This window comes from Streptomyces sp. BK340 (assembly GCF_007827595.1).
GTDB lineage: Bacteria > Actinomycetota > Actinomycetes > Streptomycetales > Streptomycetaceae > Streptomyces.
Genome location: NZ_VISR01000029.1, coordinates 57,672 through 114,561, shown reverse-complemented (window position 1 = coordinate 114,561; position 56,890 = coordinate 57,672). Strand labels below are relative to the sequence as shown.

The window sequence follows — 56,890 nt, the reverse complement described above, 5'->3', positions numbered from 1 at the left end:
CCGACCACGTGGGCGAGGCGCAGGATCAGATAGTCGAGACGTGAGGAGGCGAGGACCGCCTCCAGGGCGAGCTTGTGCCGGCCGTACGCCGTCGCCGGCCGGACCGGTCCGGATTCCCGTCCCGCCTCGCCCTGCAGCGAATACATGCCGGTGGCAGCGGTGGAGAACAGCACCAGCCGTTCGCCGCGCTCCTCGCAGCGGCCGATGGTCTGGTAGAGGAGATCGGCCTCCCGGCCGAACTCGGCCTGCGGGCTGTCCCCTGCCGCCGACACCCCGGCCGCCAGCAGAACAACCCCGGGGTGGGCGTCGGCTATCGGCCGCAGATGCCTGGCGAGGAAGCCACGTCCGATGATCTCCATGCAGTTTCACCTCCGTACTGGGCGCTCGTCAGCGGCGAGCGCTTCGAGGTCGGGAACGAGGTCCGCGGGCGCGGGCATGGCCTCCACCGCGTCCCGCAGCACCCTCGCGGCCTTGCGGTGGCGGTCGTCGCCCAGCAGATCGAGCGCCGCCTGCCGCACCAGGCGCGGATTGTCCTGATCCGCCGCGTCCTCCAGCGCGATCGCCGCCCCGGCCGCCACGATGCGGTCCGCGTGGAAGAACTGGTCGGCGATCTGGGGGAGTATCAGTTGCGGTATCCCCACCGTCGTGGCGGTCATGGCCGTCCCGGCACCGCCGTGGTGGACGAGCAGGTCGCAGTCGGCGAGGAAGAGGGACAGCGGGGCGGGATCCACCAGGCGTACGCTCGTCGGCGGTTCGCCGAGCGCCTCCCGGTACTCGGGGGCGACGGTGACCAGGACCTCCAGGTCGTCGAGGCCGTCGAAGGCATCGATCACGTGCCGGAACAAGGGCACGCCGTTGAGGAGCAGGGTCTGGTTGCCCAAGCTCACGCACACCCGCCGCCGCTCACCCCGTCGGGCCCAGGACGGCAGCCGCCCGTTGCCGTTGAAGGGAACCGGGCGGATCGGCACACCGGCCGCGGCCTCCGGCAGCTGGAGCTCGGGTGGGCAGGGGTCGAGGACCAGCGCCGACTCGGGCAGCCCGCCCAGACCGAGCTTCTCGCACAGGGGACCGAACAACTCCGCGGCCATCCCGCCCAGCGGTCCGCTCAGCGGGTCCACACCCCAGCGGTGCCGGACGTGCGGGACACCCAGCGCACCGGCGACGACCGTACCAGCGAAGTCGATCTGTTCGGAGACGACGAGGTCCGGACGCCAGCGCCGGGCGAAGTCCAGGTACTCGGGCAGCACCACGAGGTCGTCGAGGAACCACTGCTCGCATCCTTGCTCGATGCGGTCGAAAAGGCCACGCCCGAAGGCCTGGACGGGGCGCATGCCCGCTGGCAGATAGCGGGCGAGCTGTTCGTTGAAGCCGACCGGCTCGCCCATGGTGACGGCGGACAGCCCCGCGGAGAGGGGCGCGGCCGCCATGTCGGGACGCCCCGCACCCAGCACCTCGTGCCCCGCCGCACGCAGCACCCAGGCGAGGGGCACCATGGCGGCGAAGTGCGAGGCCAGCGGGGAACTCATCATCAGTACACGCACAGGGGGCTCCGTCTATCCGGCCAGGGCCTCGAGGTCGGGCACGAGCTCGGCGGGGGTGGGCAGGGACTTCATCGAATCGGCAAGTCCCATCGCCGCCTTGCGGTAGCCGTCCTCCTCAAGCAGGGCGAGCACCGCTTCCCGTACGAGCAGCGGATTGTCCTGGTCCGCCGCGTTCTCCAGGGTGCGCCCCGCGCCGAGTTCGGCCAGTCGGCTGCCCGTCTCGAAGTGGCCGGTCCACTGCGGCAGGATGAGCTGGGGGATCCCCATTCCCAAGGCGGTGAGCATGGTGCCCGGACCGCCGTGGCTGATCAGCAGGTCGCAGCTGTCGAGGAACAGGTTGAGCGGTGTGGGCTCGACGATGCGCACGTGGTGCGGCACGTCGCCGATGGCCTCCAGGTACCGCGACTCGGCCGTGACCAGGACCTCCAGGTGGTCGAGACCCTCGAACGCCTCGATCACGTGCCTCAGCAGCGGAACGCCGTTGAGGAGCAGGGTCTGGTTGCCCAGGCTCACGCACACCCGCCGCCGCTCGCCCCGCCGGGCCCATGACGGCATCAGACCGGCGCCGTTGAACGGCACGTGGCGGACGGAGCGGCCCGGCTTGAGCCCCGGCATCTGCAGCTCCGGCGGACACGGATCGAGGATCAGCGACGCCTCCGGGTAGCCGTCGAGGCCCAGCCGCTCACAGGACATATGGAGGGAGTCGGACGCCGCCGCGAGCCCCGGATCGGTGTAGGCATCGACACCGAACCGGTGGTGGACGGAGGGGATGCCGAGCGCCTTCGCCACGATCGGGCCGGCGAACTCCAGCTTCTCGGACAGGATGAGGTCCGGCTTCCACTGCCGCGCGAACTCCAGGTAGCGGGGCAGCACATACCGGGCGTGCATCTGCCAGGTCTTCGCCGAGTCCTGGAGCGACCGGGGCGTGGTGGGATCGGTCAGCTCCAGGAGCCGTCGGCCGTCGTGCAGGTGGCGCAGCATCAGGTCGTCGGCGTAGTAGTGCCCGCCGACCTGGGCCATGCTCAGCCCGGCCGATGCCACCATCGGGGCGAGGTCCGGCTGGGCGGCGGCGATGACCTCGTGGCCTGAGGCGCGCAGGGCCCAGGCGAGCGGGACCATGTGGGCGAAATGAGAAGGTTTGGGAAAAGATGTCATGAGAACGCGCATTGAGGTCTCGCAATCTCGGAGGCGGAGGGGCTGGAGGGCGGACGACCGATCAGGTGCTGCGGTGTCCCTGCCGCTCAGCGGTCCTTGACCGCGATCAGGACGACGTCGTTGCCGATCGTGACGATGTTGTGGAGCCCGGTGACCCGGAAGCCGGCCTTCTCGACCCAGCTCCGGTATTCGTCGGTGGTGTATTCGGTACCGCCCGTCGTCAGGGCCACCGTGAAGCTGCCCAGCAGGCTGTGCAGGTCGGGGTGGTCGGTGTCGAGCATCTGGTCGTAGATCACCAGCGCACCGCCGGGCCGTACGGCCGGGTAGGCCCGCTCGATCAGGGTCTGGGCTCGGTCCGCCGACCAGTCGTGCAGGACGTGCCCGAAGATCACGACGTCCGCTTCGGGCAGCGGGTCGACGAAGAAGTCCCCGCCGTGGAAGCGGACCGAGGCGTCGGTGCCCAGGTGCTTCATGTGCTCGTCGAAGACCGTCTCCACGGCCGGGAGTTCGAAGACGCCGCCCCGCAGATGCGGGTGGGCCCGGACGATCTGCGCGGCCAGATTGCCCCGCGCGCCGCCAACGTCCACGAAGGACTCGTAGCCCTTCCAGTCGAGCAGGTCGGCGAGCTGGGGTCCCACCATGGCGTGCGCCGAGTCCATGTGGGCCAGGAACTTGCGGGCCAGCTCCGGGTTTTCGTACAGCTTCTTGAACGGATCGGGCCCGACCGCACGATCCGACTTGGGCTCGCCGTCGCGCAGTGCCTCCGTGAGCCGGCCCCACATGGGGTAGTGCCGCATCGCGGCGACCCGGCACAGGTCTCCCATGAAGTCCGGCCCACCCGACACCAGCAGCCGCTGGGCAGCGGTGCTGTTGGTGTAGGAGCCGTCCGACTTCACCAGGAGTCCGAGTGCCACGAGCGCGTCCAGGAACTGGCCGGACAGACGGGGGTGCAGTCCGATCTTGCTCCGGAGCAGCTGCTCGTCGGCCGGGCCCGCCGCGAGAGCCTCGAAGACACCCAGCTCCACAGCGCTGTGCAGAAGTTTGGACTGGGCATAGGCGTTGCTGAGCCGGCCGATCGCCACCGCTTCCGCGATTGCTTCCAGATCCGCTGTCACTTGGGGTGCCTTCCGGTCGATGGATCCTCGTCCACCCATCGTCACCACAATGGTTAGAGGATCCTTCAAGGCCGGATATCGGTCCGCTGGCGCGGCATTACGCCCGCCGCGGGTCGGCCCGTTACTTCTTCTTCCGGATGACGTTTCGATAGAAACCGATAAGGAAGCAGATGACGCCGATGGCAATGATGAGGGTGTAGATCACCGCGGGGCTCCAAACGTTGATGTCGTTCTCTGGGTAACCATGCTGTCCGAGACGCCCGCACGCCGACAAGGGACATATATGCGGAGCTGGACAGTACAAATGTCTGGCTGACCAGGCGAGGCAAGGGCAACTGCACGGAGGAGAGGTCCCGTTGGCGGCGGTCCATCGCGCCTCGAAGTTCCCTCCAATTCCCGACGGGACGATAACGCAGTTGCTGTTCGGGAGTTGTTTCTTATCGCGAGAGGCGATCGGCCCATGCGGAATAATCGCGACGACATCGATTTCGGGCTCTTCTTCTTCGCCGCGGTCGGTGATGAATCGGCCGATACGTATCGGCTCATGCTGGACGCCGCGCGGGAAGCGGACCGGCTGGGTTTCTCCTTCGTCTCGACACCGGAGCGGCATTTCCACAGGTTCGGCGGCGCGTTCCCCAACCCGGCCGTGACCTGTGCCGCGATCGCCGCGGTGACCGATCGGGTCCAGGTCCGGGCGGGCAGCGTGGTCACCCCACTGCACCCGACCGCCCGGCTGATCGAGGACTTCGCGATGGTCGACGGTATCTCCGGGGGCCGGGTCGGGATCTCGGTCGGCTCCGGTTGGAACGTCAACGACTTCGTACTGGCCAAGGACGAGTACGAGACCCGCAGGGCCCGGATGCTCGACGACATCCACCGGATCCGTGAGGTGTGGTCCACCGGCAAGTGGCGTGCCGAGAACTCCCTCGGCGCCACGGTCGAGTTGGACGTCTACCCCCGCCCGGTCCAGTCCGACCTGGATCTGTGGATCACCGCATCCCGCAGTGAGGAGACCTTCCGGCACGCCGGCGAACTGGGCACCAACCTCCTCACCCACCTGGAGAACCAGGACGTCGAGGCCCTGGGCGCCAAGATCGCCACCTACCGCGAGGCCCGCAAGCTGGCCGGCTGGCCGGACGGGGGCAAGGTGACGCTCATGATGCACACCTTTGTCGCACCGACCGACGAGGAAGCCCGCGACTACGCCGCCCCCTGGCTCAAGCGTTACCTGCTCTCCGCGATCGACCTGGAGGCGAAGGCTGTCGACTCCGGTGGACTGATGAGCGGGGGCAAAGAGGGCAGCGAGTTCATGTCGGTGGACCATGCCCGCGGCAGGCTGGCCGAACTCGGCGTCAATCGCTACCTCGACGGGCGGTCCCTCATCGGCTCCGTGGAGCACTGCCGCGAGGTCGTACGGCAGGTGAAGAGCATGGGAGTGGACGAGATCGCCTGCCTGATCGACTTCATCGGAGAACCGTGGCGGGTTCTCGACGGCCTCGCCTCGCTCGCCGAGGTGCGTGAACCGTCAGCCGCCGTCGGCGGCTGACGCCGCCGCTCCCGACCTTCGTCGGCCGACCCGGCGCCGGCTCATCGACAACCGCAGGAAACCCCATGGTGACCTGCGGTTTTTGCCGTTCGGAGCGAAGTCGCCCGAGGCGTCGTGCGGTTGCCGCCCGATCGGTCGCATGAGGGTGGCTCGGCGGGGCATGATAGGGGAGCGATCAGAGAGTCATGAAGGAGGAGAGTGGCCGAAAGAGACATTCGAGTGCGTCGGGAGTAGCAGGAGTGGCAGGCGGCGCGTCGCCCGCATGCTTCCATCGCCGCATCTTCGCCGCCGCCCCTTGAGGCCGAGTGAGGTCCGGACCTAGCGTCGAGCTGATCGAGACACACCGATTCAACAGGGGGAATACACGGTGCATTTCGACATTCTCGGCCCGCTCAAGGTCACGACCGACCAGCGTGACTACACGCCCAGCGCGGCCAAGACCCGACAGGTTCTGGCTCTTCTGCTGCTGCGTTCGGGGCAGACTCTGAGCCTCGACTCGATCGTCGAGGAGCTCTGGGGCGAAAACCCGCCCCGCAGTGCCGTCACCACGTCACAGACCTACATCTACCAGCTGCGCAAAGCCTTCGCCGGGCAGTCCTGGGGCGATTCCGACGGCCAGGTGATCAGCACCGTGTCGCCCGGGTACGTCCTGCGGACCGAGGGGTCCCGCATCGACGTCCGGGAATTCGAGCGGCTGGTGGCCGAGGGCCAGACGCTGCTGTCGCTGGGCCAGGCCACGCAGAGCGTCGAGGCGCTGAACCGCGCCCTCGCCCTGTGGAGGGGGCCCGCTCTGTCCAACGTGGACAAGGGACCTCTCCTGGGGGCGTACGTCGCCCACCTGGAGGAGCGGCGCATCGCCGCCCTGGAGCTCCGGGTGTCCGCCGAGATGGAACGCGGCAATCACCGGGGCGTCATCGCCGATCTCCGGAAGCTGGTGGCGGCGCACCCGTACAACGAGTGGTTCCACTCCCAGCTGATCGCCGCCCTCAACATGGCCGGTCGCCGGGTCGAGGCCCTGCAGGCGTACCAGACGATCCGGCTGCTGCTGAGCGAGGAACTGGGCCTGGACCCGTCCCCCGACCTCCAGCGGATCCACCACGAGGTGCTCTCCGGCAGCGCCGTGATGTCCTCCCGGGCCGCGTGACCAGGCCGCTATGACAGTCCTCGAATAGCGTTCGAACGGCGTCGCGAATCATCGGCATACCGATTCGTGAGGAGACGTCGTTGCGCTGGGACAGCGTCTTTGTCGCAGGGTTGGGCACCTGTCCGGCGGAGCCCACCCCGATCCGCTCGGGCTTGGCTCCCTCGGACTTCTCGCTGCTGTTGCACGGCAGCCTGGTTCCAGGGGCTGGACATCTGGCCGGCCGCGTCCTGCATCTCCGAGCGGACCCTCGGCTCCTACGTGCCCGCTCTCGATGTCCAGCAGTGGCGCACCATCGGCGTCAGTTCACTGGAACTCGCCGCCGCGCACCTGCGGGCCGGGCAGGGGGACGCCGTCGTGATCACGGCAGCGGATCGCTTCGGCCCGCCGAGGGCCGACCGCTGGACCTGCGCCGGGGAACCGCGTACGCCGACGGCGGGACGGCCATGGTGCCGTCCCGCCGGGGCGGGTTCGCGCGGCCGCTCTCCACCGTCACCGTCGCCGACCACTCGCTGGGGCCGTGGCCAGGGGCGATGAGTCCTTTGCCGCGGCCCCCAGGTTCGGGGCCGGGACCATCGACCTGGCCGCCCGTGCCGCGGCGCACCACGCCCGGTCCGACGCCCAGGAGCTCGGCACCCGCACCTTCCGTGTCATGCAGGACGTCATGACCGGCGCCCTCGACGACATCGATGCCGACATCTGCGATGTCGCCCGCGTCGTGGTGCCGGCGGTCGGCCGGGGCGAGAACGGCTCTTGCCTGCCCGAGCTGATGGGCGTGGCCGTGGAGCGCACGACGTGGGACTACGCGCGCCGGGTTCACGACGACCACCGCCGTCCCGGAGATCACCAGCATCCCGTAACAAGCCGACAGGAAAGGCCGCCAGATGACTGACGCCCCGACCACCCCGCGCGAGCCGGTCCTCGTGCAGGACCTGCTTGAGGAGGCCGTCGCCGGGCACCCCGACGCGACCGCCGTCACCGACTCCACCGGTTCGTGGACTTATTCGGAACTGGCCGAGCACGCCCGGGCGTTCACCGGCTGGCTGCGAGAGCGCGGGGTCGGGCCGGGGGACCGGGTGTGCGTGCGGCTGGGCAACGTCCGCGAGATGGTGGCCATGCTCTTCGGCACGCTCCGGAACGGCTCCGTGTTCGTACCCCTGGGTCCGGCGCTCATGCCCTTCCACCTCACCGCCGTCCTCGCCGACTGCGAGCCCGCTCTCACCGTGGCCGCCGGGGACGACGTACCACTGCTCTCCGCGCTCACGGACCGGGTGTTCGACCTGACCGACGTCTGGTCCGCCCTCGACGCGTCCGGGCAGCCGGCCGCGTCATGGACCGTGCGAGACGAGGGCACCGTCACCGGCGACGACCTCGCACTACTCATGTACACCTCCGGCAGCACGGCCGCCCCCAAGGGCGTCATGTGCCCCCACCGGTCGGTGGTGTTCGCGGTGCGGGCGATCGCCGAACGGCTGGCGTACCAGCCCACCGACGTCGTGCTCACCGCGATCCCTCTCTCCTTCGACTACGGGCTGTACCAGGTCTTCCTCGCCGCCCTCGCCGGCGCCGAAGTGGTCCTGTCCCAGCCGGAGGCACACACCCGGCTGATGGGTCTGCTGTCCGGGCACCGGGTCACCGTGGTGCCGGTCGTGCCCTCGCTCGCGGAGATGCTGGTGCGCCTGGCCGACCGGGGACGGCACGAGGAGGCCCCACCGGTCCGGCTCTTCACCAACACGGGCGCCGCACTGGCGGGACCGCTCATCGAGCGGTTGCGCGCCGCCTTCCCCAAGGCCCGGGTCGCTCCGATGTACGGCATCACCGAGTGCAAGCGTGTCACCGTCCTCGAACCGGACGGCGACCTGGACCATCCCGGTTCGGTGGGCAGAGCGCTGACGGGCACCGAGGTGCTCGTACTGGGCGAGGACGGAGCGCCACTGCCACCGGGTGACACCGGACAGATCGCCGTCCGCGGCCCTCACCTGATGGCGGGCTACTGGCGGGCGCCGGAGCTGACGGCCGCGCGCTACCACCGTTCGCCCGTCACTGGTGACGTGACCCTGCTCACCGGCGACTACGGCCGGCTGGACGCCGAAGGCCATCTCTACTTCGAGGGCCGCAGGGACGACCTGTTCAAGCGGCACGGCGTACGCACCAGCGTGTCGGAGATCGAGGCGGCGGCGCTGGACATCGAGGGCGTCTCCGAGGTCGCCGTACTGCCCCCCGAGGGCACCCGCGACCTCACCCTCCTCGCCGTCACGACGCTCACCCCGGAACAGGTCCTCGGGGAGCTGGGGCGCCGCCTTGAGCAGGTCAAGGTCCCGGCCGTCTGCCACATCCGGGACGGGCTCCCGCTCACCCCCAACGGCAAGACGGACCGCAAACGGCTCCGTGAGGAACTACAGGCCGCCGGAACGGAACCGGGCGGCGACACACGCGAAGAGAGGACCCCCTGATGCTCGACACGGAATTCGAGAAGATCCTGCTCACGGTGTTGCGGACCTCCGCATCGGAGACCCCGCTGGAGCCTGACAGTGACCTCAGAGCGGCCGGGCTCAGCTCTATCGGCACGATCGATCTGCTGATGCGCCTGGAGGAGCGGTACGGCGTCAAGTTCCCGGACAGCGCGTTGAACGGGCGCACGTTCGCCACCCCACGCGCCCTGTGGGACGCGCTCGAAACGTATCGCGCCAAGGCATAGCCGGTGGACGCCCAGCTCTTCCGGGAGTTCTTCGGCTCCTTCCCGACAGCGGTGTCGGTCGTCACGGCCGTCGACGCCGACGGGGAACCCCGCGGCTTCACCTGCAGCGCCATCACCGCCGTGTCCGCCGAACCACCCATGCTGCTGGTCTGCGTGGACAAGCGCTCGCAGACCCTGCGCGCGCTGCGCTCCGCGGGCGCCTTCGTGGTCAACATGCTGGCGGCAGACGGCCAGGAGGCCGCACGCGTCTTCGCGGGGCGCTCCGACCGGAAGTTCACCCACGTCCGCTGGCGTCCTGCGCACGTTGCGGCCGGCGCGCCGGTGCTGCTGGACGGCGCGTATGCCCACGCCGAGTGCTCGGTGGTGCGGACCGTGGAGGCGGGTGACCACTGGATCTTCATCGCCACGGTGGACCACTGCGAGGTCTCGTCCCGCCCGCCGCTACTCCACCAGCGCGGGACCTTCCACGCGTGGCCGGCCCGCGCGCCGGTGGACGTCCGGTCCTGACAGCACAGCCGACCGACGACGGCCCTCCCTAGGAGCAGCCTTGAACGGGCCTCCAAGGGAGGGCCGGAGGATCGGCGGCGTACTCGGGAGCGGTGGCACCCGTGCCCAGATCCACCGCCCTGCCCTTCCTTGTTTCTCGATGTCCACTAGAGGTGTCACTGCCATGGTCGACCTAGCGATAGAAACGGCCGGGCTCTCCAAGGTCTACGTCGGGGGCAGTCAGTCCGTCCCAGCGGTGACGAGCCTGGACCTGGAGATCCGGACCGGCGAGCTGTTCGGGCTGCTCGGCCCCAACGGTGCGGGAAAGTCCACGACGATCGGCATGCTCACGACTCTGGTCACCCCGACCGGGGGACGAGCGACCGTCGCGGGCGCGGACGTGATCAAGCGTCCCGTCGACGTCAAGCGCAGGATCTCGGTCGTCACCCAGGACACCGGGCTCGACCGTGGCCTGACCCTCAGCCAGAACCTCGAAATGCGCGGGCGGCTCTTCGGCATGACCGGCAGGGAATCCCGCCGGCGCGCCCTGGAGCTGTTGGAGGTCTTCGGCCTGGCGGAGCGGGCGAAGGCGAAGGTGGGATGGGTCTCCGGCGGCCAGGCGCAGCGCCTGAAGATCGCCCGGTCCCTGATGCACCGGCCCGACGTGCTCTTCCTCGACGAACCCACCACCGGCATCGACACCCAGGCCCGCCTCAACCTCTGGGAAGCGCTGCGGGAGCTCCACGCCTCCGGGCAGACGATCGTGCTCACGAGCCACTATCTGGAGGAAGTCGAGTCGCTCTGCCAGCGGGTGGCAGTGATCGACGACGGTTCCCTGCTGGCCTGCGACACCGTGGCAGGACTGAAGCGGACGGCGGGCGCGGACACCGTCTTCACCATGGACTTCGACGGCCCCGCCGAGCCGGTCGCGGAGACGGCGGGCAAGCTGCCCGGCGTACGCAGGACCGAGACCGACGGCAACCGGCTGCGGGTCTACTCCACCGAGCCCGAGGGCCTGTTCGGCAAGATCGCGGACGCGGGCGCCGACCACGGCCTTTCGGTCAGCAACGCCTTCACCACGCCGCCCAGCCTCGAGACGGCCTTTCTCGCCCTGACCGGAAGGGACTTCCAGGCATGACCGCCTTTGCGTCACTCGACGCCGGCCGGCCCCGGCCGCACGCCACCTACGCCAAGGCGTTCCGCGCGCTGTTCTGGCGCGATCTGCTGGTGTGGCGGCAGGACGCGATCATGTTCCTGATCAAGGTGCTTTCGCAGCCGGTACTGCTCACCTTCACCTTCGCGTTCGTGCTGCCCAAGGTCGGCACCGGCGTGGGCGGTTCGTCGGCGTATGCGACCACCCTGGTGCCCGGGCTCGTCGCCGTCGCCATCGCGAACCAGGGCCTCACGAGCGTGATGATGCCGCTCCTGATGGAGCTGACCTACAAGGACATCGAGGACCGGGCGCTCGCCCCGATCCCTCTGTGGTCGGTGGCCGTCCAGAAGATCATCTCGGCCGGCTTCCAGGGCCTGCTCTCCGGGGCCGTGGTCTTCCCCGTGGTCATGGTGGTGCACGCCAAGGGCCAGGCACCGGACGTCCATGTGCACAACTGGCCGCTGTTCCTCGCCGTGCTGATTCTGTCCTCGATGCTCGCGGCGAGCTGCGGGCTGGTCTGCGGAACGCTCCTTGAGATCCAGAAGGCCAGCACCATGATCGTCCTGATCGTGCTGCCGATGACGATGTTCGGCTGCGTGTACTACTCGTGGTCGGCGCTCCACTCCATCGAATGGCTTCAGTACGCGGTGCTGATCAACCCCGTCGTCTACATGAGCGAGGGGATGCGGGCTTCCCTCACTCCCCAGCTCGGCCACATGCCCATCTGGGCGGTGCTGGGCGTGCTGACCCTCGGGGTCGCCGCCGTCGGGAGCTTCGCCTGCCACCGTTTCGTCCGCCGCATCCAGAGTTGAGAGGCCGCTCGCCCATGCGACTTGAGCTGAACGGCGTCCCGCCGTTGGAACTCCCCACCGACCGGCCCCGGCCGGCTCCGCCGGACCCCGGCTGGGACCGGGTCGCCTTCACGGTGCCCGCCTCGTTCGCCGCCACCGCCCGGTACGCGACGCTGCTCACCGCCTTCGCCACTCTGCTGGCTCGCCACAGCGGACAGTGGAGCGTGCCGGTCGGCACCCCGGGCCTCGGCACACCGGCGCTGCTGTGCGAGCTGACCGGCGACCCGGCCTTCGACGAGGCCGTCGAGCGGGTCGGCCGCACGCTCGCGGACTCCACGACCACGCCGTCCGGTGACCTCCCCTGCCGGGTGCTCTTCGACCTGTACGAGGAAGAGGCCACCGCACCCGCCACGGCGACCGGCGCAGACACCGAGCTGGCCATGTGGCTCCGCACGGAGCCGGACGGGTCGATCGCCGGGGTGCTGGAGTACACCACCGCCCTGTTCGACCACGACACCGTCGAGCGGATGGCCGAACGGTTCCTGGCCCTGCTGACGGCCGCGGCACAGCGGCCGCAGACACCCTTGTCCGCCCTGGACCTGCTCCCTGCGGCCGAACGCGACCTGCTGGTACGTCGCTGGAACGACACTGCCGTGCCGCGCGAGTGGCGCCCGGTGCATGAACTCTTCGCCGACCACGTGGGGTCCGCCCCGGACGCGGTCGCCCTGGTCGATGCCGGATCGCCGGACGGCACCCACGTGACGTACCGGGAACTCGACGAACGGGCCGAGTGGTACGCCAGGCGGCTGCTCGCCGCGGGCGTGCAGCCCGAATCCGTGGTCGGCGTGCTGGCCGACCGGAACCCCGAGCTCGTGGCCGCTCTGCTCGGCGTGTGGAAGGCGGGTGCGGCCTACCTGCCGCTCAACCCGGAGCTGCCCGCCGACCGGATCCACTACATGCTCGGGGACTCCGGTGCCTCCGTCGTGATCGCGGAGGCCGGACACCGCAGGCTGCTGCCGGAGGGGTTTCCCGGTGCGGTCCTGGAGCTCGGCACCGGCCCGGCCCCGGCGGTCGCGGCCCCGCCGCAGCCCTCCACGGCCGGCCGGCTCGCCTATCTGATGTACACCTCGGGGTCCACCGGACGCCCCAAGGGCGTGAAGATCGAACACCGGTCTCTGGCCAACCTGCTCCTCTCCATGCGCGACGAGGTCGGCGCCGGCGGCACCTGGCTGGCCGTCACCTCGACGTCCTTCGACATCTCGGGCCTGGAGCTGTACCTCCCGCTCGTCTCCGGCGGCCGGATCGTGCTGGCGGGCACCGAGCAGGCCCGCGACGGCCAGACCCTGGTGAAGGTGATCGAGGCCCACGAGGTGAGCCACGTTCAGGCCACCCCGTCCAGCTGGAAGCTGTTGCTCCAGGCGGGGTTCGACTTCCCTTCGGTCGTTGCCCTGGCCGGCGGCGAAGCGCTCTCCCTCGATCTCGCCCGGCGGCTCCGGCCCCGGGTGCGGCGGCTCGTCAACGTGTACGGGCCAACCGAGACCACCATCTGGTCCACGCTGTGGGAGGTGCCGCGTGACCCCGACCGGGTCGCCATCGGACGGCCTCTGCAGAACACCACCACATACGTACTCGACGAGCGCCAGGCGCTCCTGCCGGTCGGGGTGCCCGGCGAGCTCTGCATCGGCGGCACCGGGCTCGCCCGGGGTTACCGGAACCGGCCCGACGAGACCGCCGCCCGCTTCGTCCGCAACCCGTTCGGGCCGCCGGGGTCCCGGCTCTATCGCACCGGCGACATCGTCAGGACCCGCCCCGACGGCACCCTCGAATACCTCGACCGGGCCGACAACCAGGTGAAGATCCGCGGACATCGCATCGAGCCGGACGAGATCGCCGCTGTACTGCGCACCCACGACGGGGTCGCCGACGCCCTGGTCGTTGCCGCCAAGATCGGGTCCGCGCAGCACCTGGTGGCGTACTGGATCCCGGCGGATCCGGACCGGCGGGCGACCGACACCGAACTCGTCGGGTACTGCCGCCTGCGGCTGCCCGCCTACATGATTCCGATCCGCTTCCTCGCCCTGGACGCCTTCCCGCTCAACCTCAGCGGAAAGGTGGACCGCAAGGCGCTGCCCGCGCCGGACCTCATGGAGCCCGCCGCCGATGATGCCGGAGCGCCCCCGCTGGCGGGGCCGGTCGCGGAACGCCTGGCGGCCCTGTGGAGCGAGCTGTTCGACGGGCTGCCGATCCACCACGCCGGGCACCACTTCTTCGAGCTCGGCGGCACATCCTTGCTCGCGGCCCGCCTCACGGCCGGAATCCGCGAACACTTCGGGCTCACGGTCCCCCTGAGCACCGTCTTCACCCACCCCACCCTTGCCCGCCTTGCCGAGGTCGTGGAAGCGGGCACCAAGGCGGAGATCGATCCGCTCGGCGTCACCGACGCGTCCGGAGCGGTACGGCTGCCTCCGCAGCCCGCCAGCTACCTCTCGGGGGAGGAGACACCCAGCACCCGGTACGTGTGCCAGCTCGCCTGGTGGATCGAGGGCGAGGTCGACCGCGGCGCCCTCGCCGCGGCCCTGGCCGATGTGCAACGGCGGCACGAGGCGCTGGGTGCCCGCTACCTCGTGGACGAGGGCCTGGCCGTGCCGGCCGTGGAGGACCGTGAGCCGGAATTCCACGACCTGCCCGACGCCGGAACCGAGGACGAGGCGGTGGCGACGCTGCGGGCGACGCTCTTCCGGCCCCTGGACATCGCGAACGGCCGGGTGTGGCGCACCGCCATCCTGCGGTCCGGGGACACCGGCCGCACCCTGTTCGGGCTGACGGCTCATCATGCCGCCTTCGACGGGCTCTCCGAGGAGCCGTTCGCCGCCGATCTCAGTGTGGCCTACCAGGCCCGCCTGGCCGGAGCGGCACCCGTCTTCCCGGCACCGGCCCCCACACTGGCCGAGCTCGCCACCGCCTACCAGCAGGGACTGGCGCTCGCCGACCTGGCGTCCCAACGACGCTTCTGGAAGCGCGAGGTGGACGGGCTCCCGGAGCTCGAACTCCCCCAGCACCTGCCGTCCACGGCGGCGTCCGGCCCCATCGCCAAGGCCCAGGCCCACGTCACCGCCGCCGAGCTCGCGCCCTGGGACGACCACTGCCGTCGGCGCGGCAGCAGCAGGACCGGCGCCCTCGTGGGCGTGTACGGTGCGGCGCTCGCCGGCCTCACCGGCCAGAGCGACTTCGGGATCATGGTGCCGGTCGCCAAACGGACGGCGCTGGGCGGTATCACCTGCCGAATCGACTCCGTGTGCGTACGGCTGCGGTCCGCCTCGGGCGCGGACTGGTTCGACGCGGCCCAGGACGCGGTCGCCGGTGCGCTGGCGGCGCAGGACGTCACCTTCGGCGATGTCGCGCGGATGGCGTTCATGGCGGGCAGCGGACTCTCCCTGCTGAACCTGCCGATGCTGCTCCTGCATGACGAGGGGCTCCCCGTGCTGACGCTGCCCGGCTGCCGGTCCCAGGTGCTGCGCCTTGACGCACCCGCCACGGCCACCGAGATCGAACTGGCCGTCAAACCCGGTGCCGACGATGGCCTGGAACTGACGGTCAGTACCCGGGCCGACCGGCTGCCGGCCGGGTTCGGCCGACGTGTCCTCGACGAGATCGTCCGCATGCTCCGCGCGGCACCGGGGGCCGCGCCGCAGACCTCCGCCACCGCGACCGATCAGGAAATTCAGGAGGTGACGCACTGATGGATCTGGGACTCTCGGGCCGCACCGTGCTCGTCACAGGTGCGACCGGCGACCTGGGAACCGTGGTGGCCAGGGCATTCGCCGAGGCCGGCGCACGGGTCGTGACCGGATACAACACCAACCGGGAAGCCGCCGAGCGGCTCGCCGAAGAGCTCGGCAACGGCTCCTTCGCCATCCGCTACAGCCTCGACGACCCCGATTCCGTCGCCGCTGCGGTGACGGAGATCGAGCGCTCCCACGGCGGCCTCGACGTGCTGGTCCCGCTGGCCGCGCGGCTCTCGGGCCGCCGTCCCGACGCGGACTCCTTCGCGACCGCCCCGCCCGAGGAGTGGGTGCCGTTCGTCGAGGACAACCTCCTGCGGACGCTGCGCACCGTGCAGCTCGCGCTGCCCGCCATGCGGGAACGCGGCTGGGGCCGGATCGTCCTGGTCTCCTCCCACCTCGCCCGGAACGGCCGTGCGGGCATGGAGTTCTACGGTGCCGCCAAGGCGGCGCTGCATGGCTTCACCCGCAGCCTGATGTGGGACGCGGGAGCCTCCGGTGTGCTGGTCAACGTCGTCTGCCCCGGGGTGACTCTCACCGAGCGGGTCCGGGCCAGGATGCCCGAGCAGGCGCGCGAGGCGGAGCGGGCCGCGACGCCCAGCCGCACGCTCACCCGGCCCGAGGACGTGGCCAACCTGATCGTCTTCCTCGCATCGGCGGCCAACGGCAACATCACCGGCGAGACGATCACCGTCGCCGGCGGACGCTGACGCGTACGTCACCGAGGAGAAGCCTTGCGCGTACTGTTCACAGCCATCTGGCCGACTCATCTCATGCCCATGGTTCCGCTGGCCTGGGCCCTGCGGGCGGCCGGCCACGAGGTCCTGGTGGCGGGCGACGCCGACGTGGCCCTGGCGGGCACGAGGGCAGGCCTGTCGGCGGCGGAGATCGTCGGCGTCCCGCCCGGAGGAACCGGGGCGGCCCCGTCGGTCGCCGACCGGACGCGCCGCCGGGTGGACACCTATCTGGCCGGCTACCGCGAGACGGCCGACACCTGGCGGCCCGACCTGATCGTCACCGATCCGCTGGAGTGGAACGCGCTGATTCTCGGCGGGCTCCTCGACATTCCCGTCGTCCATGTGCGATTCGGCCCGGGAGACCTGCCCGACACGGCGTTCCGCGTGGCGGCCGAGGCCCTGCGGGACACCTGCGCGGAGCTGGGCCTTGTCGACGGGCTGCCGGAACCCGACCTCATTGCCGACCCCTGCCCTCCCGGCCTGCAGACACCCGGCCTGCGCCCCGCGCGCCAAGTCCGCTACGTGCCCTACAACGGGCCGGGCTCGTTCCACCCGGAGCTGCTCACCTCCCCCGCCCGCCGGCGGGTGCTCGTCCTCTTCAGCGTTGACGGACTGGAAAAGGAACCCGTCCTTGCGCTGATGAAGAACCTGCTGCGCGGCTGCGACCGGCTGCCGGGCACCGAGACGCTGGTGGCGGCTTCGTCGTGGCTCCGCGAGAGCCTGCGCGAGAGCGAGTCGTACGGCTCCGTACGGGTCATCGACCCGGTACCGATCCAGTCGCTCCTGTACGACTGCGACCTCGTGGTGCACCACGGCGGGCACGGCACGGCGAGCACGGCCGCCGCGTACGGCGTGCCGCAGGCCGTCGTCGTGCCCCCGCTTCCCGAAGGCCCAAGGCATTCCCTGCTCGTCGACTGCGCCGAGCGCGTCCGGGCGTTCGGGGCGGGCCGATGGCTCGACGACCCCCAGACCCTCGCCACCCCGGACGGCATCGCCGCCGCCCTGGCCGAGGCACTGGACGAACCGGCATACCGCGACCGGGCGAACCGGCTGTGTACCGGGATCGACGCACTTCCCACGCCCGCCGACCTGGTCGGCACCCTTGAACAGCTCTGCACGGAGGACGCTGGTGCGCATACTCGTCGGGGCCACCTGGCCTACTCACCTGATGCCGATGGTTCCGCTGATCTGGGCGCTGCGCTCGGCAGGGCATGACGTCCTGGTGGCGGGCACGGAAGACGTGGTCCGCGCGGCCGAGACCGCCGGACTGCCCGCCGCCCCGCTCGGCGGAGGCGACAGCGTGCCGCGGAAGCGGAGCGTGCCGGGACACCTGGGCGTGGACCGGGCGGGGGAGCATGGCGGGGTATGGGAAGCCGGGTGGGACCGCCTCGCGCGGCGGTGGCTCGGCAGGATCGACACCGTGCTCGACGACTATCTCGCCCTGGCCGCCCGGTGGCGGCCGGATCTCGTGCTCTGCGAGCCGCTCGAGTTCAGCGGGCTGATCGTGGGCGGCGTCCACGATGTGCCGGTGGTGCAGCACCGGTGGGGACCCGATGTCCTCACCACCCAGGCCTGGGGACCGGCCCGGGAAATCCTGCACACCGCCGCGGTGGAGGCCGGATGCGACAGCGGCCTTCCGGCGCCGTCGCTCATCGTCGACCCCTGCCCGCCCAGCCTGCAGCACCCCGAGGCGGCCGCCGCACGGACGGTGCGCTACCTGCCGTACAACGGGCCGGGCAGGCTGCCCGCCGAGGTGCCCGCGCGGAGCGGGCGTCGCGTCCTGGTCTGCCTGGGCACCCGCTCCCTGGCCCTTGACGGCCGTCGGGAGCTGACCATCGCGGCTCTGGAGGCGTGCGCCGGGCTTGAGGCCGTCGTCACCTGTGTCCCGGAGCACCAGGAGGAGCTGCGGGCGCGGGCGCCGGAGTCGGTGACGATCGTCGACCCGGTGCCCCTCAACCTGGTCATGGACGGCTTCGACTGCGCCGTCGTCTACGGCGGGGCGGGAACCACCCACACGGCGCTTCACTTCGGGGTGCCCCAGGTCGTACTCGCTCCCGGACATCCGGTGCTGCAGGTGCTGGGCGAGCGGCTGGAGGCGTGCGAGGCGGGCCGGCTGGTGCCCGAGGCGGAGCAGGGTGATCCGGAGCGGATCCGGGCGGCGCTCCTTGACGTCCTGGACGATCCACGGCACCGGGAGGGCGCGGAGCGGCTCCGGGACGAGATGGCGGCTCAGCCCGCACCGTCCGAGCTGGTCGGGGCCCTGGAGACGCTGGCGCGCTAGGTCCTGTCGTTTGGATCATCCCGGCGTCGCGGGGTCTGGCACGCACATCTGCTGCGTTGTCGTCACTCGCCGACTCCCCCACGCTCGACTGGGCTCGCGCGGGGGGACCCCCATCGCGTCGACTCCCTCCTCCGCCTTGCAGCTGCACGCACCAGACCCCGCTCGGGTCGGCCAGTCCGCACTGTTCGTCACGGCCGGCCTGATCCAAACGACACCCCCTGGCCCGCCTCCGCTCCCGTGGCTTCGAGGGCAGCTCTAAGATCCTCTGCCACGATCCTGAGCATGTCACAGAACATGGTGATTTTTGGTGGAACGGGGTTCGTGGGCCGGCACATCTGCGCGGCCCTGAACGAGGATGTCACGGTCGTGGGGCGCTCCAGGCCCCACGACCTTCCCATGGGCGCCAAGTTCGTCGCCATGGACGTCGCGAGGAGCGGCCCGGAATCGATAGCGGAACTGCTGCGCGCGGAGTCACCCCGGACTGTCGTCAACGCCGCGGGAGAGGTGTGGGGCGGTGACGAGGAGCGCATGGTGCGTTCCAATGTCACGCTGGTCGAGCATCTGCTCGCCGCGCTCGCCGCCGTCGGCGGACGGATCCGCCTGGTCCATCTGGGCTCGGTGCACGAGTACGGGGCGATCGCCCAGGGCACCCGGATCGACGAGCACACCGAAACCGTGCCGGCCTCCGCCTACGGGCGGACGAAGCTTCAGGCCACGAACGCCGTCCTCGACGCGACGCGCGGCGGACGGGTGTCGGGGATGGTCCTGCGCGTGTCGAACGTGATCGGGCCGGGCCTGTCCCCGGTGAGCCTCCCCGGCGCGACGACCGCCCGGCTGCGCGCCGCGCTCGGCACGGGGGAGCCCGCGGTCCTCACTCTGGTCAGCAGGCCCGAGCACCGTGACTTCATCGATGTGCGCGATCTGGTGGCCGCGGTCCTGGCGGCCGGCGAATCGGCCGTCGAGGGCGTCGTCAACATCGCCCGGGGTGAATCGGTGGACATACGGACCATGGTCGACGCCCTCGTCGCCATCAGCGGGGTGCCGACCGAGATCGTGACGGATGGCGAACCCGCCTGGCCCGTACGCGGATCGGACGGCCGCCAGCGGTACGACGTCACCGCCGCCCGGACACTGCTCGGCTGGACACCCCGCCGGAACCTGGAGGAGATGCTCCGGTCGCTGTGGGAGGCGGCGCTCACCGCCCACTGAATCACCTCGGTACGACGGACAGCGGCCGGGCTCCCAGGGAGCCCGGCCGCTGTTGTCCGTCTGTCCGTCGTGCGCCCCGCTGTCAGCCGGCGGACGCCTCGCCGTACTTGGCGGCCTTCCACCAGCCGGGATTGTCGCGGTACCAGGCGACGGTGTCAGCCAGGCCCTGCTCGAAGGACGTGAGCGGGGCGTAGCCCAGCTCCTCGCGGATCTTCGTTTCCTCGATGGAGTAGCGCAGATCGTGGCCCTTGCGGTCGGGGACCCTGCGGATCATCGACTCGTCGGCGCCCAGGAGCTCCAGGAGCGCGTGCGTGATCTGTACGTTGGTGCGCTCGTTGCCGCCGCCGATGTTGTAGACCTCGCCGGCCTGGCCCTTGGTCAGGACGAGCTGGATGCCCCGGCAGTGGTCGTCGACGTGCAGCCACTCGCGGATGTTGCGGCCGTCGCCGTACAGCGGCACCCGCTTGCCCTCGAGCAGATTGGTGATGAACAGCGGGATCAGCTTCTCGGGGTGCTGGTGGGGCCCGTAGTTGTTCGAGCACCGGGTGATCGACAGATCCAGGCCGTGCGTCTTCCAGTACGAGCGCGCCACCAGGTCCGAGCCCGCCTTCGACGCCGCGTACGGCGTATTGGGCTCCAGCGGCCACTTCTCCGTCCACGACCCCTCGGCGATCGACCCGTAGACCTCGTCCGTGGAGACGTGCACGACGCGCTCCACACCACTGCGCAGCGCCGCCTCAAGGACGTTCTGGGTGCCGCCGACGTTGGTGCGGACGAATTCGTGAGCCGCCTCGATGGAACGGTCGACATGCGATTCGGCGGCGAAGTGGATCACCGCATCGTGTCCGGGGAACACGTCGAGCAGCGCCGGCAGATCGCAGATGTCCTCGCGCACAAACGTGAGCCGTGGATGGTCCATCGGCAGGTTGGCGGTGTTCCCGGCGTAGGTCAGCTTGTCCACGACCGTGACGTGGGCGCCCTCATAGCCGGGGTAGCCGTCGGCGAGCAGGGTCCGGACGTAGTGGGAACCGATGAAACCGGCTCCACCCGTGACGAGGAACCTCATCAGGCGGCCACCTCCACCAGAGTGTCGTCCCCCACGATGAGCCGGTGCTGCTCCTGGTCCTCCAGGGAACGGACCCGAGCCTGCCGCCCCACCAAGGAGCCCTGGATTCCGGCCACCTGGTCGATCGAGGCGCCCTCAAGCACGATGGAATCGCCGATGTCCGTCCCGGTCAGGACGCAGTCACGGCCGATCGCCGTGTACGGCCGCACGGCACAGCCCCGCAGCACGGTACCGGCGCCGATGACGGCGGGGCCGGTGACGCGGGAATCCACGACACGAGCCCCCGCCTCGACGACGACCGGCCCGCTGATCACGCTGGCCGCATCGACCTCTCCGGCGATCTCGTGGGTCAGCCCGTCCAGGAGCTCACGGTTGCACTCCAGGATGTCCTCGACACGACCCGTGTCCTTCCAGTAGCAGCCGTAGTCGCGGGCCCTTACGTCTGCGCCGGAGTCGACCAGCCACTGGATGGCATCGGTGATCTCCAACTCACCGCGCGCGCTGGGCTCGATGGCGGCGACCGCCTGGTGGATGGCCGGGGTGAAGAAGTACACGCCGATCAGAATGAGATCGCTGCGCGGCTCCTTCGGCTTCTCGACGAGCCGCTCCACCCTTCCGTCCGGGCCGACCTCGGCGACACCGAACGCGCTGGGGTCGGCCACCTTGACCACCATTCCGCTCGCGGCCGGCCGGTGGGCGCGGAAGTCCGCCGCGGCCTCGGCGACGCCGCCGACCACCACGTTGTCGCCGAGGTACATCACGAAGTCGTCGTCACCGAGGAAGTCCCGTGCGATGGCGACGGCGTGCGCGAGTCCGCGCGGCGCGTCCTGCTCGATGTAGGTGATCCGCAGCCCGAGCCCTGAGCCGTCGCCGACCGCGGCCTCGATCTGGTCCCGCCGGTCGCCCACGATCAGGCCGACCTCGGTCACCCCGATGTCCCGTATGTTCTCCAGACAGTGCACCAGTACGGGCTTGTTGGCGACCGGGACCAGCTGTTTCGGCATGGAGTGAGTGAAGGGGCGAAGCCTCGTGCCCTTTCCGCCCGAGAGAACCAAAGCCTTCATGTCCGTTCTCTTTCTGCTCAGCGGTGGCTCAGGGTGAATTGCCGGATGGAAGTGACCACGTAGTCGATCATCTCTTCGGTCAGCCCTGGATAGACTCCGACCCAGAACGTCCGCTCGGTGACGATGTCGCTGTTGGCGAGGTCCCCCACGACCCGGAAATTCCGGTCCTGATAGGCCGGGTGCCGGGTGAGGTTGCCGGCGAAGAGCAGTCGCGTGCCGATCTGCCGTGATTCAAGGAAGTCGATGAGTTCGCGACGGCCGAAGGGTGCTTCCGGCAGCACGGTGATCGCGAATCCAAACCAGGACGGATCACTGTCGGGGGCCGCCTCGGGCAGCAGAAGTCCGGGGATCCCTGCGAGCCCGTCGCGCAGTCGGAGCCAATTGCGCCGCCGGGCGACACCGAATTCGGAGAGCTTGCTCAGCTGGGTGAGTCCGAGTGCGGCCTGGAGATCGGTCGACTTCAGGTTGTAACCGACGTGCGAGAACGTGTACTTGTGGTCGTAGCCGTAGGGCAGCGACCCCATCTGGTATTCGAAGCGCTTACGGCACTTGTTGTTCTCGCCGGGCTCGCACCAGCAGTCCCGCCCCCAGTCGCGCAGTGACTCGACGACCCTCGCCAGCACGAGGTTGTCGCTGAGCACACAGCCGCCCTCGCCCATCGTGATGTGGTGCGCCGGGTAGAAGCTGAGGGTGGCGAAATCGCCGAACGTGCCGGTCTGCCGTCCCTGGTACAGAGATCCCAGGGCGTCGCAGTTGTCCTCGATGAGGAACAGGTCGCGATCCTCGGCGAGCTGGGCGATTTCCGCCACCGGAAAGGGATTGCCGAGCGCGTGGGCGATCATGATGGCCCGGGTCCGGGGACCGATCGCGGCCTCGACCCGCTCGTATGTCGTGTTGTAGGTGCCGAGTTCGACGTCCACGAAGACGGGTATCAGCCCGTTCTGAATGATGGGATTCACCGTGGTCGGAAAACCTGCCGCGACGGTGATCACCTCATCACCGGGTACGAGCCGGCGGTCTTCGAGCTCGGGTGCCATCAGGGCCGACAGGGCGAGCAGATTCGCGGAGGACCCGGAGTTCGTGAGGTGTGCCTTCCTGCGGCCCAGTGTCTTGGCGAAGGTCCGCTCGAACTTCAGGGAATGGACCCCCGACGCTATCCGCATGTCGAGTGCGGCCCCGACGAGCGCTGCCCTGTCCTCCTCGTCAAGGACGGCACCGGACGGCAGAATGGGCGTGACCCCCGGAATGAACTCCGTTGGGGGCGAGGCATCCTGATGGTATTGGCGAACCTGCTTCAACAGCAGTGCTTTTCCCTCGTTCATTGTCACTGCCTCCAGGCAAGGCGTCGTTGGACCACTCCCACTGTCAAGGTGACGTGATCGGTTCGAGCCGTTATGGAGCGTCGATGGAAGCTCTGAAATCGGCCTCGGCCCGGCATTGAGGCTCGCTCGAACAGGCTCCCGCACGCTGGTATCCGGAACGACCCTTGAAGGCAAGTCGCCCCGGTCCCCGGCCCCTGATCTCACGGCGAAAGGAGTGCCCATGACGATCACTCGTCAGCGGCTGCTGGAGATGATGACGGCCTATCGGTCCACCTATCTGCTCCGCACCGCCGTGGAGCTGCGGCTGTTCGACGCCCTCGCCGACGGGCCGGCCGACGCCGGTGAAGTGGCGGCCACGCTCAAGACCTCACCGCGCGGGACCCGGATCCTGCTGCGGAGCCTCGTCGCCGCCGGGCTCCTTGACGCCGACGGCGAGCGCTTCCGGCTTCCCGACGGCGGTGCCGACCTGCTCGTCACCTCAAGTCCCGGCTATGCGGGTGCGAATGTGAACGTCGCCTCCAGCGACTGGGAGTGGGACACCATGAAGCGGCTCGGCGACATCGTACGGACCGGTGCCCCGCTCACCGAGGAGACGGCCGACTCACCCGGCTGTGGCTACTGGGTGGACTTCGCGGAGAACCTGACGTTCGTCACCAAGGCGGGTGCGGCTTTCGTGGCCGAGACGCTCGGCACCGGCCGGGCGGACATCCTGGACGTCGGCAGTGGCGCGGGCCTGTTCGGCTACGCCGTGGCAGGCGGAGATCCGCTGTCGCGGGTCTGGTGCCTGGACTGGCCGAACGTGCTCGATGTGGCCCGTAAGCACGCCGAACGGCTCGGGCTTGCCGACCGCACCGGATTCATCGCGGGTGACGCCTTCTCCGTGCCGCTCGGCGGCCCCTACGACGTCGTCGTCGTATCGAATCTGCTCTGTCAGTTCTCCAAGGAGCGCTCGAGCGCGCTCCTGCACAGGCTCTCGGGTGTGCTGCGGCCGGGCGGCCGGCTGGTGATCGCCGGCTTCACCACGGGCGATGTGCCCCCGGCCCAGGCCCACCACGCCCACATGCTCGAACTGCTCATGCTGGCCTGGACGGCGGGTGGCGAAGTCCATTCCCCGGACGACTACGTGCGGATGCTGGACGCGTGCGGCCTCGTCGGCGCCCGTGTCCACCGGCGCGACGGCCTGCCGCTGCGGGTCGTCGTGGCCGAGAAGCCCGCCGACGCCGACGAGGAGGAACAGTGACCACCCACGGAACGACTTCCCACAGCGTGACCGTCGGCAGGACGGCGGCGTCCGTCTACGCTCTGTTGGCCGACCCCACCGAGCCGGTCCGGTCCTCGCCCACGGTCGTGCACATCGCCTGCCTGGAGCGGACGGCGACCGGTGACCTGGTCCAGCGCTGGGTGGCCGACGGCGACGCCGTACGCACCTGGACGGCCCGGCGGGAGCTCGACCCCGCGGCCGGAACGGTCGCCTTCGAACACCTGGGGCCTCCGCCGCCGGTCACCTCCCTGCGCGGCGAATGGCGCGTGCGGACCGTGGGCCCGCAGGAGTGCCTCGTCGAACTGTGGCACTCCTGGGAGGCGGCCGACGACGACGGAGCCTTCGCCGCCCGGATGGAACGTGGAATTCCGATGCAGCTCGCCGCCCTCAAGCGGACGGCCGAGCAGGGCGCCGAGGCGGCTGCCCGCACCGTACGGCAGGAGGACACCCTGTTCCTCGACGCCCCGGTCAGCGAGGTACGGGCGTTCCTCCGCGACGCGGGCGCCTGGCCTCGGCGGGTGCCCGGCTGCCGCACCGCCGAGAGCGTTCACACCGGGCCGGAACACCAGATCGTGCTGTACGGGACGGGAGCGGCACCGGCGGCCCGGCGCGCCTTCGTCCACCTGCCGGACCGTACGGCCTGGAAGCAGCTCGGCGAGCTGCCCCCACTGCACACCTCATTGCACGGCACCTTCGCCCTGGAAACGGATGGAACCGGCACCCGGGTCACGGCGGTACGGACCGCCGTCCTCGGCCCCGTCGAGGCGTCCGGGACGGGGTGGGGCCGCGAAGAGCTGACGACACATGTGAACAAGGCGCGTGACGAAGCGGATCCGGCGCTCCTCGACGGCCTGGCGCGAGCCTTCGGCCCGGCCCGAGGTGCCCCATCCGCTTCGCCCCGCTCGGAGGGAGCGTAACTATGGACCGGCGTGTCGCGATCACCGGTATCGGTGTGGTGGCACCTGGAGATCCCGGGAAGAAGGCCTTCTGGGATCGGATCGTCCAGGGCCGAACGGCCACAAGGGCTGTCACTTTCTTCGATCCGTCGCCATTCCGGTCCCGCATCGCGGCGGAGTGCGACTTCGACCCCGCCATGGAAGGACTGTCGCCGCAGGAGATCCGGCGCATGGACCGGGCCGCGCAGTTCGCCGTCGTCTGCACCCGCGACGCGCTCGCGGACAGCGGCCTGGAGGCCGAGGACGTCGCGCCGGGCCGGATGGGCGTGAGTCTCGGCAACGCCGTCGGCTGCACCACGAAGCTCGACGAGGAGTACAACGTCCTGAGCAACGGCGGCCGTGACTGGGTCGTCGACCCGGCCTACGCCGTCCCGCACCTCTACGACTACTTCGTCCCCAGCTCGCTCGCCGCCGAGGTCGCCTGGAAGGCCGGCGCGGAGGGCCCCGCCGCCCTGATCTCCGCCGGCTGCACCTCCGGCCTGGACTCGGTCGGGCACGCCACCGAGCTGATCCGCGAGGGCTCGGCGGACGTGATGATCGCCGGAGCCGCCGACGCTCCCCTGTCACCCATCACGTTCGCCTGCTTCGACGCCATCCGGGCCACCTCGAACCGCAACGACGACCCGGAACACGCGCTGCGGCCCTTCAACCGCACCCGCAACGGCTTCGTCCTCGCCGAGGGCGCCGCGGTACTGGTGCTGGAGGAGTACGACCGGGCGGTGCGGCGGGGCGCGCGCATCTATGCCGAGATCTCGGGCTTCGCCGCCCGCAGCAACGCCCATCACATGACGGGCCTGCGGCCGGACGGCCGGGAGATGGCCGAGGCCATCGACGCCGCGCTCGGCCAGGCCAAGCTGCCGGCCGAGGCGGTCGACTACATCAACGCGCACGGCACCGGCACCCGGCAGAACGACCGGCACGAGTCCGCGGCCTTCAAACGCAGCCTCGGGGCACACGCGCTCACGACCCCGGTGAGCTCGATCAAGGCGGTCATCGGGCACTCGCTGGGTGCCGTCGGTTCCATAGAGGTCGCGGCCTGCGCCCTGGCGATCGAGCACGGCGTCATCCCGCCGACGGCCAACCTCGACGACCCGGATCCGGAACTCGATCTCGATTACGTCCCCCTCGTGGCGCGCGAGAAGAAGCTCGACACGGTTTTGACGGTCGGCAGCGGCTTCGGCGGCTTCCAGAGCGCCATGCTGCTCACCCGGCCGGGAAAGGCGGCGAAATGACAGCGGTCATCACCGGAATCGGTGTGTGCGCGCCCAATGGGCTGGGCACCGAGGAATTCTGGAAGAGAACGCTCGACGCGACGAACGCGATCGGACCGATCGCACGGTTCGACGCGTCCTCCTACCCCGTCCGGCTCGCTGGTGAGATAAGCGGGTTCGACCCCGCCGCGCACCTTCCCGGGCGACTGCTTCCGCAGACCGACAGGATGACTCAGTTCGCGCTCGCGGCCACGGACTGGGCGATGGAGGACGCCGGCGCCGGCGCCGACACCGAGGGATTCGACCCGTTCGACCGCGGCGTGGTCACGGCCAGCTCCGCGGGCGGCTTCGAATTCGGCCAGCGCGAGCTGGAGGCGCTCTGGTCGCGCGGCCCCGAGCATGTCAGCGTCTACCAGTCGTTCGCCTGGTTCTACGCGGTGAACACCGGCCAGATCTCCATTCGCCGGAACATGCGCGGCCCGACGGGTGTCATCGTCACCGAGCAGGCCGGCGGGCTCGACGTACTCGGCCAGGCCCGCAGGCATGTGCGCCGGGGTACGGGCATGGTGGTGTCGGGCGGGATGGAGTCACCGCTGTCGCCCTGGGCGGTGGCGGCACAGATCCCGAGCGGCAGGCTCAGCCGGCGGACCGACCCGGACCGGGCGTACCAGCCCTTCGACGAGCGGGCGAGCGGCCATGTGATCGGCGAGGGCGGCGCGATCCTGATCGTCGAGGACGCGGACAAGGCCAGGGAGCGGGGCGCCGCTCAGGTCTACGGAGAGATCGCCGGCTACTGCGCCACCTTCGATCCCGCGCAGGCCACCGGTCGTGGGCCGCGTCTGGAGGCGGCCGTGTCGGGCGCGCTGGCTGACGCGGGGATCCGCGCCGACGAGGTCGATGTCGTCTTCGCCGACGCGGCCGGGGTCCCGGACCTCGACCGGGCCGAGGCCACGGCACTGGCCGCCGTCTTCGGGCCGCGCGGGGTTCCGGTCACCGCGCCCAAGACCATGACCGGACGGCTGAGTTCCGGTGGTGCGCCGCTCGATGTCGCCGCTGCGCTGCTGTCGATCCGCGACGGAATCATCCCGCCGACCATCAACGTGACGCGCGAAGCCTTCCGCCACGAGCTCGATCTGGTCCGGGAGCCCCGGCAGGGCGCGGTGCGCACCGCCTTGATCGTCGCACGCGGCTACGGCGGGTTCAACGCCGCGCTGGTCGTCCGCTCGGTGGCGTAGGCGCCAAGTCCCCCACATTGAGGAGAAAATCATGAGTGAGTTCAGCATCGACGACCTGAAGCGGATACTGCGCAAGGCCGCGGGTGAGGACGAGACGACCAGCCTTGACGGCGACATCCTCGAGCTGTCTTTCCAGGACCTCGGCTATGACTCCCTGGCCCGGATGGAGGCGGTCAGTCTCACCGAGCGCGAATACGGCATCTCCCTGTCCGAGGAGGAGATGGACGCGATCGTCACCCCCGGCGAGTTCCTGGCCTTCGTAAACGGCAGGATCTCCGCCGCCGCTTGACCTGATTGCAGAAGCGGGCATGAGCCCCCGTCCGGACCGCAAGGTTCCGTACGGGGGCTCATGCCTTTGCGCTCCGTCGGCGTAGGCAGGACATATCTCCTGCTCAGGAGAGCATCTTTGTCTCTGTTGGCGGGCGAAGCCGGAACCATAGCGTTGTCCCCATGACGCAAACAAGTACGTACTCCAGAGCGCCACAGAGGACGGGCTCTGCGGTGAGCTTCGCAAGCGTGACGAAGACCTATGGGAACGTCCACGCCGTCAACGGGCTCGACCTGGAGATCGAACGCGGGGAGACGGTGGCACTCCTCGGCCCGAACGGAGCCGGCAAGTCCACCACCATCAACATGATGCTCGGCCTGCTTCCGCACGACGGCGGCGAGATCCGGCTCTTCGGCAACGAGCCCGGACGCGCCGTCCGGGAGGGGAAGATCGGCGCGATGCTCCAGGAGGGCGGGCTGATCCCCCGGGTCACCATCCAGGAGCTCATCAACTTCGTGCGCGGCACCTACGAGGCTCCGCTGCCCCTGGGTGAGATCCTGGAGACCGCCCAGCTCACCAAGCTCGCCACCCGGCGTGTCGACAAGCTCTCGGGCGGGCAGGCCCAGCGCGTCCGCTTCGCCCTCGCTCTGGCCGGCAACCCCGACCTGATCGTGCTCGACGAGCCCACGGCCGCGCTCGACATCCAGTCGCGCCGGGACCTCTGGACGACGATGGCGGCCTACGCCGCACGCGGCAACACCCTGCTCTTCTCCACCCATTACATGGAGGAGGCCGACGAATACGCCAAGCGCATCGTCGTCATCGCCCAGGGCAAGGTACTGGCCGACGGCACCGGAGCGGAGCTCAAGCGGAGCATGGGCGGCAAGATCGTGAGTATCGACCTCGGCGACGCCGGCGCCGACGGCTTCGCGAGGCTGCCGGGTGTCACCGAGGTGGAGGTCCGCGGCGCGCGGATCCACCTGACGACGTCCGACGCGGACCTCACCGTGACGACCCTTGCGCGAACAGGCCACCTGCGCAACGTAGAAGTGACCGGCGGGGGCCTTGAAGAGGCGTTCCTTGCCCTGACCAGTGGTCTGAACGCGAATCACCAGAGGAGCGGTTCCTGATGTTGCTCGGCTACCTGCGCCTTGAGCTGCGCCGCACCGTCCGCGACAGCGGCTTCCTCATCATGTCCCTGATCGCCCCCGTGGCGCTCTATCTGCTCTTCAGCCACCTGGGCGGCGGTCCTTCCAGCCACGACGAGCAGGTCCGGAACATGGCCGGTATGGCCGGCTTCGGCGCTCTGGGCGCGGTGATGAACAGCCTCGGCGGCGTCTCGGAGGACAAACGGGCCGGCTGGCTGCGCCAGCTCCGGCTCACCCCCCTCCCCCCGGTGACGGTGGTGCTCGGCCGCGCGATCACCTCGATGACCCTGGCCCTGCCGCCCGTCCTCGCCGTCACCCTGCTCGGCGGACTGGTCAACGGCGTGCATCTCAGCGCCGCCGAATGGGTGGGGACCGTCGGTGTCCTGTGGGTGGGCATCGCCCCCATCTCGATGCTGGCGATCGGCTGTGGCTATCTGCTGGACGGCGCCAAGGCACAGTCCATGGGCCTCGTCTCCTACCTGCTCCTGTCGGTGGTCGGCGGCTTGCTCATCGACGTCAAGAACTTCCCGCACTGGCTGGGACAGGTTTCGGGGTGGACACCGATCAACCGCTACAAGCAGTTGGTGTCGGACCTGGCCCTCGGCCACGCGCTGAGCACCACCGCCCTGGCGATCCTGCTCGTCTGGAGCGTGGCCCTGGCCGTCTTCGCCGCCTTCGGCTACCGACGGGGCACCACCGCCTGACCGGGAGGGCTGGCGTATTTTGATCAGTAAGTCCAGCAATGGCCATACATAGTTAGAGGAGGATGGGACCGTGCGGGTCAAGGGGAAAGCCTTAACCCATGAGAGGTTCGGCATGCACAAGGCGCCGACCATCTTCTACCCCGTGCTCGTCATCGCCGCCGGCGCCCTCTCCGACATCGTCGGGGGACGTGACAAACCGACCTGGGAGGCCGCTGCCGGACTCCTGGCGTTCTGCGCCCTCTATCTCTTCTCCCTCTGGGCGGCGTTCAGCGACCGGTGCGGGCGCCTGCTGGTGATCACCCCGGCAGTCGTCCTCACCGCCCTCACTCTGACGCTCGCCCTCCGCTTCGGCGCGGGAATGGTCTGGCTGTTCTCCCTGCTGGCGGTGGTGTGGAGCGCTGTGGCGAGCTGGCGGCATCTGCTGCACCCACCACTTGTGATCGGCTTGGTCTCCTTCACGGCCGGCATGACCGCCGTCTATGCCGACGCCGAGGTGGGTGACGCGATCGTCATCAGCTACAGCACCCTGCTCTCCGGCGTGATCGTGACCATCATCGTGCGCCTCTTCTCCACGGTGATGGAGCTGCGCCAGGCCCAGGAGGAGCTGGCCCACTCGGCGGTCGCGGAGGAGAGGCTGCGGTTCGCCCGCGACCTGCACGATCTACTCGGACACTCGATCTCGCTCATCGTCGTCAAGGCCGAGGCGGTGCGCAGGTTCGCCGAGTGCGACCCAGCCACCGTCAAGCGTCACGCCCAGGATATCGAGGCCGTGGGCCGCACCTCGCTGGAGGAGATCCGCGAGGCGATATCCGGCTACCGGGAACGGGACCTCAACTCCGAGCTGAAGGGCGCCAAGTTGGCGCTGACCGACGCGGGGATAGAGACGGAGATCGTCCACGACGGTCCGCCGCTGCCGGTTCAGGCCGACGCGTTGCTCGGGTGGGTGGTGAGAGAAGGTGTCACCAACGTCATCCGGCACAGTGAGGCCCGGCACTGCGAGATCTCCGTGCGGCACCGCTCCGAGGGCGTCGAGCTGGAGATACGTAACGACGGCCCCCGTACGAAACCGCCCGCCGCCGAGAACGACGGCGGAACACCCGGCCATGGTCTACTGGGGCTCGCGGAGCGGTTGTCGGCGGCGGGCGGCGCGCTGACCACGGCACCGGGGGTGGACGGGGGATTCCGCCTTACGGCCAGGCTGCCCGTTGCCCGAAGGAGTGAAGTGAGGGTGGGTGCCCAGTGATCCGGGTTCTGCTGGCCGAGGACCAGGGGATGATGCTGGGTGCGATCGCGCAACTGCTCGACCTTGAAGCGGACATCGAGGTCGTGGCCCAGGTGGGCACCGGTGCCGAGGTCGTTGACGCGGCCCGCGCGTCCGACCCGCACATCGCGGTCCTCGACATCGAGATGCCTGTGCGGACCGGCCTGGAAGCCGCCGAAGACCTGCGGCGCCTGGTGCCGGGATGCCGGGTGCTGATCGTCACCACCTTCGCCGGGCCGGGCTACTGCCGGCGAGCCCTGGACGCGGGCGCCCGAGGATTCCTGGCCAAGGACGGGCCCGTGTCGGAGCTGGCCCACGCGATCCGGCGCGTACACGCGGGGGAGCAGGTCGTCGATCCGCTCCTCGCGGCGGCCGCGCTCAGCGCGGGGTCGAGCCCCCTGACCACCCGAGAGCGGGAAGTACTCGCGGCCGCGGCGGACGGCGCTCCCGTCCTGGCCCTCGCGAAGCGCTTGCACCTCTCGGAGAGCACGATCCGTAATCACCTCTCGTCGGCCACTCAGAAGATCGGTGTGCGCAACCGTATGGAGGCCGTGAACAAAGCCAAACAAAACGGTTGGCTGTAAGGCTCTGATAAGCGAGCGGGCCGGCACCTGCCGGCCCGCTCGCTCAGCTCCCGCTATAGCATCCCCGCTTATTAGTTCTCGAGACCTGTCCGTGATAGATTCCGGATTAGGGTGACAAGCTGACCAAATTATCGACCACATTGTCACCCACCTCAATGAGGGGAACAGGCAGCAGACGCAACCACTGACAGCGTCTCGCAGTCGGAGACCACCCAGCAGGCGGGGGCCTGGGATACGATGAACCATGAAGCTGAGTGCATAACCATTCTCATCGCAGAGGACCACACACTCCTGCGGGAGGCGCTCCACGAGAGCCTCGGCGCTGAGGACGACCTGGACGTGGTCGGTGAGGCGGACAACGGTGAGAGCGTCGTCCAGCTCGCCCGGGACCTGAGTCCCGACGTCATCCTCATGGACGTCGAAATGCCGGGTGGAATCATCAGCGAGAGGCTGCTCGCGATCAAGAGAGCCTCACCCGAATCCCGCGTGATCATCCTCACGATGCATGATGATCCGCGGCTCGTTCAATCACTGCTGAATCACGGAGTCCACGGCTATCTGCTGAAGACCATATCCCGTATGGAACTCATCGCCGCCATACGAGGCGTCAACCGCCACCCGGAGCGGAGGGTGCTGTCGGTTTCACAAGGAAGTCTCAATTTCAACAACCGGTCGGCGGAGGGCCTGACAGAGCGCGAGATCGATGTTCTCGGTCACGTCGCCAAGGGCCTCAGCAATGCACAGATAGCAGCCCGGCTCTTCATCGCCGAGGGAACGGTAAAGCGCCATTTGCGCAATATCTTCGACAAACTCGGCGCGACTTCCAGGACGGATGCCGTGAACAAGGCGACCGAGGCGTCCCTGCTCAGCCGGGGCATCGACAGACCCTTCCGCTGCTCGGCCAGCCAGATGTGACCCCCCGTGCGGGCCCGCGACCGGCCCGGACCCTCCCTCACGCCCGTTGCCTAGCCCACCTTCGCCCTCTCCGCCGCGGTCCCACCCGCTCCACTGTGCCCCGAGCCCTGCCCACGGCGGGGCTCGGTCGCTTCCACAGCTCCTCTTCGGGCCCCACCGGGGCGCACTCCTCGCGGCGGACCTCACCCCACTCGGTGACCGGGCAGGCTCCTCGAGAAGCTCTGGGCCGGCAACTGAGCCTCTACCGATCGGGGCGGGCCGCCCAGTCGGGGATGCAGAGGATCTCCAGGACGGCTGTTGTGATCGTGTAGCCGGCGCCGCCGCCGTAGAGCAGCACGTGGTCCCCGGGGTTCAGGGCACCGGTGAGCAGCAGGTGCTCAAGGCCCGCGGCCCAGTCGCCGGCGCCGATGTGGCCGCTGGTGCGGGCGAACTCCCAGGTGGTCGCGGACTCGTCGACGCCGAGCAGGTGGTGGATCTGGAAGGGGCCCGGGATCCGTCCGGTGGCGGGGATCACGACGTACGCGATGTCGTCGGTCCCCAGGCCCGCGTCGTCGAGGACGGCCTGCTTGGCCTCGGTCATCACCTTGCCGAAGCGGATGTTGGTGAGGGTCTCGTCGCTGACTGCCTTATGGGCGTCGCCGCGCGCGGTCAGGTCGACCTGCCGCTCCGCGGCCCGCGAGACCGGACCGAACGGCTCGTCGCCGCGCGCCATCGGCTCCAGGCCGTTGTCCGCGACGGTGGCGGTGGCGACAAGGCGGGCGAAGCCGCCCCGGGTGGAGAGCACGGTCGCCGTGCCGCCGTCGGCGTAGGCATTGCCGTGGCGCAGCCGCCAGCGGTCGGCGCCGGGCCCGCCGAAGCGGTCGGCGGTGGTGACCATGACGGCGCTGCCGTTGCCGTAGCCGGCGGTGAGGTGGGCCGCGGCCAGGTCGAGGGCGCTGATGCCGACGTTGCAGCGCTGCTGCACATCGAGCGCGGGCACCGTCGTGCCGACCGTGTGCCCTGCGATGTAGGACGCGGCGGGCCAGATGTCCAGTCCCTGGTACCAGGTGCTGCCGTGCAGCAGCAGCGAGTACTCCCGCTTCGCGAGACCGGAGCGCTCGTGGGCGGTGCGGGCCGCGGCGACCGCCATGTCCGGCGGCGCGGTCCAGGGCTCTCCCTCACCCTCGCGGGCGATGCGGACGGACTCGTACCCGAAGTCGTCGATCCACTCCTGGCCGCACTCCCCGGCCGCGACGCACTCGCTCACCGCCACCGGCTCGGGCAGCCAGCTGCCCAGGCCCGCGACATAGATCTCGTTCCAGCGCATCCAGTTACTCCTCCGGCTCGGCTCGCATGGGTTTCGGCATACGTCCAAGATGGCTGCCGGCCTTCGAACCGTGTTGGAGTCCGAGAGGGGAACGGGCAGACCGCACGCGGTCGAGCGCGGCTCAAGTGCGGCGCGAGCGAGGTCCGAAGGCCGGTGGCCACGCTGTGGTCCCGACCGACTGGCGGCCCCCTGCCCCCCTGCCCCCCCGCTGATTCCCCGGAGGTCCGCCGTGCGCATCCTGTTCGCCGCCAAGCGGGCACGTCGCATCTGCGGCTCCTGGTGGATCGAAGTCCCGGTCGTCCTGGACGCGCTGTCCCGGGCCGCCCAGGACGTACACCGGCGCCACCAGGCCCTGCACACCCGGTACTTGATCCGGCACAACGACACCGGATACGCGGTGGTACCGGACGAGTCAGCCGGGGTGACGGCGCTGCGGCTGCCCGGCACACCCGACGAGACGGCGGCCGTCGCCGACCGGCTCGTGGCCGTCTTCACCCCGCTCGACCTCCCGGGCGGCCCGGCGTGGCGGTGCGGCGCGGTGGGCAGCCGGGAGGCCGGGCGCACCCTGTTCGGTCTGGCCGTCCACCACGTGGCCTTCGACGGGGCGTCCGAGGCGGTGCTCGCCGCCGGCCTCGGCCTCGCCCACGCGGCGCGGGCCGCGGCTCAGGAGCCGGACTTCGCCGGGTCCGCCACCGCCGCTCCCGGGCACTCCAGTTCGCGCCCCCTGAGCCGGGCCGACCTCGCCGTGCGGGAGCGGCACGCACGGGAGCTGCCGCGTCGACCTGCTGTACCCGCGGCTCCGGCCACCCCACCCGGCGGACGGCGGCGACCCGCCGCGGCAGGCGGTCGCGAACGCGGACGAAGCGCTCGGCGCCCAGGAGCTGGGCGGTGCGCAGCTCGCACGCACCGTCGTGCTGACCGGCGGCGGCGCACTGGGGCCCATGCCCAGCTTCCTGATACAGGACGGCCCCGACCCCCGTGCTCGAACTCGAAGTCCGCACGGCCGAGTTGGGGCGGATCGGGAAGATCGCCATGTTCACCGAGCTGGAGTTCGACGTCCGGATCACGCCGGACGGCGCCCTGGCCACCGCGACCGTGCGCACCGACCGGCTGCCCGCCGCGTTCGCCGACACCGTAGTGACCACGTTCGCCGAGGCCGTGCGCCGCGGCCCGGAGCACGGGCCGGAGACCGCCGACTCCCCTTCCGACGAGCCCGACGAGGACCCTTCATGCGCGTACTGATCCTGAGCAGCCCCGAGTCCACCCACTTCTCCTGCATGGCGCCGCTGGCCTGGGCACTGCGCGGCGCCGGGCACGAGGTGCTGGTCGCCGGGCAGCCCGACATCGTTCCGATGGCCCGCGCCACGGGCCTGTCCACGGTCACCGTGGGCCGTCAGTTCTTCGGGAAGGACCTGCTGTCCCCGGCGCTGCCACCGGACAAGCGGCCCATCGAAGTGGTGGGCCCGCACACTCCGAAGATGACCCTCATCGGCTCCCGGATCTGGGTACTGCACTCCCGCTACCTGGCCCCGCGCTACCTGGAGGTGGCCCGCCAGTACCGGCCCGACCTGGTCATCTCGGAGATGCTCGACTGGGCGGCGCTGCTCGTCGGCGGCGCTCTGAAGATCCCGGTGGTGTCGCACCGCTGGGGCGTCGACCCGATGAGCCCTCTGATGCGCGGCACCGCCGAGGACCTGCTCGCGGGAGCCTGCGAAAGGCTCGGCATCGAGGGCGGACTGCCGCGGCCGGACGTGGTGCTCGACCCTGCGCCGCCCCAGCTGCTGTGCCCCGGAACCCCGGCGGCCACCCCGATCCGGCACATCCCGTTCAACGGGACCGGCGAGGTGCCCGGCTGGCTGCGGCAGCGCGGCGAGCGGCCCCGGGTGTGCGTGTCGATGGGGCGGCAGACCCTCGCGCTCGGCGGCATCCCGTTGTTCCGCGGGATCATCCAGGCCTTCGGGGACATCCCGGAGGCCGAGGCGGTGATGACGGTGCAGGAGGAGTTCCTCGACCGGCTCGGCACCGTCCCGTCCAACGTGCGCCTTGTCCCGCCGACGCCCCTCAACGGCTTCGTCGACCGGATGGACGCGGTCGTCACGCACGGCGGCGCCAACACCCTGCTCACCGTGGCCGGTCGCGGAGTACCGCAGCTGATCCTGCCGCAGCTGGCGGACCAGTTCGAGGGCGGTGAGCGGCTCGCCGCCGCAGACGCCGGGCTCAGCCTCGCCACCGCCGACGAGCAGAACGACCCGGCTGCCGTCGCGGCGGCCGTGCGCACCCTGCTCACCGAGGAGCGCTTCGCCAAGGGCGCAAGGAAGCTCGCCGACACCATGGCCGCCATGCCGAGCCCCGCCGCCGTCGTCCGTGACCTGGAGAACCTGTGATGCGCGTCCTGTTCATCAGCTCCCCCGCCGCCACCCACTTCCTGCCCATGCTGCCGCTCGTCAGGGCGCTTCAGGCGGCCGGCCACGAGGTCCTCGTCACCGGCCAGCCCGATGTGACGGGGCCCGCCGAGGCCGCGGGCCTGGCGACCGTGACCCACGGGGACGCCTTCCACTACGAGGATCTGTGCGGTGGCAAGGGGCCGCGGGGCCCGCGCCCCATCGAGACCGTGGGCCGGCCGCCCGCGCAGCAGATCGACGGTGCCGCCCAGATGTGGCGCAACCACACCTCGTACCACCTGCCCGACTACCTGGAGCTCGCCCGAGACTGGAAGGCCGACCTGGTGGTCTCCGACCACATGGACTTCGCGGCGCCGATCGTCGGCGAGGTACTCGGCATCCCGAGCGTCGAGCACCGCTGGGGCGTGAACCCGACCAGCACGTCCACGCTCAGGATGACCCTGATGTGGCTCGGCCCCCTCTGCGGGCGCCTCGGCCTGGACTCGGTGCCGGGGCCGAGTCTGATCCTCGACCCGGCGCCGCCCGCGCTGCGCAGCACCGACGCCCCGGAGGGCCGCCCGATCCGTCCCCTCCCGCACACGGACGGCCGCGCCCCCTGGGCCTACGCCACATCCCCGGGGGCCCCGGGCTGCCGGGTCGCGGTGGCGCTCGGCGGGCACACCCTCGAACTGGGCGGCGCCCCGCTGGTGCGCATCGTCGTCGCCGTACTGGAGCGCACCGGCGGCGTCGAGGCGGTCGTGTCGGCCCCGCCCCGGTTCCGCGAGGCGATCGGGGCACTGCCGAAGACGATGTCGTACACCGATGAGACGGCACCCGGCGTCCTGTTCCCCGGCGCCGACCTGGTGGTCCACCACGGCGGCGCGGGCAGCACGCTTGGCGCGGCCGCGCTCGGCGTACCGCAGCTGGTGCTTCCGCAGGTGGGCGACCAGTTCATCGCGGGCGACAAGGTCGCCGACGCGGGTGCCGGGATCAGCCTCGACTCGGCCGGGCTCCAGAACAACGACACCCATCTCACCGACGCCGTACGCGCGTTGCTCTCCGACCCGGGATACCGGCAGGACGCCGCACGGCTGCGGCAGCAGATCCAGGAGATGCCCGGTGCGGCCGAAGCGGTCGGCGTCCTGGAGGACCTGGTCTCCCATCAGACGGTGCGGGCGTGAGTACGACGGAGATGACAGAGGAGGCGAAAGAGAAGCAGCCGAATCCGCATGGCATGCGCCGCCGTCGCCGGGATCGCCCTGTACATGGCCCGGTCGGCCGCCTCCCCGGACCAGTTGGGCGTGGTCACCACAACCTCCCGGTTCGCCCTCCTGATGAACGACGTGCACGTCGACGAGACCCAGCCCCAGACACCCCCCGAGGAGACAGAGGACCATGCGCGTACTGATGCTGAGCACCCCGTTCCCCACCCACTTCACCCCCATGGTGCCGCTGGCCTGGGCGTTGAAGGGGGCCGGACACGAGGTGACGGTCGCCGCGCAGCCTGACGTCACGGACGCGGCCCGCGCGGCGGGGATATCCGCCGTCGACATCGGAGACCGCTTCCACGGCCTGGACCTGCTGCAGCGCCACCTCCCGCCCGGGGTACGGCCATTGGAGCTGATGGGGCCGACCCCGCCGGAGAAGATGGCGGGCGCCACCAAGCTGTGGGAGATCCACGCCCGCTATCTGCTCGACGCCTACCTGGAGTTCGCCCGCGACTGGCGCCCCGACCTGATCGTGTCCGAGCAGATGGAGCTCACCGGCGCGGTCATCGGCAAAGTGCTCGGAGTGCCGTCGGTGCAGCACCGCTGGGGCGTCGACCCGCTCAGCGGCCCGTCCCGCGCCTCGGCCCGCAAGTTCCTGTACACAGCGGCACACCGGCTCGGCCTCGACGGGCTGCCCGACCCCGATCTGCTGCTCGACCCGTGCCCGCCGGCGCTGCGCCACCCGAGCGCCGCGCCGGGCGCGCCGATCGGCTACGTGCCCTTCAACGGCGTCGGCACCGTGCCCGAGTGGCTGCGGGTACCGGCTCCGGAGGGGCTGCGCCGGGTGGCGGTCTGCCTGGGCCACCAGACGCTGGTGCTCAACGGCACCGGCCTGTTCCAGACGATCATCGAGTCCTTCGCCGGACTTGAGGGCGTCGAGGCCGTGGTGACCGCGGCCCCGGAGTTCCACGAGCGCTTCGGCGAACTGCCCGACAACGTACGGGTGGTGGAGCCGGTGCCGCTCAACCTGTTCCTGCGCGACTGTGATGCGGTGGTGCACCACGGCGGCGCCAACACCACGATGACGGCCTGCGTGTTCGGGCTTCCGCAGGTCGTCCTGCCGCAGCTGGTGGACCAGTTTGCGTCGGCCGAGCTCCTTGCCGCGGCCGGGGCGGCCCGGGTGCTCCCGGAGGCGGCCCCGCAGAACGACCCGGCGCAGGTCCGTGCGGCGATCGCCGACGTCCTCGGGGACGACGGGTATCTGAAGGGCGCGCGGAAGCTGTACGACGACATGGCGGCGATGCCGAGTCCGGCCCAGGTGGTGGCGGACCTGGAACTGCTCGCCGCCTGAGGCACCAAGTGAGGGGCCCCGAACGGATTCCGGATGCTGTCGGTCAACCCGGGGCTCGCCTGACGTCGGCCTTCAAGACCTGGTTGTGGTCCCGGAGGCCGACGTTGTCGTCTGGGCGGGTACAGGTGTCGATGAGGCGTCCCCCGGGTGAGTCTGTGGTGGTGAGTGCGGGGTATCCGGGTTTCCCCGTGTCCGGCTGCTGTTCTGGCGGGGTTGACCGGGGTGCCGCGCATGCGCGGCATGTCGAGCATGACGGTGCGGTGGCGGCGGACGGTGGTGACAGCGTCGTGGCTCGCCCGCGTCGCGGCCGAGTGCCAGTGCTGCCTGCACGGCCGCGTGCGGAACGTCGCCCAGCTCGTACAGGTCCCTACGCCCTCGTACGACACCGGCAAGGGGCTCAGCGTCGCGGACGCCCGGCTGTTGCTCCGCGCGTCCGAGGAGGACCGGCTGCACGCCCTCTACGTGCTGGCCTTGGTCCTGGGGATGCGGCGCGGCGACCTGTTGGGGCTCCGTTGGGACGCGATCGACCTGGACCGCGAGACGCTGACCGTTGAGCGTGCGCTGCAGCGCGTCGAGGGAGAGCTGCGGTTGGTCAAGCCCAAGACTCTGGCGTCGGTCCGCACCGTTCCGCTCCCGCCCCTCGTGGTGAAGGCGCTCACCGACCACCGCGAGCGGCAAGCCCAGGAGCGCGCCGCCGCCGGCACGGGATGGAAGGAACGAGGGCTGGTCTTCACGTCCCGCATCGGCACCCCGGTGGAGCCGGACAACCTCCGGCGGAGCTGGGACCCGCTCCGGAAGCGTCTCGGTCTGGAGATCCGGTTCCACGATCTCCGGCACTCCGCCGTGTCGCTCCTGTTGGATCTCGGTGTTCCGCCTCACATCGTCCGGCAGATCGTCGGCCACAGCGACATCGGGGTAACCATGAAGGTCCCCGAGGTGTCCCGAGCTGGTCACCCGAGTGGCGGCTTGCAGTCGTGAGCCGCGTGCCCCCACCTAAGGGTGAGGACACCACCGCCGAAAGTGATGAAGAGGATGAGAGCCCAGGGGAATGCTGAACCGGCCTCGCGTGACACAGCTGCCCAGGTGATCGTCCTCAGGAGCCGTTGGCGTACCCCTTGGTAGCCGACACGAAAACACCCCCTCCGTAAGATCCCGGAGGGGGTGTTTGCCCTGATGAGGGCGGTTGTGGCTGGGGCCGGGGTCGAACCGGCGACCTATCGCTTTTCAGGCGATCGCTCGTACCAACTGAGCTACCCAGCCACGAGGCTTCCGGGGAAACCTCAGCGGTCCTGACGGGATTTGAACCCGCGGCCTCCACCTTGACAGGGTGGCGAGCACTCCAAACTGCTCCACAGGACCAAGCGTTTGTGTGCAACAGTGTCGCACACGATCTTGCGTGCCCCCAACGGGATTCGAACCCGTGCTACCGCCTTGAAAGGGCGGCGTCCTAGGCCGCTAGACGATGAGGGCTATCGGCCCGCCTGGGCGCTTCTCAGCGCGTCGGGGACGTGAGAAGCATATGGGATGGCGGGGAGGATCGCCAAAACGGTTTTACGACCCCGATGGCGACGGCGTGGCCGGGGACGGTTTCGTGCCCGGGGGCTCGTGGTGGAGCCGCTGATCAAACACTTCCTCGGGCAGGTGGCGGCTGACCTCGGCCGTCGTCAGGCCCAGGCCGCCCAGCCTGATCTCGTCCCAGGCCTGGAGGCGGCGGGTGCCGCGGTCGAAGTAGAGGATCGAGGCCTCGATCGGGTCGGGGTACTTGCGCTCCACGGCACGCAGGCCGCTGCCGCCGGTCGAGCCCTCGATGCGCAGACGTGTGCCGTACTTCATGACCTCCGTGCCCTCGTGGTGGAGGTGGCCCGCCAGGACCAGCGGGACCGCGCCGTCCGTCTCGCGCGCGGCGGCCGGCTCGTGCGCGACCGCCACGTCGACCGGGGTGCCCGCCGCCCGCTGGTCGCGCAGGGCAGCGGCCAGGCGGTCGCCCGCCAGCACCTCGGCCGCGTCCCCGCCGGGCGACACCGAGCGGTCGGGGGTGAACTGGGGGTCGCCGATGCCCGCGAACCGCAGGCCGGCGATCGTCTGCGCCCGGCCGTCGTCCAGGACGTGCACGTTCCTCATGTGCTGCAGGTAGCGCTGGGTGGTCCTGGAGTCGTGGTTGCCCCGGACCCAGACGTACGGCACGCCCAGGTCCGCGACCGGGTCCAGGAAGCCGTTCTCCGCGGCGGTGCCGTGGTCCATCGTGTCGCCCGAGTCCACGATCACGTTCACCTTGTACTGCTCCACGAGCGAGGCGATGATCTTCCAGCTCGCCGGGTTCAGGTGGATGTCGGAGACGTGCAGGACCCGCAGGCCGGCCGGGTCGGGCTGATAGGCGGGGAGGGTGGACGTGACGTCGTACAGCTTCGTCACGTTCGTCACCAGGCGCGCCAGCTCCTTCTGGTAGACGTCGAATTCGGTGACGATGCTGCGCGCGTTGCCGACCAGGGAGGGCGCGGAGGAGAGCAGGCCGGAGAACTTGGGCTCCAGGACGGACTTGGGGTTCCAGGTGGCGTACGCGGTCGCCCCGGAGGCGGCGAGGAGGGCCAGTGCCAGGCCGCCGGCCGTCAGGGCGCGGCGCGGGTGGCGGTAGACGGCGAGGCCCAGGGCGGTCGCGCCGGAGACCACGGCGACGCAGGAGCGTACGGCCAGGTCGAGCGTGCCGTGCTCGACGTCCCGGGCCACCTCGTCCTGGAGCCCGGAGAGCCGCTCGGGGTGGTCGACGAGGGCCTGGGAGCGGAGCGGGTCCAGCTGGTCGACGTTGACGTCCAGGCGGACCGGGGCGACATGGCTGTCCAGGGTGAGCGCGCCCAGCGGGGAGACGTTGATCTTCGTGCCGCCGGTGAGGGACGGGCGCAGTGCCATCGTCGTGTCCATCGGGCCGACCGGGACCCGTACGTTCCCGACGATCAGCAGGCCCAGCCAGGCGCCGACCAGGACCACCGTGGTGAGGCCCAGGGCGCGCAGCCAGGGGTTGGGGCGGGCCGCCAGTTCCAGGGCCGGGAGGGCGGGGGCGGCTTTGCGGGCGCGACGGGTGCGCGGGGTGCGGAGGGCTGCGACGGCGGCTCGGGCACTGGCCATTGGGGGCGTATGCCCACGGCCGGGCGGGGATATGCGGCGGATATACGACGGTTCGCCTGCCTCGTACGGGCCTCCCGTACCGGACAATGACCGTGTGCTGGAGATGACGCGCGAGGAGTTCGAAGAGCTGGTCGCCGAGGCGCTCGACCGGATCCCGCCGGAGCTGACGCGGCTGATGGACAACGTCGCGGTGTTCGTCGAGGACGAACCGCCCGCGGACGATCCCGAGCTGCTCGGGCTGTACGAGGGGACACCGCTGACCGAGCGGGGCGAGTGGTACGCGGGGGTGCTGCCGGACCGGATCACGGTCTACCGGGGGCCGACGCTGCGGATGTGCGACAGCCGTGCGGACGTCGTCGCCGAGACCGAGGTCACCGTGGTGCACGAGATCGCCCACCACTTCGGCATCGACGACGCCCGGCTGCACGCGCTCGGGTACGGGTGACCGGCGGGGCACGCCGATGCGAGCGGGGCGCGTGTCCTCATGCGGGCGGCGGGAGTTGGTCAGGTTGACTCCCATCCTCGCCTCCGGAGGTGGCCGCCGTGCGCCCCTTGTACGTACCCGTCCGTCTGGTCGTCACGGTGCTGGCCCTCACGGCCGCCGCCGGCTGTGTGAGCGTGGGTGACGACGCCGGCCGGGCCAGGCCCTCGCACTCGGCGGGGCAGCGGGGCGGCGAAGCGCCCGACGGGGGTCCGGTGGACGTCGGCGGCGGCCTCGGCCACGGCGGTGGCGGCTCCGGGGACGGCAAGCACGAGCACGGGGGCAAGAAGAAGCGGGGGGAGTCGGCCACGCCCTCGGTCACGCCGTCCGTGCCGGGCAGCGTCTCGGCGGCGCCGCCGCAGCCCGGGAAGACCGTGGATCCGGCCCCCGCGCACACGATCGAGCCGACCCCCACGCAGACGGCCGAGCCGCAGCCGACGCCCACCGAGGAGCCGACGCCCGCCTCGACCCCGCCGCCGTCGGCCGAGCCGTCCTCCTCGGCCCACGAGGAGACGGGACCCCAGCTGGTCCAGCGGGAGCCGGCGCCCGAGGCGGGGACTCCGGCCTAGGACGTGACCAGCGTCTCCTGGCGTCGGTTTGCCTCGGGGGGCGTTGGGTGCGTATGGTGGTAGATCGTTTGATCCCATTTGCCCGGCGCCACTGCAGAGCGCGCCGTGTGGCGCGTACTCTCCCTTGCCGTGGCGGACCGCATTGAGGCGGTCGTGAGCGATTCACGGAGTTGACGGGCGCGTGCCGAAGAGACTCCGGAAGGTTTCGCATTCGCATGTCCGTGTCCAGTACTGATCAGATCGTCATGCCCGAGAACGACAACGAGCTCGTGGACGTGACGACCGAGGTCACCGAGGCCGTCGAGGCCGCTGACACCACCCCCCAGATCACCTTTGCCGACCTCGGCCTCCCCGAGGGCATCGTGCGCAAGCTCGCACAGAACGGCGTCACCACCCCCTTCCCGATCCAGGCCGCGACCATCCCGGACGCCCTGGCCCGCAAGGACATCCTCGGCCGTGGCCGCACCGGCTCCGGCAAGACCCTCTCCTTCGGCCTGCCGACCCTGGCCACGCTGGCCGGCGGCCGCACCGAGAAGAAGCGGCCGCGTGCCGTCATCCTCACGCCGACCCGCGAGCTGGCCATGCAGGTGGCCGACGCCCTGCAGCCCTACGGCGACGTCCTCGGCCTGAAGATGAAGGTCGTCTGCGGCGGTACGTCCATGGGCAACCAGATCTACGCCCTGGAGCGCGGCGTCGACATCCTCGTCGCCACGCCCGGCCGCCTCCGCGACATCATCAACCGCGGCGCCTGCTCCCTCGAGGACGTGCAGATCTCGGTCCTGGACGAGGCCGACCAGATGTCCGACCTGGGCTTCCTGCCCGAGGTCACCGAGCTGCTCGACCAGGTCCCGGCCGGCGGCCAGCGGATGCTGTTCTCCGCGACCATGGAGAACGAGATCCAGACGCTCGTCGACCGCTACCTGAACAACCCCGTCTCCCACGAGGTGGACGCGGCCCAGGGCGCGGTGACGACCATGTCGCACCACATCCTCATCGTGAAGCCCAAGGACAAGGCACCGGTCACCGCCGCGATCGCCTCCCGCAAGGGCCGCACGATCATCTTCGTCCGCACCCAGCTGGGCGCCGACCGCGTCGCCGAGCAGCTGCGCGAGGCCGGCGCGAAGGCCGACGCACTCCACGGCGGCATGACCCAGGGCGCCCGCACCCGGACGCTGGCCGACTTCAAGGACGGCTACGTCAACGTGCTCGTCGCGACCGACGTCGCCGCGCGCGGTATCCACGTCGACGGCATCGACCTGGTCCTGAACGTGGACCCGGCCGGCGACCACAAGGACTACCTGCACCGTGCGGGCCGTACCGCGCGTGCCGGTCGTACGGGCACGGTCGTCTCGCTGTCCCTGCCGCACCAGCGCCGCCAGATCTTCCGCCTGATGGAGGACGCCGGCGTCGACGCCGCGCGCCACATCATCCAGGGCGCCGGCGCCTTCGACCCGGAGGTCGCCGAGATCACCGGCGCCCGCTCCATGACCGAGGTCCAGGCCGAGTCGGCGGGCAACGCCGCCCAGCAGGCCGAGCGCGATGTCGCCCAGCTCACCAAGCAGCTGGAGCGCGCCCAGCGCCGGGCCACCGAGCTGCGCGAGGAGGCCGACCGGCTGGTCGCCCGCGTCGCCCGCGAGCGCGGCGAGGACCCGGAGACCGCGGTGGCCGAGGCCCAGGCGGCCGCGGCCGAGGCCGTGGTCGAGGCGGCCGTGGCCCAGGAGCCGGCGGAGCGCAAGACCGAGCGCGAGGAGCGTCCGGCGGGTTCGGCGCCGTACGAGCGCCGGGAGCGCCGTTCCTTCGACCGGGACCGTGGCGAGCGCGGCGAGCGGGGTTTCGAGCGCCGTGACGACCGTGGTGACCGCGGTGGCTTCCGCCGTGACCGTGACGAGCGTCGCCCCTTCGACCGTGACCGTGGCGAGCGTGGCTTCGAGCGTCGTGACGACCGTGGTGACCGTGGTGGTCGTTCCTTCGAGCGCCGTGACGAGCGCCGGCCGTTCGACCGTGACCGTGGCGAGCGGGGTTTCGAGCGCCGTGACGACCGCGGTGGCCGTGGCTTCGAGCGTCGTGACGACCGTGGTGACCGTGGCGGTCGTTCTTTCGAGCGCCGTGACGAGCGTCGTCCCTTCGACGGCGACCGTGGCGGCCGCTCCTTCGAGCGTCGTGACGACCGCGGCGGCTTCCGCCGGGACGAGCGCGGTACTGCCGGGCACCGGGGCAGCGACCGTCCGTTCAACCGTGAGCGTCGTGACGACCGCCCGGGCTTCCTCCCCCACTCTCGACGTCCCTCGAGCGGGGGGACCCCCACCGCCGGTCACGACCGCCCCTACGGCCGTCGTGACGACCACCGCGGCGGCACCGGCTCCTTCGGCCGCCGCGACGACAAGCCGCGCTGGAAGCGCAACGGCTGACGAACATGAGTGACCGGCACCCTCGCCGGTGACCGAACACGGCTGCGGGCCCCGGGACATCCGGGGCCCGCAGCCGTTTCGCTGTCAGCAGGTGGACAGGGGGGAGCGGATCGCGTGCCGGGTGCGCTGCAGCCGCAGGGCGAGCTGCACCTCCAGCGCCCGCATGGGTTCCTGCCAGGTGGAGCCCAGCAGATCGGTGATCCGTTCCAGGCGCCGGGAGACGGTGTTGGGGTGCACATGGAGGGCCTCGGCGGCCCGGCGGGGGCTGCCGCCGGACGCGAACCAGGCTTCCAGGGTGTGGACCAGATCCGTGCAGTGCCGACTGTCGTAGGTGATCACCGGGCCGATCGTGGTCTGTACGAAGGCCGTGATGTCGGGGCTGTCCGCGAGCAGCAGCCCGAGGAAGCCCAGTTCCTGTGCCGAGGCGCTGCCCCCGTCGGTGCCGAGTGCGGTCAGCGCCTCCAGACAGCGCCTGGCCTCCTGGTAGGTGCCGTGGACCGAACCCGGATGCGCGACCGGCCCGGCCGAGCCGACCGTCACCCGGCGGCCGGTCACCGTGGACAGCTCGGCGGTGACCGCCCGCCCCGCGTCCCCCGAGTCCGTACCGGGGACGAGCAGCACCAGGCAGTCGTCCACGATGGTCTGCAGTCCCGCCATGCGGTGGGCGTACGACGAGGCCCAGACCAGGGCCCGGCCGCTCGCCCCGCCGTCCGGCCGCGCGATCAGCACCACGTGCGGGTCGTCGAGGGCGACGCCGAGGCGCCGGGCGTGCACCGCGAGCTGTTCGGGCGCGCGGGGCGAGTCGCCGATCAGGTCCTGGAGCAGCCGGCTGCGGCCCCCGTCGGGGGACGTCTCGACACCGGTCTGGATGCGCAGCAGGACCGCGGTGGACTGGGCCGTGGCCCGCAGCAGCCGGAGCTGGTAGTCGATGGCTGGGCCGTCCGCGGCCAGGATCAGGGTGCCGAGCACCTCGCGGCCCGCGGTGGCCGGACACAGCCACAGGCCGTCCGCCGAGCGGATCGGGGCGAGTTCGGTATGGGCGTCCAGGGTCCGCTGGAAGAGTTCCGCCTCGTCGAAGTCCGGGAAGCCCTCGGTGACCGCGAGGGTCCGGCCGGTGGCGTCGCGCACCATCAGGGCTCCGCCGAGTTCGGCCGCGGCGCGGGCAGCCACCTCGTTCAGTCCGTGGCCGCTCAGCACCATGTCGATGAGCCGGGTGTGGACGCCGCTGACCAGACGCTCCGTGGTGGAGGAGTCCAGCGCGCGGGACACGTCGAGTTCCAGTTCGCTGAGCTCGGACCGGGTGTGGGCGAGCAGCCGGGCCTTCTTGATGGCCAGCGAGGCGAGGTCGCCCAGCGAGGACATCAGCGTGATCTCGTCGGGCGTGAGGTGGCGCACCGAGCGGTCGGCGCCGTAGAGAGCGCCGAAGGTGTCGCTGCCCTCCTTCAGGGGCACCGCCATCAGACCGTGCAGGCCTTCCGCGGTGACCACCTCGTCGGTCGGCGTGGAGTGCGGGAAGCGGTCGTCGGTGAGGTAGTCGGCGGTCCAGAAGGGCGCGGAGCGGTCGAACGCCGCGTTGCCGACGCCGCCCTGGGCAGGGACCACGAACCCCGGGGTCATGGTGGAGGCGTGGCCGTCGGATATGCGTACGTAGGAGCGGCCGTCGACGGGGTCCCTGAGGGTGATCCACGACATGTCGAAGTTGAGGAGCAGCCGGGCCCGGCGGGTGATCACCTGCAGCAGCGCGTCGACCTCGTAGGGGAGGGTCAGTTCCCGTGCGGTGTCCACGAGTGCCGCGAGGGCGGCCTCGCGCTGCTGGCGGCGGGCGAACAGGCCGTGGATGTCCAGGGCCAGGGACCGCGCGCGGTCGAGGAGGGCCAGGGACGCGGCCGGCACCGGTTCGCCGGAGTCGGGGGGCGGTTCGAAGCGGTGGGGCGGAGCCTCGGTGGCGAGCAGTTCGAGAAGTCTGAGTAGTTCGTCCTGTACGAAGTCGTCCGTGTGCCGCATAGACCTCACCCCCAGTTGATCTGCGGCGCCTGCGGCGCGTGGCTCTGCCGAGCCTTCGCGAACCTAGATTGCGTGCACGACAGGCGTCAACGATGGCTTGAACCAGTACCCTTGAGGCGACCTTTGGCCGAAACCACATGCCAGAGCCTGCCGCACGGTGACCGGAGCACCGCCCGGCCGGTGTGCAGCGGTTATCGCTGCACATTCCCCCGTCGTGTTCGGTAACCCGACAATAAGCCCTGACAGCGTGCCGGGAAGGGAACGGCGCCGCGGTCACGGAGCGTCCGGCGGGGGGGCAGGGACATGTCGGGAACGCAGAGTTTCGTACGGTCGCTGGAGCGCAGCAGGTTGTCGCTGACGCGTCCGGACCGGCCGGCCGAGTTCGAGCTGTTGGGCTTGCGATGGAATCTTCTTGACGAAGTGTTTGCTCCGGTCTTCTCGCCGTCGACCGCGGTGGCGCTCGATCTGCTGGGACTCGCCGAGGCGGGTCCGGGCGACCGGTCGGGCTCGTTCCTGGAGATCGGCTGCGGGACCGGGGTCGCCGCCGTGCGCAGCGCGCTCGCCGGGTGCGAGCGGGTGGTCGCCGCCGACGTGAACCCCCGGGCGGTCGAGAACGCGGCGCTCAACGCCGTGCGGCACGGAGTGGGGGACCGGGTGCGGGCCGTGCGGAGCGATCTCTTCTCCGCGCTTCAGCAGGAACGTTTCGACATGGTCTTCTGGAGTTCCAACTACGTACGCGCGCCCGAGGACTACACCTACCGGTCCATGCACGAGCGGGCCTATGTCGATCCGGGCTACCGCACGCACCGGCGCTATCTGGCCGAGGCCCCGCGGATGCTCGCCCCGGGCGGCCGGGCGCTGCTGCACTTCAGCAGCCGCGGTGTCCGCGGGGAACTGTACGAGATGGCCCGGGAGTTGGGCCGGGAGCTGCACGTGGTGCGGTCCGTGGAGCTGGTGGAGCAGGAGTACGGCGCCGACGCCGTCGAGCACCTGCTGCTGGAGATCCGCGTCGCGGACAGCGGTGACGGTCGCGACCGACCGGGCCGGATGTCCGGGTGATGACCGCCGAGCGCGCGATCCGGACCGGCTCAGCGGTTGGCCTGCCGGCCGCCGGGGCGGGTGCCGGTGCCGCGCGGGAGGGCGGCCCCGTGACCGCGGGGGTGGGGTTCTTCCGCCCCGGTGCCGGTCGCTCAGGGAGCAGTTGGACGCGGGCACGGTGGAGCGGGGAGCGATCGCCGGGGTCCGACGACGGGGGAAAGTGGTGCCGTGGTGACCCTGTCCGGGCGGGACGCCTTTCGCAGTGAACTCACCGAGGTCGCCGGGCGGGACCGCCGGGTGGTCTGTCTGGAGACGCGGGCCCGCAAGAAGGATCATCCGTTCGAGGCGGCCCACCCGGACCGCTTCTTCTCGCTGCCGAACGTGGGCACGGTGCTGACCCAGATGGTGACGGGCCTGCGGGCGGCCGGGTTCAAGCCGTTCGTGGCGGTCACGCCGGGCCCGGCGGAGGGGCGGGCGGTGGCGCCCCGGTCGTTGTGGCGCGACTGCCTGGAGGCCGGGGCGACCGTGGTGATGTCGCCCGAGGGCTTTCCCGACGGGTACGACGAAGTGTGGCGGATGTCCGGTGTACCGCTCGCGATGCCCTGCGGGGAGGAGGAGACACGGGCGGTGGTGCGGCACGCCGCGCGGTCCCCGCTGCCGCACTGTCTGGTGCTCGGGGAGGGGCCGGGGACCGATCTGTCCTGGGAACCGAGCGAGCCCTCGCCGGCCACGGCGCGGTTGATCTCCGTCGGTGAGGACGGCACCCGGCTGGCGCTCGCCGCGCGTGCGGCCGCGCCCGGACTCGGGCACGCACACCTCGTCTACCTGGACGATGTCCGGCTGTCCGCCGCGGCCGTGGAACTCGCCACGTGGACGGGGAAGTCGGTGGTGACCGCGGCGCCCCGGCTGCTGGAGCCGGTGCTGGAGGCGCTGCGGTCGCGGTTGCCGGGGGACGCGGTGCTGGGCGTGCCGGCGCCGCTGCGGGCCGGGCGCGCGGACGTGGAGCAGGTGCTGGCCGCTGCCGCGGCGTAGCGGGTGCCTCGGCTTCGCCTTCCGCCCCCATGTGTGTGCCCACCCGCACCACCCGTGCGGCCTTCGTCGTCGGGTGCGGGTCCCCCCCGTGGGGCGGAGCGGGCGTCGGCGGCCGCGGATGCATGTGGGGGCGGTGAGGGGGGCGGTCAGCCGTCCACGTCCTCCAGGAGGCGGGACTGGGCCAGGGCGTAGGCCAGTTGGGCCCTGCTCTTGCTGTTGAGCGCCTCCGACGCTCGGCCTATGTGGGTGGAGACGGTGCGGGCGCTGATGCCCAGGCGCTTGGCTATCGCCGCGTCGGTGTGGCCCTCGATCATGAGGCGCAGGACGGTGCGCCGGGTCTCGTCGGTCATCAGCGGGGGGCGCGCCTGCTCCTGGGTGATGCTGAGGGGTTCCGCCCGCTGCCAGGCGTGGTCGAAGACGGTCGCCAAGTAGTGGACGATCGCCGGGTGTTCGACGGTCAGGGCCGTGGTCCTGAGGTCGTGCCGCGGGTCGGGGATGAAGGCCGTCCTGCGGTCGAAGATGATCAGGCGGTCGAAGAGTTCGTTGAGGGTGCGTACCTCGACGCCGACCGCGGTGACCTGCTCGATGTAGGCGAGCGTGGGGCCATGGGTGCGCACCGAGTGCTGGTAGAGCGTCCGCTGGCGGATGTCCCGTTCGGACAGTTCCAGGGTGCGGCGCAGTGCCTTGCTGAGGAGTGCGGTGGCCCGGCCGCCGCCGGGCTGGGCGGTCAGGAGTTCCGTGCGGCAGGCGTCGGCCGACTTCTGCAGCGCCGCGCTGATGACGTCCTCGCCGTGCAGCAGACGGATGTCGGCGGAGGCGGTGCCCTGTTCCTCGCGGTAGACGTCCTCGGCAGCGCTCAGTGCCTCGCGGACGGCCGCCACGGCCTGCTGCTGGACGAGAATGGCGCGCTCGATGGGGCGGCAGAACTCGCTCACCGCGATGTCGGGCGGCACCACGCCCATGATCAGCGGGTTTTCGGCCAAGGGTCGCATGAGACCCAACTCGACGAGGCAGTCCGGTACATCGCCATCAATCGGACCTTTTGAGAGCGCTTCCCGGTAACGGGCCAGACCTTCGTCGCAGAGCCTGATCACATTGGTATGGGAGAGATTGTCCGACTTCCTGCACATTCGTTCCCCCTTCAGAAATGCGCAATGCGCGATCACGAGGCTACCAAGCGAAGAAATCCGGCTGCTGGCTGCGGCATGCTTCTTGCGGCGGAGGCGACAGCGCCTATCAGCCATCTGGGAGGGAATCCACATGAATTCCATGGGAACGACCGCCAAGCGATTCAGCGCGATATTCGCCCTCATGCTCCTCCTCGGACTCGGCGCCCAGTCGGCCGAGCAGGCCCTGCACGGCAAGCCGGTCGTCCAGACGGCCAACATCCCCGATCACGACCCGGAATGGGGCTGACCGAAGGCTCGGGGGACGTCCGACGAACTCATAGGGGGAAAGCGAACGTGCCTCGTCGGAATCCGGAGACCGTAGGAATCATTCTCGCGGGCGGCAGGGGCGAGCGGGCGAAGCCCATCACTCTCGAGTCGTCCGACTACATTCGCAGCAAGGCTCTTATTCCGTTCGTCGGAAGGCGACTCATCGAATGGGTCGTCGAAGCCTGCCGGGACCAGGGCATCCGCCGCTTCTACGTGGTCGCCCACGGTCTGGAGAACCGTAACCAGATCAAGCTGCTGCTGGGCCACGGCGAGCGGCACGGAGTGGACGTCAGGTACTCCCGCTCGCGCCTCGACCGCTACAACGTGGGCTCGGCCGGAGCCACGCTCCACAACCTCGAACAGTGGGACCTGCAGGGCCAGGCCCTGGTGCTGCCGGTCGACTCGCTCTTCGACTTCGACCTGCGGGAGCTTCGGGCCACGCACGAGGCGCGCGGCGCCGTGGTGACGGTGGCCGCGGTGGAACGGACGGCGCGGGAGATCGCCGGCAAGTACGGGGTGATGCGCACCGACGCACGGGGGCTGGTGACGGGCTTCGTCGAGAAGCCGGCCGCCGCCCGGCTGCGCGAGCTGTTCCCGGAAGCGGTCGCGGACGAGCGGGCGACACTGCCCACCAACGCCGGGATGTACCTGGTGGACTGCGGCCGGCTGCGGCTGCTGGCCCGGGAGCCGGAGCTGTTCCGGCAGTCCCACCAAAGGCTCGACTGGGGCGGGGACCTGCTGCCCTGGCTGGCCGGACACGACCACCCGGTCGCCACCCATGCCATCGGCAGGCTCGGCGACCTGGGCAACGTACAGGACTATCTGCACACGCTGCGGCTCGTGCTCGACGGCGCGTACGAGCAGATGAACCGGCTCATGGCGCGGTCCGGGCAGGCCGGAGCGCAGGGCTGGATCCACGAGAGCAGCCTGCTGACGAAGGACGACCTGACCGGCACGACCCTCGCCCAGAAGATCGAGGAGGGGTCGGTGCTGATCGGCCCCGGCGTGCGCATCGGTCACGACGTCGAGATCGGGCCGGGCGTGCGGCTGGAGCACACGGACGTCGGCGACGGGGCCGAGATCCGTGAGGGCAGCACGCTCGTCCGCTCCGCCGTGGGCGAGTCCGCGGTGATCGGCGCCCACGCCGACCTCTCGGAGTCCTACGTCGGACCGATGGCGGTGATCCATTCGGAGCGTGGCCGGCCCACCCGGCTCGAAGGGCACACAGCGATCGGCGACGGGGCCGTGCTGCGTCCCGGGTCCCGGTTCCGCGGGGTCACCGTCTATCCGCGGCTGAGGGTGCCCACGCTGACCGGCGTGCCCGCCGCGACCGAGCTGACGAGCGCCGACGACGTCCTGCGCTGGGTGTGACCCGGCCGGGGACGACAGGCCTCAACACATAGGGGGAATCATGCACATGCACGGCCCCGTAGCGGTGATCGGCGGAGCGGGACGGCTCGGCTCCCTCGTGACCAGGAGACTGGCCGAGGCGGGCGAGCGGGTCCGCGTGGTGAGCCGGCACCCGGAGCGAGGAGCGACCCCGCCGCCCGGCACCGAGCTGCGGCAGGCGGACGTACGGTACGCGGACACGCTGGGGCCCGCGCTGCACGGTTGTGCCGCCGTGGTGTTCAGCGTGGAGCCGGGTACCGCCGACTCCGGTCCCGACAGCCCGGAGACCACGGTCTGCAGCGGAGTGCGCAACGTGCTGGCGGCGGCCGCGGAGTCCGCGCTGCGGCCCCGGTTCGTACTGGTGAGCCAGATCTTCGTGACCCGGCGCGAGCACCCGATGAACGCCTACGGGCGGCTGCTGGACTGGCGGCTGCGCGGCGAGGACGCGGTACGGGACTCGGGTTTCGCCTACACGGTGGTGCGGCCCGGCTGGCTGACCGACGACGGCAGCGCGGGCGCGGGTGTCCGGCTGGAGCAGGACGACCGCGGCGACGGCTGGGTCTCACGCGCCTCGGTGGCCGAGGCCTGTGTCCGGGCGCTCGGCTCCGCGGCGGCCGCGGGCCGCACGTTCGAGGTCTACAACGAGCCGGGCGCGGCGCCCACCGACTGGGATCCGCTGTTCCGCAGGCTGACCCCGGACCCCCTGCCGGCCCTGCGCCCGTAGCGCCACGGCCCCGGCTGCGGGCCGTACGGACGACGTGGCGGGCCCACCCCCGACCGCCCGCCCCGTCCCACACCCGTCGGCTTCCCCCGGCCGGCGGGCCCCTGCCGGGGCCGGCGCCCCGGCGGACGCACACCGCGTCCGCGGCGCCGGCCCCGGGCGAAGAACCTCACGTATTCCAGAGAGGGCTGAGTCATGCCCGGCGAACGTCAAGTCGTGGAGTCCGCCGAGATTTCCGAGAACGTGGTCTCCGAGATCATTTCCCGCACGTTCAGATCAATTCCGCGCAGTGACCAGAGGCGTTGGGGCGAGCTTTATGTGAGAGGCCTGCTTTCGGTTTCCGGCAGGAAGACGATGCGGGCGATCGCCGACGGCGCCGGCGGCGGAGTGGAGCAGAGCCTCTACCAGTTCATCACCAAGTCCCCGTGGGCCGCCGAACCGGTCCGCCGGGAGCTGGCGGACCTGCTGCTGCGGCTGGAGCCGCGCGCCTGGGTGGTCCAGCCCCTGGTGATCGCCAAGGTGGGGCAGCACTCCGTGGGCGTGGAGCGGCGGTGGGTCTCGGAGTTCGGACGGGTCGTCAACTGCCAGCAGGCGATCGGGGTGTGGCTGGCCGCCGACCGGGCTTCGTGTCCGGTGGACTGGCGGCTCGCCCTGCCGGAGAGCTGGGCGGGCGAGGCGGCGCTGCGGCGCCGGGCCTGCATCCCGGAGGACGTCGGCTCCTGCCCGCCCGAGCAGTGCGCGGTGGAAGCCGTGTCCGCGATGGCCGGGGACTGGGGTCTGCCGCACCGGCCGGTGGTGATGGACCTGCGGGAGAGCGACACGTACGGCATCTGCTCGGTGCTGCTGGAGCGCCGTATGCCCTTCGTCGTCCGGATCGACCCCGCGGCCCGCGGACTGGCGCTGCGGGCGCTGCGGCCCGCGCCGCGCCCGGGACTGCCGGAGCCGGTGTCCGAGGCCACGGGCACGCCGTGCCCGCCCGGTTCGCCGCTCGCCCTGGTCCCGGAGCTGAGCCGGCAGTGCCTGCCGGTGGAGTGGTACGACCACGAGGCGGACGCCCTGCGGGCGACGTCCGTCGGCGCCGCCCGGGTCCTGCTGCGCCGGACGGGCCCCGATGCCCCCCGGCCGGTCCCCGCCGACCAGCAGGAACTCATCCTGGTCGGCGCCTGGCGGGATCCGGGGCGGCGCACCCCCAGCGAGTACTGGCTGTCGAACCTGCCGCAGTCCCAGCTCGGCACGGTCTACCGCACCGCCATGCTCGCGGGCCGGGTCACACGCGATCTGACGGGGGTCAGCGAGGGGCTCGGCATCCGGGACTTCGAGGGCCGTTCGTTCCGCGGCTGGCACCACCACATGACGATGGTGTCGCTGGCCCACGCGGCCACGGTCCTGTCCACGGCACCGGGCGCCGAGTCCTGGCCGCCGCCGGTGCGGATGCCGGTGCCGCACGAGCGGGTGGGGGTGCGGGCCGCATGAGCGTTCCTGTGGACGCGGGATGGAAGCGGGCGCCTGCCGGAAGCGGCCGGTTGCCGGGCGGGTGCCGGTTCGTGGGTGTGGGTGCCGGAACCGGATGGTTGCCGCGTGGATGCCGAACCGTGGGTGTGCGTACCGGGGGCCGGCCGTTGCCGGTGGGGATGCGGGTGTGGGCGGGGGTGTGGGGCGGATGAGCGTTCTTGTGGACACGGAGCTGGAGCGGGTGCGTGCGGCGCTGGACGGGCTGCTCGAGGCCTGGCTGCCCGGCCGGCGCTGGTTCGCGGGCAAGGACACCGGGACTCCGGCCGTCACCACCCGGCTCCTGGAGCGGGTGCTGCCGGGCGATCCGGCGCTCCTGGTCGCGGTGTTCGACACCGGCGCCGACGGCCCGTACCAGGCGTTGATCGGGATGCGCCGGGGGCCCGCCCCGGTGCCGTCCGAGGCGGTGATCGGCCGCACGACCGCACCTGGCGGGCCGGCCCTGACGCTGTACGAGGCCACGCAGGAACCGGAGTTGATGACCAGGCTGCTGGAGCGCTTCGGCGCCGACGAGCAGGGGCCGGTGCGCTTCGAGCGTCTGCCCGGCAGCGAGCTGCCCTTCGGGGTGCCCGGAGTGGCGAGCACGGCGGAGCAGTCCAACACCTCGGTGGCCTTCGCCGACCGGGCGATGTTCAAGGTGCTGCGCCGGCCCGTGCCCGGGACCAGCCCGGAGCTGGAGCTGCTCGGCGCGCTGCAGCGGGCCGGCTCGGTGCCGAGCGCGGCGCCGCTGGCCCAGGTGCGCACCACGGGCGAGTCCCCGGTGGGCGCCTTCACGCTCGGCATCGTGCAGGAGTTCGTGCGCTCGCGCGGGGACGGCTGGGCGGCGGCCACCGGCCAGGCCCGCGCGTGCCTGGCGGCCGGGCGCGGCACCGAGGCGCCGCTCGGCGGCTTCGCCGAGGAGTCGTACGCGCTGGGCCTGGCCACCGCCCGGGTGCACACCGCCCTCGCCGAGCAGCTCGGCAGCCGGCCGCTCACCGGGCCGGAGAGCGCGGCCCTGCTCGACCTGCTGGGCGAGCGTCTGGCGGAGGGACTGCGGTCCGTGCCCCAGCTGTCCCCGTACGCGGCCGGGTTGTGGGAGCTGCACGAGGAGCTGCGCACCAGCGTCCTGGGCGGCCGGGCGCCGCTGGTCCAGCGGATCCACGGCGATCTGCACCTGGGACAGGTGCTGCGCACCGAACAGGGCTGGGTGCTCATCGACTTCGAGGGCGAACCCGGACACTCGCCGCAGGAACGCCGCCGGCCGCAGCCGGCCCTGCGCGATGTCGCCGCGATGCTGCGCTCCTTCGACTACGCGGCCCACCACGCCCTGACCGAGGTGCTGGACCGCCCGCCGGCCGAGACACCGCCCGACGACCCGCACGCGGCCCGGCTGGCCCGCCGGGCCACGGCCTGGGCGGTGCACAACCGGCAGGCGTACTGCGCCGGTTATGCCGCGGGGGGCGGCCAGGACCCGCGCCGCGACCCGCTGCTGGTGCGTTCCTTCGAGGCGGACAAGGCCGTCTACGAGGCGGTGTACGAGGCCCACAACCGGCCCGAATGGCTGCCCATCCCGCTGCTCGCCGTCCGCCGGCTGACCGAAGAAATCCAGCAGCAGAATTGAAAGTTCAGGAAGTCCGCGACCGCTCTTTGTCGGTGAGATACGGGCCCGCTGAAGATGTGACACGTTCGCGAAATGTCAAGAACGGGAGATTCGATGGTTCATCAGTCCCGGACGAATTCAAAATCATAATGCGAAGGGTGTGACCATGTCCGACACCGTCAACTTCACGTTCTCCGACACCATCGCGGGCCGGGTGGCCGGATTCGACCGCGAGGCGCGCGTCTTCACCCTCGTCACCGCGGACGGCCGCCACTTCGACGTCTCGCTGGACGGCGGGCCCGGCGCGGAGCTGCTGCACAACCTCGGGGAGCCCTACCAGGACGCCTCCGGCCACATCGACTCACTGCTGGAGGAGGGCCGCTACGTCCTGGCGTACGGCATCTTCTACCCGCAGGCGGACGGGCTGCGGTTCGAGGCCAAGCGGCTGATCTTCACCGGCCGGCAGACGGACGACCACCGGTTCGAGGAGGCCGGCTGGTGGATCCGGCAGATCCGTGAGATAGCCGGCTTCTACCGCAGGGCCCAGTTCGGCGACGGGCCGGTCGACTTCTCGCGCTACCGCACCGAGATCCGGCTCAGCGGTGACAAGACCGCGAGCCACGTCCAGGAGACGGACACCATCTCCCGGCTGGTCTACGGCATGGCCTCCGCGTTCCTGCTGACCGGCGACGACGAGTACCTGGAGATCGCCGAGCGGGGCACCGAGT

Annotated in this window: 51 protein-coding genes and 3 tRNA genes (2 of these 54 only partly in view); 39 read left to right on the top strand and 15 right to left on the bottom strand. The window is 70.7% G+C overall.

From position 1 onward, the window contains the following. The 4 genes from FB157_RS37480 to FB157_RS37465 all read right to left on the bottom strand — a co-directional run. A protein-coding gene (locus tag FB157_RS37480; protein WP_145885197.1) for an NAD(P)-dependent oxidoreductase crosses the window boundary here: on the bottom strand, window positions 1-359 show its beginning. Its footprint begins 418 nt before the window's first position; the window shows 359 of its 777 coding nt (coding positions 1-359); the start codon lies at window positions 357-359; its stop codon lies beyond the left edge, outside the window. 6 nt (window positions 360-365) lie between these two features. Beyond that, window positions 366-1,541: a nucleotide disphospho-sugar-binding domain-containing protein gene (locus FB157_RS37475; RefSeq protein ID WP_145885196.1), complete on the bottom strand. Its 1,176-nt coding sequence runs from the start codon at window positions 1,539-1,541 to the stop codon at window positions 366-368. 12 nt (window positions 1,542-1,553) lie between these two features. Then, window positions 1,554-2,696, bottom strand: coding sequence for a nucleotide disphospho-sugar-binding domain-containing protein (locus FB157_RS37470; RefSeq protein ID WP_261386788.1), 1,143 nt, complete (start codon window positions 2,694-2,696; stop codon window positions 1,554-1,556). A gap of 86 nt (window positions 2,697-2,782) precedes the next feature. Further along, window positions 2,783-3,811 (bottom strand): methyltransferase, encoded by a 1,029-nt coding sequence (locus FB157_RS37465; protein WP_186581866.1) that lies wholly within the window; start codon window positions 3,809-3,811, stop codon window positions 2,783-2,785. 460 nt (window positions 3,812-4,271) lie between these two features. On the opposite strand from FB157_RS37465, the gene FB157_RS37460 reads away from it, so the two are divergent. From FB157_RS37460 to FB157_RS37395, 13 genes are all read left to right on the top strand, one after another. Then, complete coding sequence (locus FB157_RS37460; protein WP_145885193.1) at window positions 4,272-5,357, top strand: MupA/Atu3671 family FMN-dependent luciferase-like monooxygenase; 1,086 nt, start codon at window positions 4,272-4,274, stop codon at window positions 5,355-5,357. 367 nt (window positions 5,358-5,724) lie between these two features. Beyond that, on the top strand, window positions 5,725-6,501 hold the full coding sequence (locus FB157_RS37455; RefSeq protein ID WP_145885192.1) for an AfsR/SARP family transcriptional regulator: 777 nt from the start codon (window positions 5,725-5,727) through the stop codon (window positions 6,499-6,501). A 517-nt stretch (window positions 6,502-7,018) separates the two neighbouring features. Further along, on the top strand, window positions 7,019-7,390 hold the full coding sequence (locus FB157_RS37450; protein ID WP_145885191.1) for a hypothetical protein: 372 nt from the start codon (window positions 7,019-7,021) through the stop codon (window positions 7,388-7,390). Continuing rightward, on the top strand, window positions 7,383-8,951 hold the full coding sequence (locus FB157_RS37445) for a class I adenylate-forming enzyme family protein (RefSeq protein WP_145885190.1): 1,569 nt from the start codon (window positions 7,383-7,385) through the stop codon (window positions 8,949-8,951). Before FB157_RS37450 ends, FB157_RS37445 begins: the two co-directional genes overlap by 8 nt. Continuing rightward, complete coding sequence (locus FB157_RS37440) at window positions 8,951-9,196, top strand: phosphopantetheine-binding protein (protein ID WP_145885189.1); 246 nt, start codon at window positions 8,951-8,953, stop codon at window positions 9,194-9,196. The genes FB157_RS37445 and FB157_RS37440 overlap by 1 nt, the downstream gene beginning before the upstream one ends. 3 nt (window positions 9,197-9,199) lie before the next feature. Beyond that, window positions 9,200-9,703, top strand: coding sequence for a flavin reductase family protein (locus tag FB157_RS37435; RefSeq protein WP_145885188.1), 504 nt, complete (start codon window positions 9,200-9,202; stop codon window positions 9,701-9,703). Window positions 9,704-9,866: 163 nt separating this feature from the next. Then, entirely contained in the window at window positions 9,867-10,820 is a 954-nt protein-coding gene (locus tag FB157_RS37430) for an ABC transporter ATP-binding protein (protein WP_261386786.1), read from the top strand. Continuing rightward, the gene (locus FB157_RS37425; RefSeq protein ID WP_145885186.1) at window positions 10,817-11,647 is read left to right on the top strand and encodes an ABC transporter permease; all 831 of its coding nucleotides are present in this window, start codon (window positions 10,817-10,819) and stop codon (window positions 11,645-11,647) included. The genes FB157_RS37430 and FB157_RS37425 overlap by 4 nt, the downstream gene beginning before the upstream one ends. Window positions 11,648-11,661: 14 nt before the next feature. Further along, complete coding sequence (locus tag FB157_RS37420; protein WP_186581865.1) at window positions 11,662-15,366, top strand: amino acid adenylation domain-containing protein; 3,705 nt, start codon at window positions 11,662-11,664, stop codon at window positions 15,364-15,366. Further along, on the top strand, window positions 15,366-16,118 hold the full coding sequence (locus FB157_RS37415; protein ID WP_145885184.1) for an SDR family NAD(P)-dependent oxidoreductase: 753 nt from the start codon (window positions 15,366-15,368) through the stop codon (window positions 16,116-16,118). Before FB157_RS37420 ends, FB157_RS37415 begins: the two co-directional genes overlap by 1 nt. 24 nt (window positions 16,119-16,142) lie before the next feature. Then, a complete protein-coding gene (locus FB157_RS37410; protein ID WP_145885183.1) occupies window positions 16,143-17,360 on the top strand; it encodes a nucleotide disphospho-sugar-binding domain-containing protein in 1,218 nt (405 codons plus the stop codon). After that, window positions 17,314-18,426: a nucleotide disphospho-sugar-binding domain-containing protein gene (locus tag FB157_RS37405; RefSeq protein WP_145885182.1), complete on the top strand. Its 1,113-nt coding sequence runs from the start codon at window positions 17,314-17,316 to the stop codon at window positions 18,424-18,426. Before FB157_RS37410 ends, FB157_RS37405 begins: the two co-directional genes overlap by 47 nt. A 282-nt stretch (window positions 18,427-18,708) precedes the next feature. After that, window positions 18,709-19,635, top strand: a complete 927-nt coding sequence (locus FB157_RS37395; RefSeq protein ID WP_145885181.1) for an NAD(P)-dependent oxidoreductase — start codon at window positions 18,709-18,711, stop codon at window positions 19,633-19,635. 82 nt (window positions 19,636-19,717) lie between these two features. Here the strand turns inward: FB157_RS37395 and rfbB are convergent, their stop codons facing one another. Genes rfbB through rfbH form a run of 3 tightly spaced genes read right to left on the bottom strand, consistent with a single transcriptional unit; the run spans window position 19,718 to window position 23,087 of the window. Continuing rightward, window positions 19,718-20,701, bottom strand: a complete 984-nt coding sequence (rfbB, locus tag FB157_RS37390) for a dTDP-glucose 4,6-dehydratase (RefSeq protein WP_145885180.1) — start codon at window positions 20,699-20,701, stop codon at window positions 19,718-19,720. Beyond that, window positions 20,701-21,765: a glucose-1-phosphate thymidylyltransferase gene (locus tag FB157_RS37385; protein WP_145885179.1), complete on the bottom strand. Its 1,065-nt coding sequence runs from the start codon at window positions 21,763-21,765 to the stop codon at window positions 20,701-20,703. Before FB157_RS37385 ends, rfbB begins: the two co-directional genes overlap by 1 nt. Window positions 21,766-21,782: 17 nt before the next feature. Further along, a complete protein-coding gene (gene rfbH, locus FB157_RS37380; RefSeq protein WP_145885178.1) occupies window positions 21,783-23,087 on the bottom strand; it encodes a lipopolysaccharide biosynthesis protein RfbH in 1,305 nt (434 codons plus the stop codon). Window positions 23,088-23,307: 220 nt separating this feature from the next. Here rfbH and FB157_RS37375 point away from each other — a divergent pair, with 220 nt between their 5' ends. The 10 genes from FB157_RS37375 to FB157_RS37330 all read left to right on the top strand — a co-directional run bounded on the left by FB157_RS37375 (window position 23,308) and on the right by FB157_RS37330 (window position 32,630). After that, window positions 23,308-24,327, top strand: a complete 1,020-nt coding sequence (locus tag FB157_RS37375; protein ID WP_145885177.1) for a class I SAM-dependent methyltransferase — start codon at window positions 23,308-23,310, stop codon at window positions 24,325-24,327. After that, the gene (locus tag FB157_RS37370; protein WP_186581864.1) at window positions 24,324-25,265 is read left to right on the top strand and encodes an SRPBCC family protein; all 942 of its coding nucleotides are present in this window, start codon (window positions 24,324-24,326) and stop codon (window positions 25,263-25,265) included. The genes FB157_RS37375 and FB157_RS37370 overlap by 4 nt, the downstream gene beginning before the upstream one ends. Before the next feature lie 2 nt (window positions 25,266-25,267). After that, on the top strand, window positions 25,268-26,536 hold the full coding sequence (locus FB157_RS37365; RefSeq protein ID WP_145885175.1) for a beta-ketoacyl synthase: 1,269 nt from the start codon (window positions 25,268-25,270) through the stop codon (window positions 26,534-26,536). Next, window positions 26,533-27,750 (top strand): ketosynthase chain-length factor, encoded by a 1,218-nt coding sequence (locus FB157_RS37360; RefSeq protein ID WP_145885174.1) that lies wholly within the window; start codon window positions 26,533-26,535, stop codon window positions 27,748-27,750. The genes FB157_RS37365 and FB157_RS37360 overlap by 4 nt, the downstream gene beginning before the upstream one ends. Before the next feature lie 31 nt (window positions 27,751-27,781). Then, complete coding sequence (locus tag FB157_RS37355) at window positions 27,782-28,039, top strand: acyl carrier protein (protein WP_145885173.1); 258 nt, start codon at window positions 27,782-27,784, stop codon at window positions 28,037-28,039. Between the two features lie 227 nt (window positions 28,040-28,266). Further along, window positions 28,267-29,148, top strand: a complete 882-nt coding sequence (locus FB157_RS37350) for an ABC transporter ATP-binding protein (protein ID WP_261386785.1) — start codon at window positions 28,267-28,269, stop codon at window positions 29,146-29,148. Continuing rightward, window positions 29,148-29,870: an ABC transporter permease gene (locus FB157_RS37345; protein WP_145885171.1), complete on the top strand. Its 723-nt coding sequence runs from the start codon at window positions 29,148-29,150 to the stop codon at window positions 29,868-29,870. The genes FB157_RS37350 and FB157_RS37345 overlap by 1 nt, the downstream gene beginning before the upstream one ends. A gap of 112 nt (window positions 29,871-29,982) precedes the next feature. After that, window positions 29,983-31,113 (top strand): sensor histidine kinase, encoded by a 1,131-nt coding sequence (locus FB157_RS37340; RefSeq protein WP_145885170.1) that lies wholly within the window; start codon window positions 29,983-29,985, stop codon window positions 31,111-31,113. Continuing rightward, the gene (locus FB157_RS37335) at window positions 31,110-31,715 is read left to right on the top strand and encodes a response regulator transcription factor (RefSeq protein ID WP_145885169.1); all 606 of its coding nucleotides are present in this window, start codon (window positions 31,110-31,112) and stop codon (window positions 31,713-31,715) included. The genes FB157_RS37340 and FB157_RS37335 overlap by 4 nt, the downstream gene beginning before the upstream one ends. Window positions 31,716-31,952: 237 nt before the next feature. Then, complete coding sequence (locus FB157_RS37330; RefSeq protein WP_145885168.1) at window positions 31,953-32,630, top strand: response regulator transcription factor; 678 nt, start codon at window positions 31,953-31,955, stop codon at window positions 32,628-32,630. Window positions 32,631-32,871: 241 nt separating this feature from the next. On the opposite strand, the gene FB157_RS37325 is transcribed toward FB157_RS37330, so the two are convergent. Together FB157_RS37325 and FB157_RS47705 are read right to left on the bottom strand one after the other, a co-directional pair. Further along, window positions 32,872-33,936, bottom strand: coding sequence for a ketoacyl-ACP synthase III family protein (locus FB157_RS37325; RefSeq protein WP_145885167.1), 1,065 nt, complete (start codon window positions 33,934-33,936; stop codon window positions 32,872-32,874). A 412-nt stretch (window positions 33,937-34,348) separates the two neighbouring features. After that, a complete protein-coding gene (locus FB157_RS47705; RefSeq protein WP_186581863.1) occupies window positions 34,349-34,645 on the bottom strand; it encodes a hypothetical protein in 297 nt (98 codons plus the stop codon). A gap of 269 nt (window positions 34,646-34,914) precedes the next feature. Between FB157_RS47705 and FB157_RS47700 the strand changes: the two genes are divergently transcribed. The 5 genes from FB157_RS47700 to FB157_RS37300 all read left to right on the top strand — a co-directional run bounded on the left by FB157_RS47700 (window position 34,915) and on the right by FB157_RS37300 (window position 39,854). Then, complete coding sequence (locus tag FB157_RS47700) at window positions 34,915-35,178, top strand: hypothetical protein (RefSeq protein WP_186581862.1); 264 nt, start codon at window positions 34,915-34,917, stop codon at window positions 35,176-35,178. Then, window positions 35,166-36,320: a nucleotide disphospho-sugar-binding domain-containing protein gene (locus tag FB157_RS37315; protein WP_145885165.1), complete on the top strand. Its 1,155-nt coding sequence runs from the start codon at window positions 35,166-35,168 to the stop codon at window positions 36,318-36,320. The genes FB157_RS47700 and FB157_RS37315 overlap by 13 nt, the downstream gene beginning before the upstream one ends. Beyond that, window positions 36,320-37,498, top strand: coding sequence for a nucleotide disphospho-sugar-binding domain-containing protein (locus tag FB157_RS37310; RefSeq protein WP_145885164.1), 1,179 nt, complete (start codon window positions 36,320-36,322; stop codon window positions 37,496-37,498). The genes FB157_RS37315 and FB157_RS37310 overlap by 1 nt, the downstream gene beginning before the upstream one ends. A 214-nt stretch (window positions 37,499-37,712) precedes the next feature. Further along, window positions 37,713-38,876 carry a nucleotide disphospho-sugar-binding domain-containing protein gene (locus FB157_RS37305; protein WP_145885163.1) on the top strand — a complete coding sequence of 388 codons (1,164 nt, stop codon included), beginning with the start codon at window positions 37,713-37,715 and terminating at the stop codon, window positions 38,874-38,876. 231 nt (window positions 38,877-39,107) lie between these two features. Next, window positions 39,108-39,854: a site-specific integrase gene (locus tag FB157_RS37300; protein ID WP_261386784.1), complete on the top strand. Its 747-nt coding sequence runs from the start codon at window positions 39,108-39,110 to the stop codon at window positions 39,852-39,854. Window positions 39,855-40,062: 208 nt separating this feature from the next. Here the strand turns inward: FB157_RS37300 and FB157_RS37295 are convergent. The 4 genes from FB157_RS37295 to FB157_RS37280 form a co-directional block, all read right to left on the bottom strand. Further along, window positions 40,063-40,136 (bottom strand) — tRNA-Phe (locus FB157_RS37295). A gap of 24 nt (window positions 40,137-40,160) precedes the next feature. Next, window positions 40,161-40,235: transfer RNA gene (locus tag FB157_RS37290), tRNA-Asp, on the bottom strand. Window positions 40,236-40,273: 38 nt separating this feature from the next. After that, window positions 40,274-40,346 (bottom strand) — tRNA-Glu (locus FB157_RS37285). 81 nt (window positions 40,347-40,427) lie between these two features. After that, window positions 40,428-41,996 (bottom strand): metallophosphoesterase, encoded by a 1,569-nt coding sequence (locus FB157_RS37280; protein WP_145885162.1) that lies wholly within the window; start codon window positions 41,994-41,996, stop codon window positions 40,428-40,430. A 94-nt stretch (window positions 41,997-42,090) separates the two neighbouring features. On the opposite strand from FB157_RS37280, the gene FB157_RS37275 reads away from it, so the two are divergent. The 3 genes from FB157_RS37275 (at window position 42,091) to FB157_RS37265 (ending at window position 45,454) form a co-directional block, all read left to right on the top strand. After that, complete coding sequence (locus tag FB157_RS37275) at window positions 42,091-42,441, top strand: metallopeptidase family protein (RefSeq protein WP_145885161.1); 351 nt, start codon at window positions 42,091-42,093, stop codon at window positions 42,439-42,441. A 98-nt stretch (window positions 42,442-42,539) separates the two neighbouring features. Next, complete coding sequence (locus tag FB157_RS37270; RefSeq protein WP_145885160.1) at window positions 42,540-43,046, top strand: hypothetical protein; 507 nt, start codon at window positions 42,540-42,542, stop codon at window positions 43,044-43,046. Between the two features lie 215 nt (window positions 43,047-43,261). Next, the gene (locus FB157_RS37265) at window positions 43,262-45,454 is read left to right on the top strand and encodes a DEAD/DEAH box helicase (RefSeq protein WP_145885159.1); all 2,193 of its coding nucleotides are present in this window, start codon (window positions 43,262-43,264) and stop codon (window positions 45,452-45,454) included. An 84-nt stretch (window positions 45,455-45,538) separates the two neighbouring features. Here FB157_RS37265 and FB157_RS37260 read toward each other — a convergent pair whose 3' ends face one another. Next, window positions 45,539-47,458, bottom strand: coding sequence for a helix-turn-helix domain-containing protein (locus FB157_RS37260; RefSeq protein WP_145885158.1), 1,920 nt, complete (start codon window positions 47,456-47,458; stop codon window positions 45,539-45,541). A gap of 303 nt (window positions 47,459-47,761) precedes the next feature. On the opposite strand from FB157_RS37260, the gene FB157_RS37255 reads away from it, so the two are divergent. Next, window positions 47,762-48,517 (top strand): methyltransferase domain-containing protein, encoded by a 756-nt coding sequence (locus tag FB157_RS37255; protein ID WP_145885157.1) that lies wholly within the window; start codon window positions 47,762-47,764, stop codon window positions 48,515-48,517. A gap of 207 nt (window positions 48,518-48,724) precedes the next feature. Then, window positions 48,725-49,528, top strand: a complete 804-nt coding sequence (locus FB157_RS37250; RefSeq protein WP_145885156.1) for a transketolase — start codon at window positions 48,725-48,727, stop codon at window positions 49,526-49,528. A gap of 146 nt (window positions 49,529-49,674) precedes the next feature. Here the strand turns inward: FB157_RS37250 and FB157_RS37245 are convergent, their stop codons facing one another. After that, complete coding sequence (locus FB157_RS37245) at window positions 49,675-50,520, bottom strand: helix-turn-helix transcriptional regulator (protein ID WP_261386780.1); 846 nt, start codon at window positions 50,518-50,520, stop codon at window positions 49,675-49,677. A 268-nt stretch (window positions 50,521-50,788) separates the two neighbouring features. On the opposite strand from FB157_RS37245, the gene FB157_RS47695 reads away from it, so the two are divergent. The 6 genes from FB157_RS47695 to FB157_RS37220 form a co-directional block, all read left to right on the top strand. Then, on the top strand, window positions 50,789-50,944 hold the full coding sequence (locus FB157_RS47695; RefSeq protein ID WP_186581861.1) for a hypothetical protein: 156 nt from the start codon (window positions 50,789-50,791) through the stop codon (window positions 50,942-50,944). A 47-nt stretch (window positions 50,945-50,991) separates the two neighbouring features. Next, window positions 50,992-52,335, top strand: coding sequence for an NDP-sugar synthase (locus FB157_RS37240; RefSeq protein ID WP_261386779.1), 1,344 nt, complete (start codon window positions 50,992-50,994; stop codon window positions 52,333-52,335). 46 nt (window positions 52,336-52,381) lie between these two features. Beyond that, entirely contained in the window at window positions 52,382-53,077 is a 696-nt protein-coding gene (locus FB157_RS37235) for an SDR family oxidoreductase (protein ID WP_145885153.1), read from the top strand. Between the two features lie 192 nt (window positions 53,078-53,269). Beyond that, window positions 53,270-54,547 carry a transposase gene (locus tag FB157_RS37230; RefSeq protein WP_145885152.1) on the top strand — a complete coding sequence of 426 codons (1,278 nt, stop codon included), beginning with the start codon at window positions 53,270-53,272 and terminating at the stop codon, window positions 54,545-54,547. A gap of 187 nt (window positions 54,548-54,734) precedes the next feature. Then, window positions 54,735-56,183, top strand: a complete 1,449-nt coding sequence (locus tag FB157_RS37225) for a maltokinase N-terminal cap-like domain-containing protein (RefSeq protein WP_145885151.1) — start codon at window positions 54,735-54,737, stop codon at window positions 56,181-56,183. 145 nt (window positions 56,184-56,328) lie between these two features. Next, window positions 56,329-56,890, top strand: partial view of an AGE family epimerase/isomerase gene (locus FB157_RS37220; RefSeq protein WP_145885150.1) — the start only. The gene runs 1,277 nt beyond the window's last position; the window shows 562 of its 1,839 coding nt (coding positions 1-562); the start codon lies at window positions 56,329-56,331; its stop codon lies beyond the right edge, outside the window.

Excerpts from the sequence above, each read along its gene's own strand:
- FB157_RS37330 (WP_145885168.1), top strand. The coding sequence starts at position 31,953 with ATGAACCATGAAGCTGAGTGCATAACCATTCTCATCGCAGAGGACCAC.
- FB157_RS37415 (WP_145885184.1), top strand. The coding sequence starts at position 15,366 with ATGGATCTGGGACTCTCGGGCCGCACCGTGCTCGTCACAGGTGCGACC.
- FB157_RS37225 (WP_145885151.1), top strand. The coding sequence starts at position 54,735 with ATGAGCGTTCTTGTGGACACGGAGCTGGAGCGGGTGCGTGCGGCGCTG.
- FB157_RS37315 (WP_145885165.1), top strand. The coding sequence starts at position 35,166 with ATGCGCGTACTGATCCTGAGCAGCCCCGAGTCCACCCACTTCTCCTGC.
- FB157_RS37440 (WP_145885189.1), top strand. The coding sequence starts at position 8,951 with ATGCTCGACACGGAATTCGAGAAGATCCTGCTCACGGTGTTGCGGACC.
- FB157_RS37235 (WP_145885153.1), top strand. The coding sequence starts at position 52,382 with ATGCACGGCCCCGTAGCGGTGATCGGCGGAGCGGGACGGCTCGGCTCC.
- FB157_RS37355 (WP_145885173.1), top strand. The coding sequence starts at position 27,782 with ATGAGTGAGTTCAGCATCGACGACCTGAAGCGGATACTGCGCAAGGCC.
- FB157_RS37345 (WP_145885171.1), top strand. The coding sequence starts at position 29,148 with ATGTTGCTCGGCTACCTGCGCCTTGAGCTGCGCCGCACCGTCCGCGAC.
- FB157_RS37280 (WP_145885162.1), bottom strand. The coding sequence starts at position 41,996 with ATGGCCAGTGCCCGAGCCGCCGTCGCAGCCCTCCGCACCCCGCGCACC.
- rfbB (WP_145885180.1), bottom strand. The coding sequence starts at position 20,701 with ATGAGGTTCCTCGTCACGGGTGGAGCCGGTTTCATCGGTTCCCACTAC.
- FB157_RS37255 (WP_145885157.1), top strand. The coding sequence starts at position 47,762 with ATGTCGGGAACGCAGAGTTTCGTACGGTCGCTGGAGCGCAGCAGGTTG.
- FB157_RS37360 (WP_145885174.1), top strand. The coding sequence starts at position 26,533 with ATGACAGCGGTCATCACCGGAATCGGTGTGTGCGCGCCCAATGGGCTG.
- FB157_RS37325 (WP_145885167.1), bottom strand. The coding sequence starts at position 33,936 with ATGCGCTGGAACGAGATCTATGTCGCGGGCCTGGGCAGCTGGCTGCCC.
- FB157_RS37365 (WP_145885175.1), top strand. The coding sequence starts at position 25,268 with ATGGACCGGCGTGTCGCGATCACCGGTATCGGTGTGGTGGCACCTGGA.
- FB157_RS37340 (WP_145885170.1), top strand. The coding sequence starts at position 29,983 with ATGCACAAGGCGCCGACCATCTTCTACCCCGTGCTCGTCATCGCCGCC.
- FB157_RS37425 (WP_145885186.1), top strand. The coding sequence starts at position 10,817 with ATGACCGCCTTTGCGTCACTCGACGCCGGCCGGCCCCGGCCGCACGCC.
- FB157_RS37470 (WP_261386788.1), bottom strand. The coding sequence starts at position 2,696 with ATGACATCTTTTCCCAAACCTTCTCATTTCGCCCACATGGTCCCGCTC.
- FB157_RS37395 (WP_145885181.1), top strand. The coding sequence starts at position 18,709 with ATGTCACAGAACATGGTGATTTTTGGTGGAACGGGGTTCGTGGGCCGG.
- FB157_RS37230 (WP_145885152.1), top strand. The coding sequence starts at position 53,270 with ATGCCCGGCGAACGTCAAGTCGTGGAGTCCGCCGAGATTTCCGAGAAC.
- FB157_RS37260 (WP_145885158.1), bottom strand. The coding sequence starts at position 47,458 with ATGCGGCACACGGACGACTTCGTACAGGACGAACTACTCAGACTTCTC.
- FB157_RS37430 (WP_261386786.1), top strand. The coding sequence starts at position 9,867 with ATGGTCGACCTAGCGATAGAAACGGCCGGGCTCTCCAAGGTCTACGTC.
- FB157_RS47695 (WP_186581861.1), top strand. The coding sequence starts at position 50,789 with ATGAATTCCATGGGAACGACCGCCAAGCGATTCAGCGCGATATTCGCC.
- FB157_RS37445 (WP_145885190.1), top strand. The coding sequence starts at position 7,383 with ATGACTGACGCCCCGACCACCCCGCGCGAGCCGGTCCTCGTGCAGGAC.
- FB157_RS37460 (WP_145885193.1), top strand. The coding sequence starts at position 4,272 with ATGCGGAATAATCGCGACGACATCGATTTCGGGCTCTTCTTCTTCGCC.
- FB157_RS37265 (WP_145885159.1), top strand. The coding sequence starts at position 43,262 with ATGTCCGTGTCCAGTACTGATCAGATCGTCATGCCCGAGAACGACAAC.
- FB157_RS37305 (WP_145885163.1), top strand. The coding sequence starts at position 37,713 with ATGCGCGTACTGATGCTGAGCACCCCGTTCCCCACCCACTTCACCCCC.
- FB157_RS37375 (WP_145885177.1), top strand. The coding sequence starts at position 23,308 with ATGACGATCACTCGTCAGCGGCTGCTGGAGATGATGACGGCCTATCGG.
- FB157_RS37310 (WP_145885164.1), top strand. The coding sequence starts at position 36,320 with ATGCGCGTCCTGTTCATCAGCTCCCCCGCCGCCACCCACTTCCTGCCC.
- FB157_RS37385 (WP_145885179.1), bottom strand. The coding sequence starts at position 21,765 with ATGAAGGCTTTGGTTCTCTCGGGCGGAAAGGGCACGAGGCTTCGCCCC.
- rfbH (WP_145885178.1), bottom strand. The coding sequence starts at position 23,087 with ATGAACGAGGGAAAAGCACTGCTGTTGAAGCAGGTTCGCCAATACCAT.
- FB157_RS37405 (WP_145885182.1), top strand. The coding sequence starts at position 17,314 with ATGCCGATGGTTCCGCTGATCTGGGCGCTGCGCTCGGCAGGGCATGAC.
- FB157_RS37300 (WP_261386784.1), top strand. The coding sequence starts at position 39,108 with ATGCGCGGCATGTCGAGCATGACGGTGCGGTGGCGGCGGACGGTGGTG.
- FB157_RS37420 (WP_186581865.1), top strand. The coding sequence starts at position 11,662 with ATGCGACTTGAGCTGAACGGCGTCCCGCCGTTGGAACTCCCCACCGAC.
- FB157_RS37245 (WP_261386780.1), bottom strand. The coding sequence starts at position 50,520 with ATGCGACCCTTGGCCGAAAACCCGCTGATCATGGGCGTGGTGCCGCCC.